49 protein-coding genes and 1 tRNA gene are annotated in these 57,133 nt (G+C 70.9%); 32 read left to right on the forward strand and 18 right to left on the reverse strand.

From position 1 onward, the window contains the following. Positions 1-2 precede the first annotated feature (2 nt). Both QLQ12_RS38545 and priA read left to right on the forward strand, forming a co-directional pair. Complete coding sequence (locus tag QLQ12_RS38545; protein ID WP_282765895.1) at positions 3-278, forward strand: hypothetical protein; 276 nt, start codon at positions 3-5, stop codon at positions 276-278. Between the two features lie 26 nt (positions 279-304). Then, positions 305-1,024 carry a bifunctional 1-(5-phosphoribosyl)-5-((5-phosphoribosylamino)methylideneamino)imidazole-4-carboxamide isomerase/phosphoribosylanthranilate isomerase PriA gene (gene priA / locus QLQ12_RS38550; RefSeq protein WP_282765896.1) on the forward strand — a complete coding sequence of 240 codons (720 nt, stop codon included), beginning with the start codon at positions 305-307 and terminating at the stop codon, positions 1,022-1,024. Here priA and QLQ12_RS38555 read toward each other — a convergent pair. Then, the gene (locus QLQ12_RS38555; RefSeq protein ID WP_282765897.1) at positions 990-1,898 is read right to left on the reverse strand and encodes a LysR family transcriptional regulator; all 909 of its coding nucleotides are present in this window, start codon (positions 1,896-1,898) and stop codon (positions 990-992) included. The two genes, priA and QLQ12_RS38555, sit on opposite strands and share 35 nt — an antisense overlap. Before the next feature lie 72 nt (positions 1,899-1,970). On the opposite strand from QLQ12_RS38555, the gene QLQ12_RS38560 reads away from it, so the two are divergent. Then, entirely contained in the window at positions 1,971-2,855 is an 885-nt protein-coding gene (locus QLQ12_RS38560; RefSeq protein WP_282765898.1) for an EamA family transporter, read from the forward strand. Continuing rightward, positions 2,852-3,652, forward strand: a complete 801-nt coding sequence (gene hisF, locus QLQ12_RS38565; protein WP_282765899.1) for an imidazole glycerol phosphate synthase subunit HisF — start codon at positions 2,852-2,854, stop codon at positions 3,650-3,652. Before QLQ12_RS38560 ends, hisF begins: the two co-directional genes overlap by 4 nt. 61 nt (positions 3,653-3,713) lie before the next feature. On the opposite strand, the gene QLQ12_RS38570 is transcribed toward hisF, so the two are convergent. Further along, on the reverse strand, positions 3,714-4,142 hold the full coding sequence (locus tag QLQ12_RS38570) for a hypothetical protein (protein WP_282765900.1): 429 nt from the start codon (positions 4,140-4,142) through the stop codon (positions 3,714-3,716). Between the two features lie 54 nt (positions 4,143-4,196). Further along, entirely contained in the window at positions 4,197-4,811 is a 615-nt protein-coding gene (gene yczE / locus QLQ12_RS38575) for a membrane protein YczE (protein ID WP_456049094.1), read from the reverse strand. Between the two features lie 59 nt (positions 4,812-4,870). On the opposite strand from yczE, the gene yczR reads away from it, so the two are divergent. Continuing rightward, positions 4,871-6,325 (forward strand): MocR-like transcription factor YczR, encoded by a 1,455-nt coding sequence (gene yczR, locus QLQ12_RS38580; RefSeq protein ID WP_282765901.1) that lies wholly within the window; start codon positions 4,871-4,873, stop codon positions 6,323-6,325. Between the two features lie 582 nt (positions 6,326-6,907). Here yczR and QLQ12_RS38585 read toward each other — a convergent pair. Beyond that, positions 6,908-7,249 (reverse strand): VOC family protein, encoded by a 342-nt coding sequence (locus tag QLQ12_RS38585; protein ID WP_282765902.1) that lies wholly within the window; start codon positions 7,247-7,249, stop codon positions 6,908-6,910. Positions 7,250-7,565: 316 nt separating this feature from the next. Further along, positions 7,566-9,389 (reverse strand): AMP-dependent synthetase/ligase, encoded by a 1,824-nt coding sequence (locus tag QLQ12_RS38590; RefSeq protein ID WP_282765903.1) that lies wholly within the window; start codon positions 9,387-9,389, stop codon positions 7,566-7,568. Positions 9,390-9,562: 173 nt separating this feature from the next. Here QLQ12_RS38590 and QLQ12_RS38595 point away from each other — a divergent pair, with 173 nt between their 5' ends. Genes QLQ12_RS38595 through QLQ12_RS38605 form a run of 3 tightly spaced genes read left to right on the forward strand, consistent with a single transcriptional unit; the run spans position 9,563 to position 11,848 of the window. Further along, complete coding sequence (locus QLQ12_RS38595) at positions 9,563-10,438, forward strand: carbohydrate kinase family protein (protein WP_282765904.1); 876 nt, start codon at positions 9,563-9,565, stop codon at positions 10,436-10,438. Then, a complete protein-coding gene (locus QLQ12_RS38600) occupies positions 10,429-11,043 on the forward strand; it encodes a GntR family transcriptional regulator (RefSeq protein ID WP_282765906.1) in 615 nt (204 codons plus the stop codon). The genes QLQ12_RS38595 and QLQ12_RS38600 overlap by 10 nt, the downstream gene beginning before the upstream one ends. After that, positions 11,024-11,848, forward strand: coding sequence for an aminotransferase-like domain-containing protein (locus QLQ12_RS38605; protein ID WP_282765907.1), 825 nt, complete (start codon positions 11,024-11,026; stop codon positions 11,846-11,848). Before QLQ12_RS38600 ends, QLQ12_RS38605 begins: the two co-directional genes overlap by 20 nt. Here the strand turns inward: QLQ12_RS38605 and QLQ12_RS38610 are convergent. The 4 genes from QLQ12_RS38610 to QLQ12_RS38625 form a co-directional block, all read right to left on the reverse strand. Beyond that, positions 11,737-13,035: an APC family permease gene (locus tag QLQ12_RS38610; RefSeq protein ID WP_282765908.1), complete on the reverse strand. Its 1,299-nt coding sequence runs from the start codon at positions 13,033-13,035 to the stop codon at positions 11,737-11,739. The two genes, QLQ12_RS38605 and QLQ12_RS38610, sit on opposite strands and share 112 nt — an antisense overlap. Before the next feature lie 78 nt (positions 13,036-13,113). After that, positions 13,114-13,740, reverse strand: a complete 627-nt coding sequence (locus tag QLQ12_RS38615; protein WP_282765909.1) for a TIGR03085 family metal-binding protein — start codon at positions 13,738-13,740, stop codon at positions 13,114-13,116. Continuing rightward, positions 13,740-14,210 (reverse strand): protein-disulfide reductase DsbD domain-containing protein, encoded by a 471-nt coding sequence (locus QLQ12_RS38620; protein WP_282765910.1) that lies wholly within the window; start codon positions 14,208-14,210, stop codon positions 13,740-13,742. The genes QLQ12_RS38615 and QLQ12_RS38620 overlap by 1 nt, the downstream gene beginning before the upstream one ends. Next, on the reverse strand, positions 14,207-14,773 hold the full coding sequence (locus tag QLQ12_RS38625; protein ID WP_282765911.1) for a thioredoxin family protein: 567 nt from the start codon (positions 14,771-14,773) through the stop codon (positions 14,207-14,209). The genes QLQ12_RS38620 and QLQ12_RS38625 overlap by 4 nt, the downstream gene beginning before the upstream one ends. Before the next feature lie 189 nt (positions 14,774-14,962). Between QLQ12_RS38625 and QLQ12_RS38630 the strand changes: the two genes are divergently transcribed. Beyond that, positions 14,963-16,732: an ABC transporter ATP-binding protein gene (locus QLQ12_RS38630; protein WP_282765912.1), complete on the forward strand. Its 1,770-nt coding sequence runs from the start codon at positions 14,963-14,965 to the stop codon at positions 16,730-16,732. A gap of 53 nt (positions 16,733-16,785) precedes the next feature. Beyond that, positions 16,786-18,528 carry an ABC transporter ATP-binding protein gene (locus tag QLQ12_RS38635; RefSeq protein ID WP_282765962.1) on the forward strand — a complete coding sequence of 581 codons (1,743 nt, stop codon included), beginning with the start codon at positions 16,786-16,788 and terminating at the stop codon, positions 18,526-18,528. A 112-nt stretch (positions 18,529-18,640) separates the two neighbouring features. On the opposite strand, the gene rpsD is transcribed toward QLQ12_RS38635, so the two are convergent. Next, positions 18,641-19,249, reverse strand: a complete 609-nt coding sequence (gene rpsD / locus QLQ12_RS38640; protein ID WP_282765913.1) for a 30S ribosomal protein S4 — start codon at positions 19,247-19,249, stop codon at positions 18,641-18,643. Between the two features lie 70 nt (positions 19,250-19,319). Between rpsD and QLQ12_RS38645 the strand changes: the two genes are divergently transcribed. Continuing rightward, entirely contained in the window at positions 19,320-20,054 is a 735-nt protein-coding gene (locus QLQ12_RS38645; protein ID WP_282765914.1) for a DUF2470 domain-containing protein, read from the forward strand. A gap of 147 nt (positions 20,055-20,201) precedes the next feature. On the opposite strand, the gene QLQ12_RS38650 is transcribed toward QLQ12_RS38645, so the two are convergent. Beyond that, positions 20,202-21,977, reverse strand: coding sequence for a hypothetical protein (locus QLQ12_RS38650; RefSeq protein WP_282765915.1), 1,776 nt, complete (start codon positions 21,975-21,977; stop codon positions 20,202-20,204). A gap of 226 nt (positions 21,978-22,203) precedes the next feature. On the opposite strand from QLQ12_RS38650, the gene hisI reads away from it, so the two are divergent. Genes hisI through QLQ12_RS38665 form a run of 3 tightly spaced genes read left to right on the forward strand, consistent with a single transcriptional unit; the run spans position 22,204 to position 24,628 of the window. After that, positions 22,204-22,569, forward strand: a complete 366-nt coding sequence (gene hisI, locus QLQ12_RS38655; RefSeq protein WP_282765916.1) for a phosphoribosyl-AMP cyclohydrolase — start codon at positions 22,204-22,206, stop codon at positions 22,567-22,569. Next, positions 22,566-24,068, forward strand: a complete 1,503-nt coding sequence (locus QLQ12_RS38660) for an anthranilate synthase component I (RefSeq protein WP_282765917.1) — start codon at positions 22,566-22,568, stop codon at positions 24,066-24,068. The genes hisI and QLQ12_RS38660 overlap by 4 nt, the downstream gene beginning before the upstream one ends. A 26-nt stretch (positions 24,069-24,094) precedes the next feature. Then, positions 24,095-24,628 (forward strand): Trp biosynthesis-associated membrane protein, encoded by a 534-nt coding sequence (locus QLQ12_RS38665; protein ID WP_282765918.1) that lies wholly within the window; start codon positions 24,095-24,097, stop codon positions 24,626-24,628. Between the two features lie 5 nt (positions 24,629-24,633). Here the strand turns inward: QLQ12_RS38665 and QLQ12_RS38670 are convergent, their stop codons facing one another. Further along, entirely contained in the window at positions 24,634-24,915 is a 282-nt protein-coding gene (locus tag QLQ12_RS38670) for a hypothetical protein (RefSeq protein WP_282765919.1), read from the reverse strand. 400 nt (positions 24,916-25,315) lie between these two features. Between QLQ12_RS38670 and trpC the strand changes: the two genes are divergently transcribed. The 5 genes from trpC to QLQ12_RS38695 all read left to right on the forward strand — a co-directional run bounded on the left by trpC (position 25,316) and on the right by QLQ12_RS38695 (position 30,522). Further along, positions 25,316-26,107, forward strand: coding sequence for an indole-3-glycerol phosphate synthase TrpC (gene trpC, locus QLQ12_RS38675; protein ID WP_282765963.1), 792 nt, complete (start codon positions 25,316-25,318; stop codon positions 26,105-26,107). Next, complete coding sequence (gene trpB, locus QLQ12_RS38680; protein WP_282765920.1) at positions 26,104-27,345, forward strand: tryptophan synthase subunit beta; 1,242 nt, start codon at positions 26,104-26,106, stop codon at positions 27,343-27,345. The genes trpC and trpB overlap by 4 nt, the downstream gene beginning before the upstream one ends. Next, positions 27,342-28,142: a tryptophan synthase subunit alpha gene (trpA, locus tag QLQ12_RS38685; RefSeq protein ID WP_282765921.1), complete on the forward strand. Its 801-nt coding sequence runs from the start codon at positions 27,342-27,344 to the stop codon at positions 28,140-28,142. Before trpB ends, trpA begins: the two co-directional genes overlap by 4 nt. An 89-nt stretch (positions 28,143-28,231) precedes the next feature. Then, positions 28,232-29,320, forward strand: a complete 1,089-nt coding sequence (gene lgt / locus QLQ12_RS38690) for a prolipoprotein diacylglyceryl transferase (protein WP_282765923.1) — start codon at positions 28,232-28,234, stop codon at positions 29,318-29,320. Positions 29,321-29,334: 14 nt separating this feature from the next. Next, a complete protein-coding gene (locus QLQ12_RS38695; protein WP_282765924.1) occupies positions 29,335-30,522 on the forward strand; it encodes an FAD-dependent oxidoreductase in 1,188 nt (395 codons plus the stop codon). A gap of 419 nt (positions 30,523-30,941) precedes the next feature. On the opposite strand, the gene QLQ12_RS38700 is transcribed toward QLQ12_RS38695, so the two are convergent. Further along, positions 30,942-31,814 carry a GNAT family N-acetyltransferase gene (locus QLQ12_RS38700; protein ID WP_282765925.1) on the reverse strand — a complete coding sequence of 291 codons (873 nt, stop codon included), beginning with the start codon at positions 31,812-31,814 and terminating at the stop codon, positions 30,942-30,944. A 173-nt stretch (positions 31,815-31,987) separates the two neighbouring features. Between QLQ12_RS38700 and gltB the strand changes: the two genes are divergently transcribed. The 4 genes from gltB (at position 31,988) to QLQ12_RS38720 (ending at position 40,844) form a co-directional block, all read left to right on the forward strand. Then, entirely contained in the window at positions 31,988-36,559 is a 4,572-nt protein-coding gene (gltB, locus tag QLQ12_RS38705; RefSeq protein WP_282765926.1) for a glutamate synthase large subunit, read from the forward strand. Next, complete coding sequence (locus QLQ12_RS38710; RefSeq protein ID WP_282765927.1) at positions 36,552-38,024, forward strand: glutamate synthase subunit beta; 1,473 nt, start codon at positions 36,552-36,554, stop codon at positions 38,022-38,024. The genes gltB and QLQ12_RS38710 overlap by 8 nt, the downstream gene beginning before the upstream one ends. A 511-nt stretch (positions 38,025-38,535) precedes the next feature. Next, on the forward strand, positions 38,536-39,972 hold the full coding sequence (gene pyk, locus QLQ12_RS38715) for a pyruvate kinase (protein ID WP_282765928.1): 1,437 nt from the start codon (positions 38,536-38,538) through the stop codon (positions 39,970-39,972). Positions 39,973-39,974: 2 nt separating this feature from the next. After that, a complete protein-coding gene (locus QLQ12_RS38720; RefSeq protein WP_282765929.1) occupies positions 39,975-40,844 on the forward strand; it encodes an acyl-CoA thioesterase in 870 nt (289 codons plus the stop codon). 77 nt (positions 40,845-40,921) lie between these two features. Here QLQ12_RS38720 and QLQ12_RS38725 read toward each other — a convergent pair whose 3' ends face one another. Beyond that, on the reverse strand, positions 40,922-41,815 hold the full coding sequence (locus QLQ12_RS38725; RefSeq protein WP_282765930.1) for an HdeD family acid-resistance protein: 894 nt from the start codon (positions 41,813-41,815) through the stop codon (positions 40,922-40,924). 316 nt (positions 41,816-42,131) lie between these two features. Beyond that, a tRNA-Leu gene (locus QLQ12_RS38730) sits at positions 42,132-42,205 on the reverse strand. A gap of 167 nt (positions 42,206-42,372) precedes the next feature. Here QLQ12_RS38730 and QLQ12_RS38735 point away from each other — a divergent pair. The 5 genes from QLQ12_RS38735 (at position 42,373) to QLQ12_RS38755 (ending at position 47,187) form a co-directional block, all read left to right on the forward strand. Next, positions 42,373-43,008: an ANTAR domain-containing response regulator gene (locus QLQ12_RS38735; protein WP_282765931.1), complete on the forward strand. Its 636-nt coding sequence runs from the start codon at positions 42,373-42,375 to the stop codon at positions 43,006-43,008. 198 nt (positions 43,009-43,206) lie between these two features. After that, the gene (locus tag QLQ12_RS38740) at positions 43,207-44,487 is read left to right on the forward strand and encodes a branched-chain amino acid ABC transporter permease (protein WP_282765932.1); all 1,281 of its coding nucleotides are present in this window, start codon (positions 43,207-43,209) and stop codon (positions 44,485-44,487) included. A 10-nt stretch (positions 44,488-44,497) separates the two neighbouring features. Next, positions 44,498-45,490, forward strand: a complete 993-nt coding sequence (locus QLQ12_RS38745; protein ID WP_282765933.1) for a branched-chain amino acid ABC transporter permease — start codon at positions 44,498-44,500, stop codon at positions 45,488-45,490. After that, the gene (locus tag QLQ12_RS38750; protein WP_282765934.1) at positions 45,480-46,415 is read left to right on the forward strand and encodes an ABC transporter ATP-binding protein; all 936 of its coding nucleotides are present in this window, start codon (positions 45,480-45,482) and stop codon (positions 46,413-46,415) included. Before QLQ12_RS38745 ends, QLQ12_RS38750 begins: the two co-directional genes overlap by 11 nt. Further along, on the forward strand, positions 46,408-47,187 hold the full coding sequence (locus QLQ12_RS38755) for an ABC transporter ATP-binding protein (RefSeq protein ID WP_282765935.1): 780 nt from the start codon (positions 46,408-46,410) through the stop codon (positions 47,185-47,187). Before QLQ12_RS38750 ends, QLQ12_RS38755 begins: the two co-directional genes overlap by 8 nt. A gap of 373 nt (positions 47,188-47,560) precedes the next feature. On the opposite strand, the gene QLQ12_RS38760 is transcribed toward QLQ12_RS38755, so the two are convergent. Beyond that, positions 47,561-48,820 carry an ABC transporter substrate-binding protein gene (locus QLQ12_RS38760; RefSeq protein WP_282765936.1) on the reverse strand — a complete coding sequence of 420 codons (1,260 nt, stop codon included), beginning with the start codon at positions 48,818-48,820 and terminating at the stop codon, positions 47,561-47,563. Positions 48,821-49,048: 228 nt separating this feature from the next. On the opposite strand from QLQ12_RS38760, the gene polA reads away from it, so the two are divergent. Together polA and QLQ12_RS38770 are read left to right on the forward strand one after the other, a co-directional pair. Then, a complete protein-coding gene (gene polA / locus QLQ12_RS38765) occupies positions 49,049-51,751 on the forward strand; it encodes a DNA polymerase I (protein WP_282765937.1) in 2,703 nt (900 codons plus the stop codon). Between the two features lie 383 nt (positions 51,752-52,134). Continuing rightward, positions 52,135-52,545: an ArsR/SmtB family transcription factor gene (locus tag QLQ12_RS38770; RefSeq protein ID WP_282765938.1), complete on the forward strand. Its 411-nt coding sequence runs from the start codon at positions 52,135-52,137 to the stop codon at positions 52,543-52,545. A gap of 179 nt (positions 52,546-52,724) precedes the next feature. Here QLQ12_RS38770 and QLQ12_RS38775 read toward each other — a convergent pair whose 3' ends face one another. Further along, positions 52,725-52,943, reverse strand: coding sequence for a hypervirulence associated TUDOR domain-containing protein (locus tag QLQ12_RS38775; RefSeq protein WP_282765939.1), 219 nt, complete (start codon positions 52,941-52,943; stop codon positions 52,725-52,727). A gap of 41 nt (positions 52,944-52,984) precedes the next feature. Next, positions 52,985-53,800: a class I SAM-dependent methyltransferase gene (locus QLQ12_RS38780; protein ID WP_282765940.1), complete on the reverse strand. Its 816-nt coding sequence runs from the start codon at positions 53,798-53,800 to the stop codon at positions 52,985-52,987. A 196-nt stretch (positions 53,801-53,996) separates the two neighbouring features. On the opposite strand from QLQ12_RS38780, the gene rpsA reads away from it, so the two are divergent. Together rpsA and coaE are read left to right on the forward strand one after the other, a co-directional pair. Then, positions 53,997-55,637 carry a 30S ribosomal protein S1 gene (gene rpsA, locus QLQ12_RS38785; RefSeq protein ID WP_407651683.1) on the forward strand — a complete coding sequence of 547 codons (1,641 nt, stop codon included), beginning with the start codon at positions 53,997-53,999 and terminating at the stop codon, positions 55,635-55,637. Between the two features lie 135 nt (positions 55,638-55,772). After that, the gene (gene coaE, locus QLQ12_RS38790; protein WP_282765942.1) at positions 55,773-56,960 is read left to right on the forward strand and encodes a dephospho-CoA kinase; all 1,188 of its coding nucleotides are present in this window, start codon (positions 55,773-55,775) and stop codon (positions 56,958-56,960) included. The last annotated feature ends 173 nt before the right edge of the window (positions 56,961-57,133 follow it).

Below are 57,133 nucleotides of genomic sequence, written 5' to 3' on the forward strand. Positions count from 1 at the left end.
CCGTGCTGCACCGCGCGACCGCGGGGCGGGCCCGCCGGGCGGCGCGCCGCGCCCGGCGCCGGTCGCTCGTCCGCGGTCTGCGGCCACGGTTCGGCCGGGACGGCCGTATCTACCATCGCAGCCTGCGGGAGCGGATCGGCATCGTCGTCGTCACGGTGCTGGCCGTCGCCGCGGTCTGGACGCTCATCCCGGACCTGGCTCTCCGCATCATCCTCACCGCCATCCTCGTTCTCGCCGTGCCGGCCCTCGTCGTCGTGGTGCTCGGCCGCCGCTCATAGCGCACACCGCATTCATCAGGAGAAACATGACCCTGCAACTGCTGCCCGCCGTCGACGTCGCCGACGGCCAGGCCGTCCGACTGGTCCAGGGCGCCGCCGGCTCGGAAACCGCCTACGGCGACCCGATCGAGGCCGCCCTCGCCTGGCAGAACGACGGCGCCGAGTGGATTCACCTGGTCGACCTGGACGCCGCGTTCGGCCGTGGCTCGAACGCCGAACTGCTCGCCGACGTGGTCCGCCGCCTCGACGTCAAGGTGGAGATCTCCGGCGGGATCCGCGACGACGAGTCGCTGGCCCGGGCGCTGGCCACCGGCGCCCAGCGGGTCAACATCGGCACCGCCGCGCTGGAGGACCCGCAGTGGTGTGACCGGATCTGCGGCGAGTACGGCGACCGGGTCGCGATCGGCCTGGACGTGCGCGGCCGCACCCTGGCGGCCCGGGGCTGGACGCGTGACGGCGGCGACCTTTACGAGGTGCTGGCCCGGCTCGACAAGGCGGGCGCCACCCGTTACGTCGTCACCGACATCACCAAGGACGGCACCATGCGCGGCCCGAACCTGGACCTGCTGCGCGAGGTCTGCGCCGCCACCGACAAGCCGATCATCGCGAGCGGCGGTGTCTCGACGCTGGACGACCTGAGGGCCCTGGCGACGCTGGAGCCGATCGGGGTGGAGGGCGTGATCGCCGGCAAGGCGCTGTACGCGGGCGCCTTCACCGTACGAGAAGCGCTTGCCGTTCTTGGTTGAGTCTCCACGCCTCACGTAATGCCTGTTCGGCGGCTCGGATCGCGGGCCGGGCCGCCGAGGAGTCACGCCAGGCGATCACCACCCGGCGGGTGGGCGTGGGGTTGATCCGCACGATCCGGACGTTTTCCGGGAGCGCCGCGCGGGCCAACCGGGGAATGAGCCCGACGCCCAGGCCGGCCGCGATCAGGGTGAGCTGAGTCTCGAACTCGCCCACCTGGAAGTCCGGAACCACGCCGGGCAGGCTGCGGATCAGGTACTCGTAGCAGACGTCCCCGGCGCGGACACCGATCCAGCGTTCGTCGCGGGCGTCCTCGAGCGTCGCCTCGCCTACGAGTCGATGATCATGCGGCACGATCAGATCGGCGTGGTCCTCGCCGAGCCGTGTCTTGGTGACGCCGTCCGGGTATCGCAGCGCCACCTCCGGCCAGTCGTCGAGCACCGCGAGGTCGACGTGGCCGCGGCGGAGCAGCTCCAGGCCCTCGTGCGGGTTGACCTCGATCAGCCCGGTGGTCAGATCCGGATGATCTTGCAAGAGGCGCCGCAGGGCGTGCGGGAGCAGGGCGCGGCAGGCGGTGGCGAAAGCGGCCACGGTGAGCCGGCCGGTGACCGTGTCGCGGTGCGCGGCGAGCGCCGCCTCCGCCTCGGAGACGCTGGTCAGGACGCGTTCGGCGTGGCCGGCGAGGACCCGCCCGGCCTCGGTGAGCCGCAGCCGGCGGCCGTCTTTCTCGACCAGGACGGCGCCGGTCTCGCGCTCCAGTTTGGCGAGCTGCTGAGAGATGGCGGACGGCGTGCAGTGCAGCGCGTCACCGGCTGCCAGCACCGTCCCGTAACTGGCCACGGCGTGCAGGGCGCGGAGCCGTCCCAGGTCGATCATGTAGCAATGCTACATCCTCGATGTAGGTTATTTTGCTGGTGCTTAACTATCGGCCGGGCGAGGCTGATCGGCATGAGACCGCGTCACCTCCTCCTCGCCGTCGCCGTGGCGGCCATCTGGGGCTTCAACTTCGTCGCCATCGACGCCGGGCTGGACCACTTCCCGCCGCTGCTCTTCTCGGCCCTGCGATTCGGGCTGGCCGCCTTCCCCGCGCTGCTGTTCGTCGGCCGTCCCCAGGTGCCGTGGCGGTGGATCGTGACGGTCGCCCTGGTCCTCGGCGTGATCAAGTTCAGCCTGCTCTTCATCGGGATGGAGGCGGGCATGCCGGCCGGCCTCAGCTCGCTCGTGCTGCAGAGCCAAGCGGTCTTCACGATGCTCTTCGCGGTGCTGTTCCTGCGGGAGCGGCCCCGCCCGGTGCAACTGGCCGGGCTGGCCGTGGCGGTCGCCGGCGTCGTCGTGGTGGCCACCCGGATGGCCGCCGCCCTGCCGGCGTTCCTGCTGGTCATCGGCGCGGCCGCGGCGTGGGGAGTGTCCAACGTCGCCACTCGCAAGGCGTCCCCGCCGGACACGCTGCGCTTCATGGTCTGGGTCAGCGCCTTCGCCACCGGACCGCTGATCGTCCTCACCCTGCTGGTCGACGGCCCGGCCGCCGACCTCGCCGCGCTGCGCGCGATCGACACCGAGGCGGTGCTGGCCCTGCTCTACATCGCGCTCGTCTCGACACTCGCCGGCTTCGGCGCCTGGGGTTTCCTCATGCAGCGGTACGGAGCGGCGACCGTCGCCCCGTTCTCCATGCTCGTCCCGTTCTTCGGCATCGCCTCGGCCTCCGTGGTGCTGGACGAGCCGGTGCATCGAGTCGACGTCATCGGTGGCATCCTGGTGATCGGCGGAGTGCTTTTGGGACTGGTCCGGTCCCGCCCGGCCGTCACACCCGCACTGGTTAGGGTTGAGGCATGACGGTCGCGGTGCGTGTTATCCCCTGCCTTGACGTGGACGCCGGTCGGGTGGTGAAGGGTGTCAACTTCGTCGACCTGCGCGACGCGGGCGACCCGGTGGAACTGGCCGCCGCCTACGACGCGGCCGGCGCCGACGAGCTCACCTTCCTCGACGTGACCGCCTCCTCCGACGACCGCGGCACCATGCTCGACGTGGTGCGCCGCACGGCCGAGACGGTGTTCATCCCGCTGACCGTCGGCGGTGGCGTCCGTTCGCCGGAGAATGTGGACGTGTTGCTGCGTGCCGGCGCCGACAAGGTCGGCGTCAACACGGCGGCGATCGCCCGCCCCGCGCTGATCAGCGAGATCGCTGAGCGGTTCGGCAACCAGGTTCTGGTGCTGTCCCTCGATGTCCGGCGCTGTTCTTCTCCCGGCGGGCCGGGGCGGTCTTCGCTCAGCGGGCCGGGACAGCCGAGCGGCTGGGAGGTCACCACGCACGGCGGGCGGCGCAGCGCCGGACTCGACGCGATCGAGTGGGCTGCCCGGGTGGCCGAGCTCGGCGCCGGTGAGATCCTGCTGAACTCGATGGACGCCGACGGTACCAAGGCCGGGTTCGACCTGGACCTGATCCGGGCGGTGCGGGCCGTGGTGGACATTCCGGTGATCGCCAGCGGCGGCGCCGGAGCCGTCGAGCACTTCGCGCCGGCGGTCGAGGCCGGCGCCGACGCGGTGCTGGCGGCCAGCGTCTTCCACTTCGGCGACCTCACCATCGGCGAGGTCAAGGACAGCCTGCGCGCGGCCGGGAGCCCGGTCCGCTGATCAGCCGGCAGTCGCCGGTTCAGCTAGCGGCCGTGGGCTCGGTTGGCGGCCGTGGGCTCGGCTAGCGGCCGTCGGCGAGACGGTGGATGTACTCCCGGAGGGCGGACGAGTAGGCCTGCTCGCTGAGGTCCCACTCGGCCCAGCCCGGCTCGGCGACACGGTTGAGCTGCGTTTGCAGGGTCATCACCGCGGACGACAGGCCGCTGAACGGGCGGGTCCGCCAGAGCTGCTCGCCGGCCGGGGCGACCTCGACCATGTCATCCTCCACGGTGATCAGCCCGGCGCCGGCCAGCCGCCGCACCGACTCCTCGAGATCCTCACGGCTCGGCACACTCTGGTGCAGGAAATCGGCCGCGGCCAGCAGGTCGGCCAGGGTCGCGCCGGTCACCGGCAGCGCCGCGTGGAGAGCCCGGTCGCGCTCCAGGCGCTCGGCGATGACCGCGGAGACGAAGATCCATGCATCGTTCCAGTTCCAGCCACCGGCCCCCATGCCGCAATGATGCCGTGCGTTCGGCGTACCCGGAAGCGAATGTGTCGCAGAAGATCACACGGCGGGAGCGGGCGCCGGGCGGGGATCCTCCTCGACGGTCAGGGCGGGCAGGAAGAGCTGCACCAGCGGGCCGATGGCCACGGCGTAGGCGACGGTGCCGACGCCCACCGTGCCGCCGAGCAGGACACCCGCGCCCAGCACGGTGAGCTCGAGGCCGGTCCGGACCACCCGGATCGGCACCTTGGGGAACCGGCCGGCCAGACCGGTCATCAGCCCGTCGCGCGGGCCCGGCCCCATCCGGCTGCCTATGTAGAGGCCGGTCGCGAAACCGTTCAGCAGGATCCCGGCGGCCAGATATCCGACCCGGGCTGGCATCGCCTCACCGGCCGGCAGGACGCTGAGCGCCGCGTCCGCGGCGAAACCCACCACGACCAGATTGGCCACCGTCCCGGCTCCGGGCCGCTGCCGCAACGGGATCCAGAGCAGCAGCACCGGTACGCCCACCAGCAGCACGATCCAGCCGAAGCTGATCCCTGTCACTTCGGAGAGCCCCTGGTGGAAGACGTCCCACGGGTTGAGACCGAGACCCGATTCGACCATGAGCGCCATGCTGACGCCATAGAGGACAAGACCGACGATGAGCTGGGGTACGCGACGGAACAGGTTCACAACAGCCACTCTTAATGCCAATCGGCCTCTGTTAAAGTGCCAATTCACAGGAGGTGGCTATGACTACATCGGTTCGTGGAGACCAATTGGCGCGACTGCTCGGCCAGTGGCATTCGCTGCCTGGGCGACGGCGCAGCCCTGACTACGCCGCGCTGGCCGGGGCGGTCCGCGGCCTGCTCGCCGACGGCCGGCTGGCTCTCGGAGTGCGGCTGCCCGCCGAACGGGAACTCGCCGAAGCGCTCGTGGTCAGCCGCACCACCGTGTCCGCCGCCTACCGCGCCCTCCGCGAGACCGGTCACCTGACCAGCCGACGCGGCGCCGGAAGCTGGACGGCGCTGCCGCACGGGCATCGGGTCGCCTCCTCCGGCCTGTGGACCCCCGACGACGACCTCGACATGATCGACCTGGGGTGCGCCGCCTCCGCCGCGCCCGTCGAGCTGGTGCCCGCGGCCCGCGCCGCCGCCGACGACCTGCCCCGATACCTGGGTGGCGCCGGCTACCACCCGACCGGCCTGCCGGAGCTGCGGGCCGCCGTCGCCGACGGATACACGGCCCGTGGAGTGCCCACCTCGGCCGAGCAGATCCTCATCACCAGCGGCACTCAGCAGGCTCTCGACCTGGTGCTGCGCCTGTCCGTTCCGGTCGGCGCGCCGGTGCTGGTGGAGACACCCACCTATCCCAACGCGCTCGCCGCGCTCGCCGCGCGCCGCGCCCGGATCAGCACCCAGGGTCTCGACATCGAGGCCGGCTGGGACGGCGAGATGCTCCTCGGCGCGCTACGGCAGACCAGACCCCGCATCGCGTACGTCATTCCCGAATTCCACAACCCCACCGGTCATCTCATGCCCGCCGACCTGCGGGAACGCCTCGTGGCCACGACACACTCCATCGGCACCGAACTGATCGTCGACGAATCCTTCGTCGATCTTCCCCTCGACGACCCGGCCATGCCGCCACCGGTCGCCGTCTTCGACCGGCACTCCCGGGTCACCTCGATCGGCGGGATGAGCAAGGCCTACTGGGGTGGACTGCGGATCGGTTGGGTCCGCGCGTCCGCGCCGCTCGTGCAGCGGCTGGCCGCCATCCGGGTCGGGGTCGACATGGCCAGCCCGGTGCTGGAGCAGCTGGTGGCCGTACATCTGCTGAGGTTGTCCTCGGAGATCGTCGCGGCCCGCCGGGCGCAACTGCGGTTCCGCCGCGACACCCTGGTCACCGCTCTGCACGAACAACTGCCGGAGTGGCGGTTCATCGTGCCCGGCGGCGGGGTGACGCTCTGGGCCGAGCTGGACGGGCCGATCTCCAGCGCCCTGTCCCGCGCCGCCGAAGACGTCGGGGTCCGGCTCGCGCCCGGCCCCAGGTTCGGCCTGGACGGCACCCTCGAACGGTTCCTGCGGCTGCCGTTCACGCTGCCGGCGGACGACCTCACCGAGGCCGTCCGGCGCATCGCCTCGGTCCGCCACGACCTCGACCACGCGCCCCGTCCGACCTGGCGCACCCCGGCCGTCATCACCTAATGGCCCCCGCCCGATCGATGGCCGCCCGTGACCAGCCTTCGCAACCACACCACAGCGACCCTGCCCAACGGCCGGCCTCGCCACCCGCCATCTCCTGCCGCTCGTACCCGGTGTAACTCCTGATCCAGGAGACACTTGACGACCGTGACGATCGATACCCGTTCGCATCGCATCGCGGATGCGGTCATGACGTGTGTGGTCCAGCCGGACCGGTCCGTGCCATTCACGGAGCTCGGGGCACCGGGGCCTCCCCGGAAGCCGCGGGAACATGTGCGGTGAGCGCGTCCTACTGGCGTATCCGTGACACCCGTTGCGGGTGTGCCCAACACCCGCAACGGGTGTCGAGCTTTCACACCGCAGTGCTCCATGGCGCGACCGTTCCGGGGCGGTCGCCGTCCGGACGACAGCAAGATTGCAGGGTTCTGCCTCGCGCGCGTTCCGCCGTGATGTGGCTGGGCGACGGCTGGCCCGGGCGAGCCGTAGTCGGGGCGGGTTTTGGGGGTGCTGTGACGGGGCTGGGCAACGGCTGAGGGCGGGCGGCCCGGCGGTCCGGCGGTCCTGCGGCTCGCGCGGCTCGGGCGGCTAGGGCTGGGTGGCCTGGTAGAGGCCGATCAGATGGCCGTCGGTGTCGCGGACGGTGGCGATCAGGGTGCCGTCGCCGACGTCGTGCGGGGAACGCTCCAAGGTGGCACCCTCGGCGGTCAAGGCGGCCAAGGAGGCCTCCAGGTCGGCGGTGTGCCAGTAGGTGACCGGGCCGGCGGCCACGTCACCGTGCGGGTCCAGCCCCACCTCGGGAGAGCCGTCCGGCCGGAAACCGACGTAGTACGGCTGGTCGACGTAGGGGTCGGCGCCCAGCAGGGTGCGGTACAGGCTCCTCGCGGCGTCCAGGTCCTTGACCGGGATCGTGATGGTGCGGATGGTCACGGCTGTCTCCCGCCTCGCCATGTGGTCGCCCGCCAACGGTATGACGGACCACGCCGCCGGGTGCCGTGGTTGCCGGAACAGGGCGATCGGGCTGCCGCCGGTGAGCGGCGGATCCGCGCGGTGGTCGCGGGCGGCCTGGGACCGGGCGGGCATCGAGGCGTAGCCGACGGGAGACGTAGTTCGGCGGGGCGGTGTCGTCCGTACCGGAAAGTTGTTTGTACCGGAAGGTTGTTCTAACCGGGGAAGGGTGGGACCGGGAGACGGCGAGGCCGGCGGACCGTGAGGGTCCGCCGGCCTCGTGAAAGCCCGAAGGGCGTCAGATCTGGGCGAGCGAGCCTGCGTACATCTCGTCGATCTGCGCGCTGAAGTTCGCCTCGACGCTGCGGCGCTTGATCTTCATCGACGGGGTGACCTCGCCGGCCTCGATGCTGAGGTCGCGGGGGAGGATCGCGAACTTCTTGACCGTCTCCCACCGGTTCAGCTTGGCGTTGAGCTCCTTGATGTAGCCCTCGACCAGCGCGTGCGTCTCGGGCGCTGCGGCGATCTCCTCGTAGCTCTTGCCGGCCAGCGGGCCGGAGGCGGCCCACGTCTTGATGGCCTCCTCGTCGAGGGCGATCAGCATGGTGACGAAGTTGCGGTTCTGGCCGACGACGACCGCCTGCGAGGTGTACGGGCAGACCGCCTTGAACGAGCCCTCGATCGCCGACGGGGCGATGAACTTGCCGCCGGAGGTCTTGACCAGGTCCTTCTTGCGGTCGGTGATCTTCAGGTAGCCCTCGGCGTCGAGTTCGCCGATGTCGCCGGTGCGGAGGAAGCCGTCCTCGGTGAACGCCTCGGCGGTGGCGTCCGGCAGGTTGTGGTAACCGCGCATGATCGGGGCGCCGCGCAGCAGCACCTCGCCGTCGCTGTCGATGCGGACCTCGAGGTCGCCGACCGGCTGGCCGACCGAGCCGATCTTGAGCTTGCCGCGGCGGTTGACGAAGTTGGCCGCGGACGCCTCGGTCATGCCGTAGCCCTCGAGGATCGGCAGGTTCGCGGCGGCGAAGAACTCGGAGATGTCGCGGCTGAGCGCGGCCGAGCCGCTGACCAGCACCTTGATGTTGCCGCCGAGCTTCTGCTGGAGCTTGGAGAAGACCAGCTTCTCGGCGATCGCGTACTGGAGCGCCAAGCCCGCCGGGACCGGCTTGCCGGCCTGCAGGAACGCGACTCGCTTCTTGCCGGTCGCGACCGCCCAGGTGAAGATCTTCGGCTTGAGGCCGGTGCCGGAGAGGCCGCTGGTGACGGTCTTGTTGTAGACCTTCTCGTAGATGCGGGGCGGGGCGCACATCAGCGTCGGCCTGATCACCGCGAGCAGGTCGATCAGCTTGTCGACCCGGCCGTCGACGTAGGTCGGCACGCCCACGTGGAGGATGCCGCAGAGCAGCGTCTTGCCGAACGCGTGCGACATCGGCAGCCACAGGTAGTGCAGGTCGTCGGGGGAGAACAGGCCGAGGTTCTCCTGCGCCACACCCTCCCAGGTCCAGCCCTTGTGCAGCAGCACGACACCCTTGGGGCGGCCGGTGGTGCCGGAGGTGTAGATCAGGGTGGCGACGTTGTCCGGGCCGAGCTGGGCCATCACGTCGTCGATGAGGCCGGGGTCGCGGCTCAGCGCCTCGGCGCCGAGCCGCTCCAGGTCGGCGAGGGTGATCTGCGGCGGGGTGGCGGAGGCGTCGGCGGGGCCGTCGATCAGCACCACCTTCGTCACGGAGGTCTCCACGCCGGAGATCTTGAGAGCCTGCTTCGCGTTCTCCGCGATCAGGACCTTGGAGCCGGAGTCGGTCACGATGAACGCCGTGTCCTCGGGCTCGGTGGTCGGGTAGACCGTGGTGGCGGCCGCGCCGGCCACATTGATGCCGAGGTCGACGAGGATCCACTCGAGCCGGGTGTTGGACAGGATCGCGACCCGGTCCTCCAGGCCGATGCCCAGCTCGCGCAGGCCGGCGCCGATCGCCTTGGTGCGGTCGCCCACCTGACGCCAGGTGAGCCACTCGGGCCCGGTGTCGGACGAGTTCGGCCCGGCGAGCGCACGGGCGTCCGGCGTCTTCGCGACGCGCTGGAAGAGCATGTCCGGGATCGACCGGTAGGGAACCTGGAGAGCCATCGGGCGCCGCCTTCAACCATGAACGGGGGGTACGTTACGTGAGTGTTACCGCAGAGTAATGCGCGGGCGGCACCACGGCTAGAGTCGAGATCAACCCGCACGGATTGTTTCCATCTTAGTTCGCGCCGAGACCGGGTCGAGCCCGGTGCCGTACTCGCACTACCTTGTCCGGCATGACATTGCTGGTGATCGGCGGCACCGGGATCGACACCGTGGTGCCGGTGGCGGACCTCCCGGTGCTCGGCGCGGACTCGGCGCGGCCGCTCGGGCCGATCCAGGATCACGTCTCGCACACCGGGACGTGCGTGGCCCTCGCGCTGCGTGCGCTCGGTGAGCGGGTCTCCGTGATCGACACGCTGGGTGACGACGACGAGGGGCGGCGGATCGTCGCGGCCTTCGCGTCGTGGGGCATCGGGCTGCGGGCCGCGCCGGCGCCGGCCGGCACCCGGCGGGCGGTCAACCTGATGAGCCCGGACGGGCGGCGCCTCTCGCTGTACGACGGGCGCGACGTCGAGGGATACCGGCTCCCCGAGGAGTACTACCGGCCGTTGCCCGCGGACGTCCGGCACGTCCACGTGACGATCATGGACTGGGCCCGGCACCTGCTGCCCTCGCTGCGGGAGTCCGGCGTGACCGTCTCCACCGACCTGCATGACTGGGACGGGGAGAACCCGTACCACCTCGACTTCGCCCGGGGCGCCGACGTCGTCTTCGTCAGCGCCGTGCAACTGGCCTCGGGCGCCGCCGGCCGGATCCTGGCCGAGGGCGTGGCCGCCAAGGTCGTCGTGACCGACGGGGCGAAGGGCGCCGACCTGCACACCGCGAGCGGCGTGGCACACCGGGACGCGGCCGACCCGGGCGCCCCGATCGTCGACACCAACGGGGCCGGGGACGCGTTCGCGGCGGCGTTCCTCAGCGCCTGGCTGGCCGGCGAGAGCGACGAGGCCTGCCTCGGCCAGGCGGTGATCGCCGGGGCGTACGCGTGCACCGCACCGGTCGGCGCGGACGCCTTCATCGACCGGGCGACGCTGACCGCCCGTTGGAACTGATCCTCGACCTGGAGCCGGGGACCGCGGGCCGGACCGCCGCGGTCTACCGGGCGCTGCGCTCGGCCGTCCTGGACGGGCGCATCCCGGCCGGGCACCGGCTGCCCTCCACCCGGGTGCTCGCCGCCGACCTGGGTGTCTCCCGTGGCACGGTGGCCGGCGCGTACGAGCGTCTGGTCGCCGAGGGTTTCCTGACCGCACGGGTGGGCGCTGGGACGTTCGTGACCGCCGGCGCCCCACGGCCGTCGGCGGTGGCCCGGCGCACGCCCGCGGGCCCGTTGCGGCCGCACGCCGGGTGGACGCTCACCCCGGAGCCGGCCAGCGGCGCGGTGCCGGCGCCCCGGTACGACTTCCGGACCGGGATCCCGGACGCCCGCCTCTTCCCGTTCGACACGTGGCGGCGGCTGGTGAGCGCGGAGCTGCGGCTGGGCGCGAACGGGCCGGGCACCTACGCCGAGCCCTCCGGCCACCCGGCGTTGCGGGCCGCCCTCGCCCGCTACCTGGGATACGCCCCGTCCGGAAGCGCCACACCCCCCCACGTCGTGGTCACCAACGGCACCCCAGCACGCCCTCGACCTGATCGCCCGCGTGCTGCTGCGCCCCGGTGACGTGGTGGCCGTGGAGGAACCCGGATATCCGCCGGCCCGTCGCCTGTTCACGTCGCTGGGCGTCCGCGTGACCGGCGTGCCGGTCGACGCCGAGGGCCTGGTCGTGCCGGAGCTGCCGGACCGGGCCAAGCTGGTCTACGTGACCCCGTCACACCAGTTCCCGCTCGGCCGGGTGATGAGCCTGGCCCGCCGCCAGGAGCTGCTGGAATGGGCCGGATCCCGGCCGGTGGCGATCGTCGAGGACGACTACGACAGCGAGTTCCGGTTCTCGGCGCGGCCGCTGGAGCCGCTGTGCACGCTGGACCGCGGGGGCCGGGTGCTCTATGTGGGCACCTTCTCGAAGAGCATGGTGCCGGCCATGCGGACCGGGTTCGTGCTGGCCCCGCCCGGTCTGCGGCCGGCGTTGGTGGCGGCCCGGCAGCTCAGTGACGCCCACGGGCAGACCGCCGTGCAGGCCGCGCTGGCCCGGTTCATCGAGGAGGGGCTCTTCGCCCGGCACGTGCGGCGGGCCGGACGCGAATATCAGGACCGGCACGCCCGGGTGACCGCCGCCCTCGGCCGCATCCCCGCCCTCGACGTCATCCCGACCGCGGCCGGCCTGCACGTCACCGCCATGCTGCGGCCCGGTCTCGACAGCTCACGGATCGCCGCCGCGGCACGCCGGGACGGGGTGGCCGTGGAGGAGCTGGCCGCCTATGCCGAGCAGCCGTCGCGTACCGCCTCCGGGCTGGTCGTCGGGTTCGGCGCGGTCGATCCGGAACTGATCGAGGAGGGCTTGGCCCTGCTGGGCCGCACGATCGCCTGATAGGCCAGGGCGCTGGCGGCGATCACCAGGCTGAGGAGGGCGGGCGGCCCGCTGAGCCAGAGCAGCGTCACCACGGCGGCGAACGCGATCCCGGCGACCACCCGGGACCAGCCGGCCGGCAGCAGGCGCAGCGCGGCCGCCGTGCCGATCACGTAGACCAGGGTGAAGCAGCCGGTCACCAGCAGGGTGGCGGTGTGCAGGTCCAACGACAGCAGGGCGCAGGCGATGCTGGCCAGGAAGATGAAGGTCAGCGAACGGCGTTGCCCGCCGAACACCCGGGCCGGCAGCGCGCCCTCGTTCGCCAGCGCCACCCCGAGCCGGCTCGACCCGGCGAAATAGGCGTTGACCGCGCCGAGGGTGAGGACCACCGCCACGACCGCGGTGAGGACGCGGACCGGCCCGCCGAGACCGATGGCGAGCAGATCGGCCAGCGGGGCCCGGCTGCCGGCCAGATCCGGGCCGAGCGCGAGCACGCTGACCGTGGCCACGGCGAGGTAGAGGACACCGACGACGGCGACCGCGATCAGGGTGGCCCGGGGGACGTCGCGGCGCGGGTTCCGGTACTCGCCGGAGAGCGAGGACAGAGCCTCCCAGCCGGCGAAGCCCCAGACCAGCAGGGCGGCGGCGGCGCCGATCCCGGTCCAGCCGTGCGGGGCGAACGGGGTCAGGTTCTCCCAGCGGGCGTGCGGCAGCGCGGCGATCACGGTGACCACCAGCAGGAGGGCCAGGGAGACGGAGAGGACGAGCTGGACGCGACCGGAGACGCGCAGACCGAACAGATTCATGACGTACGCCGTACCGACGATCACCAGGAATGTGGCCAGCTCGGTGACCCGCCCGCCGCCGAGCACGTCGGAGACGTACCCACCGGTGAACGCGACCGCGACCGGCGCGCCGAGCGGGACCGCGAAGTAGAAGCACCAGCCGACCGCCGCCGCGATCCGCGGCCCGAAGGCCATCCGCGCGTAGGTGGAGACGCCGCCGCCGTCCGGATAACGGGCACCGAGGGCGGCGAAGGTCCAGGCCAGCGGCGCGGAGAGGACGATCAGAGCGAGCCAGGCCACCAGGGACGCCGGGCCGGCCGCGTCGGCGGCGAGCGCGGGCAGGGAGATCAGCCCGGTGCCCAGGACGGCGCCGACGGAGAGCGCGGCGCCCTGGGACACGGACAGGTCGGTACGAGCGTTCATGACTGAGAACCTAGGGGCGGAACGGGCCGGTGATCGAGCCAATTCCGGCCTGATCGGTTGGGCCGTTTCCGCCCCGGCTCAGAGGCCCAGGCGGGCGTTGCGGAGTCGTTCGGCGATCTCGGCGGGGCCCTCGACGGTGACGCGGGCGGCGCGCTGCCGGCCGAAGAAGAAGACCGCGAGCTCGCCCGCGTCGCCGGTGACCCGGAGTTGCGGGTCGGCGCTGGTGCGGACCGGCGGGAACCCGGTCGCCTCGATCTCCGCGGTGATGCCGAGACGGCGCAGCGCGGCCCGCGACAGCAGCTTGACGTTGCCCCAGAGCTTCGCTTCGAGCTCCTTGTCCAGCCGCCGCGGCTCCCACGTGTCACCGCCCCGGCGGACGTCCTCCAGGTGGATGAACATCTCCATGGTGTTCGCCAGCGGGTCGACGAGCGGGTTGCTCACCGGGCTCCAGGCGGGCGGCGTGCGCAGCTGGGCGACCAACTCGTCCCACGGCAGGGCGGCGCGGGCCAGCCGGACCTTCTCCCCGAACCCGGCGAGCGGCTTGAGCAGAAGGCCGAGCGCGGAGTCCGGCCGCCGCTCGCGGACCACGATGTGGGCGGCCAGGTCCCGGGTGGTCCAACCGGCGCAGAGGGTCGGCGCGTCCGGGCCCTCCCGCAGGAGCAGATCGGCGAGCAGTTCCCGCTCGGCGCGGGCGTAGTTGGTCATCAGTCGATGTTATGCAGTACGACGGACTCGTCGGTAACCGGTGCGAGACACGCATTCGCGCTGCACGCGGCATATCCGACGGTCACCTCGTGCCGATCGCCGTCCCCGGCCCGCACCGGGACGGTCAGGGTCACCGGCCCGTCGGGATAGACCGGCACCACCAGATCGAGGCCGGCCGGGCGCAGCTCGGTCACCGCGCGGTCGGCGGTGGCCGGGCCGTCGGCGACCAGCGCGCCACCCGGCCGCGCCACGGTGGGGAAGCCGATGCCGTCCACGCCGCCGGCCGGCAGATCCATGCTGTAGAGGTGGAAGCCCTCGGGCGGGGTGAAGGTCACGGTGAGCAGCCCGGCACGGACGGCGAGAACGACGGTGACACCCCCGGCCTCGTGCCGTGCGGTCATGTCCGGCGCCGGCGCGCCGGCACACCCGCCCAATGCCAGGATCGCGGTGAACGCGGCGAGTCGCTTCACGGCGCGGCCGGCGCCCACCGGGTGAGGAAGGCGCTGACGTCGGCCGGCGCCATCGAACTGGCGCCGGCGAAGGAGCCGTCGTTGGTTGCCACCTTCACCTTGCCCGCCGGGGACAGCACGACGAGCGCCGGGATGCCGCTGCTGCGCAGGTTCACGCCCCAGTCGGCGGCGACGTCAAGGTTGCGGTCGAACTCGCCGACGTCGACGCTGACCACTTCGTAGCCCTTGGTGAGCTGAGCGGCCACCGACGGATCGGTGGAGAGCTCGGTGAGCACCCGGCAGTCCAGGCACCAGTCGGCTCCGAAGTCGATGAGCACGTTGCGCCCGGACTTCTTGGCCGCGGCGAGCGCCTTGCCGATGTCGGCGGCGGAGTCACGCGCGGCGTCGTAGTCGCCGAGCGCGATGGCCGTGCCGGCCGACGGCGCCGGGACGGCCGGTGACGAGCCCGCGACGGCGGTGGGCCGGGGGGAGCTCGCCGGGCCGGCGGCGGACGGGGATGAGCCCGTGGCGCAACCGGACAGGGCCAGAACCGTGATCACGACCGGAAGCAGCGTATGCCGCACGGATTTCCTCTCATTGATGATCATGCGGCGCGGAGCCTAACCGGCCGGTCGCGTCACCGCTGCCCGGTTTCCCGCGGGCTGAGGCACGATCGATGTAATCGTGGCCACGATGTAAACGACCGTCGGCTGGGGAAGGATGGACCGGTAAGGTCGGGTGTGCCGACGAATGCTTACCAGTCAGGTAGGAATGTGAGCAGCAGTACCGGCAATGATGTGCTGGGACGGGGACTGTGGGTGCTCGGTCAGGCCATCCGGACGGAGCCACGGCTCTTCACGGTCAGCGCCATCGGCAGCAGCTTCTTCGGGTTTCTGATCATTGCGAACTCGTACGTCGTGGGCGCCGTCATCGGCAACGTGGTCGTGCCGGCGTTCGCCGAGCGGCGGGTGAGCGCCGGCGGCCTCGCTCTGGTGGTCGCGGTCCTGCTGGGAATCAGCGTGCTGCGGGTGGCGAGCATCTGGGCTCGCCGGCTGGGCGCCGGGTTCATGCAGTTCCGGCTCCAGGCGCGATACCGGCGGGCGGTGACCCGCCGTTACCTGTCGCTGCCGCCGGAGTGGCACCAGCGGCACGCCACCGGCTCCCTGCTCTCCAACGCCAGCTCCGATGTGGAGGCCACGTTCGCGCCGATCGCCCCGCTGCCGTTCGCGGTCGGCACGATCGTGATGATCGTCGGCGCGCTGGTCGCGCTCTTCCTCACCGACTGGGTGCTCGCGCTGGTCGGTGTCGCGCTCTTCCCGATCCTGTTCGCGCTCAACTTCTTCTACTCGCGGCGGATGGCGCCCCGGCAGATCCAGGCCCAGCGGATGCGCGCCAAGGTCGCCGCGGTCGCGCACGAGAGCTTCGACGGCGCCCTGGTGGTCAAGACCATGGGCCGTGAGGCGGACGAGTCGCGCCGGTTCGGGGTCTTCGTCACCGAGCTGCGGGACGCGCTCGTCGCGGTGGGCCGGTTGCGCGGCGTCTTCGACCCGCTGATGGAGAGCCTGCCCAGCGTCGGCACCCTGGCCGTGCTGCTGCTCGGCACCTGGCGGCTGCAGACCGGCGCCATCGGCGTCACCGAGCTGGTCAGCGTCGCGTTCCTGTTCACCGTGCTGGCGTTCCCGGTGCGCGCGATCGGCTGGGTGATCGGCGAGCTGCCACGCAGCGTCGCCGGCTGGGAACGGGTCCAGGCGGTCCTGTCGGCCGAGGGCGATCTGCGGTACGGCGAGGGCGACCTGCCCGGGTCGGCGCCGGCCGAGCTGCGCTTCGACCGGGTCGACTATCGGTACGCGGACGGCCCGCCCGTGTTGCGGGACGTCACCTTCACCGTCCCCGCCGGGAAGACGGTCGCCCTGGTCGGCGCCACCGGCTCCGGCAAGTCCACGATCGCAGCCCTGGCCGTCCGCCTGGTCGACCCGGACGCCGGTCAGGTCTCCGTGGACGGCGTGAAACTGCCCGACCTGTCGGCGTCCGCGCTGGCCGGAGCGTCCGCGCTGGTCCCGCAGATCCCGTTCGTCTTCGACGACACGGTCCGCGGCAACGTCGCTCTCGACCGTCCCGACGTCGACGACGACGGCGTGTGGGCGGCGCTGCGGCTGGCCCAGGCCGACCGGTTCGCCGGCGGGCTGCCCGACGGCCTCGACACCGCCGTCGGCGAGCGGGGCACCTCGCTCTCCGGTGGGCAGCGGCAGCGTCTCACCCTGGCCCGCGCGCTCGCCGGGCGGCCACGGCTGCTGGTGCTCGACGACGCGACGAGCGCGGTGGACCCACGGGTCGAGGCGGCCATCCTGGGCGCGCTGCGGCGGCGGGACTCGGGCACGTCGATCCTGGTGGTGGCCTATCGGCGGGCCACCATCGCGCTCGCCGACCAGGTCGTCTACCTGCATCAGGGACGGGTGGTGGCGACCGGGACGCACGTCGAGCTGATGGAGTCCCAACCCGGCTACCGGGATCTGGTGACGGCGTACGAGAAGGCGGACAAGTGAGCGACCTGGGAACTCTGCCCGCCCCGGCGGGAGAGCCGGCGCGGCCCCGCGCCATGGCCACGATCCGCCGGGGGCTGTCCCTGTCGCCCGAGTTGCGTACCGGGCTGGCCGGGACGATCGGCCTCGCGATCCTGCAGATGGCCGGGCGGGTGGCGGTGCCGGTCGCCGTGCAGCAGGGCATCGACCACGGCATCAACGGTCCCGGCGGTCCCGACCCGCGCGCCGTGCTCACCATCGTGGCGCTCACCCTGGTCGCGCTGGTGATCTCGACGATGTGCGGGTACCTGATGACCCGGCGGCTCTTCACGGTCAGCGAGACCGCGCTGGGCGGCCTGCGCTCGCGGACGTTCCGGCACATCCACGATCTCTCGATGCTGCACCAGCAGTCGGAGCGGCGCGGCTCGATGGTGTCCCGGGTGACCGGCGACGTGGACCAGATCTCCCAGTTCCTGCAGACCGGCGGCGTGCAGCTGATGCTCGCCAGCGGCCAGCTGGTCGTCTCCACCGTGGTGATGTTCGCCTATTCGTGGCAGCTCACCGTCGTCGTGCTGCTCGCCTTCGGCCCGTCGGTGGCGGTGATCCGGCTCTTCCAGAAGCGGCTCGCGGCCGCTTACCGGGCGGTCCGTGAGCGCAGCGGGGTGATGCTGGGCGCCATCGCGGAAAGTGTGGTGGGAGCCACAGTGATCCGTTCCTTCGGGGTGGCGGGTCGCACCGAGCGGCGGCTCGACACGGCGGTCGAGGACCTGCGGCTGGCCCAGCAGAAGGCCATGCGGACCAGCGTGGCCAGCTTCTCCAGCGGGGAGCTCGGCGGTGGCCTGGCCCTGTCCGGGGTGGTCGTGGCGGGTGTCCTGCTCGGGGTGGACGGTGACCTGACGGTGGGCCGACTCACCGCGTTCCTGTTCCTGGTGACGCTCTTCATCCAGCCGGTGCAGATCGCCACCGAGCAGCTCAACGAGGCGCAGAACGCGGTCGCCGGCTGGCGGCGCATCCTCGACGTGCTCGATGTGGACCCGGATGTGGCCGACCCCGACGACCGGGGTGTCGCGCTGCCGGAGGGCCCGCTCTCGGTGCGGTTCGACCACGTGTCGTTCCGCTATCCGGGCGGACCGGTCGTGCTCGCCGACGTGGATCTGACGCTCGACGCCCGGCGGAAGTACGCGGTGGTCGGCGAGACCGGCAGCGGCAAGACCACGTTCGCGAAACTGCTGACCCGCCTGATGGACCCGGCGGAGGGTGTGGTCCTGCTGTCCGGGGTGGCGCTGACCGACGTGCGGTTCTCGTCGCTGCGGTCGCGGGTGGTGATGGTGCCGCAGGACGGCTTCCTGTTCGACGCGACGATCGCCGAGAACATCCGCTTCGCGGAGCCGTCGCTCACCGACGGCCAGCTGCGGGAGGCCTTCACCGAGTTGGGGCTGGAAGACTGGCTCGCCGGTCTGCCGGCCGGGCTGGAGACGCCGGTGGGGGAGCGCGGGGAGTCGCTCAGTGTGGGTGAGCGGCAGCTCGTAGCGCTGGTCCGGGCGTATGTCGCCGACCCCGACCTGCTCGTGCTGGACGAGGCGACCAGCGCCGTCGACCCGGCCACCGAGGTGCGCCTGCAGTTCGCTCTCGACCTGGTGACCAGGGGCCGGACCACGGTCGCGATCGCGCACCGCCTCTCCACGGCCCAGGCCGCGGACGAGGTGATCGTGGTCGACGCGGGCCGCGTCGTCCAACGCGGCCCGCACGCCCGTCTCGTCGCCGAGGAGGGTTCGATCTACGCCAAGCTCTACGCCAGCTGGTTGGAACAGACACGCTGACCGGCATTCATCAACTACCGCCGGTGAGATAAGCGCGTCGCTCGCAGCGGCTGCGGATCACGCAACCGCTGCGAGAGGCCCGCCATTTCAGCGATTCAAGAGCTGGATCTACTTATCGGGCGTAGTACTCGACGACCAGCTGCTCGTCGCAGAGCACCGGAACCTCGGTGCGCTGCGGCGCCCGGATCACCGTGGTCCGCAGCTCCTCCAGAACGGTGGAGAGGTACGGCGCGGTCGGTCCGTCGATGTGCGTGCCGGTCGCCGCGATCTGGAACGGCGGCTTCTGGCGGCTGGTCTCCTTGACCTCGATGACCTGACCCGGCTTGAGCTTGTAGCCGGGGCGGTCGACCTTCTTGCCGTCCACGGTGAAGTGACCGTGCACGACGAGCTGGCGGGCCTGGTAGATGGTCCGGGTGAAACCGGCGCGGAACACCGTCGCGTCGAGGCGGCGCTCGAGCAGCGTGACCATGGTTTCGCCGGTCTTGCCCTCCGCCTTGTGCGCGGCGTCGTACGCGGCCCGCATCTGGACCTCGCTGATGTTGTACTGGTGGCGCAGCCGCTGCTTCTCCAGCAGCCGAACCTGGTAGTCCGAGCTCTTGCGCCGGCCACGGCCGTGCACGCCCGGCGGGAACGGGCGACGCTCGAAGTACTTGACGCACTTACGCGTCAGCGGGATGCCGAGAGCTCGGGAGAGCTTCGCCTTAGGCCGAGAGTTGTTCAACTGGGATCTCCTGTTACGGTTAGCCTTGCCTAACTTAGGTAAGCCTAACCGGTGCCCGGAGGTGCTCGACATGCAACCCAGTCCCGCCGAGATCGCGCGTACTCTCGCCGCCGGTCACCTGCCCGCCGTCGCCCACATCGCCTGCCGTCCGGGACCGATTCCGGTCCGCCACGTGACCGACGGACAGGGGCGTGTACTGCTTCTCGTGCCCGCCGAGGGTACCCTCGCCGTCGCGCTCCGCCCACAGGACGGCAACGACGACACCGCGCTCGTCCTCGATATCCGCGACGTGCCCCCGATGGCCACCTCGCCGTCGCTGGGCCGGGTCTGGGTCTCCGGCTGGGCCGCGAAACTCTCCGGTGACGAGGCTCGGGCCGCCGCGCTCGACTACGCCGACACCGACGCCTGCGGTGACCTGCTCGACATCGGCGAGAGCCAGGAGCTGTACCGGATGGAGGTCGCCGAGGTCCGTTACGAGCGCAACGAGAAGCTCGTCGAGGTCGACCCGGACGACTACGCCGAGGCCGCCCCGGACCCGCTGCGGACCGTCGAGTTCGACCTGATCGCCGACCTGGCCGACCACCACGTGGCCGAGATGAGCGACTACGTGCGCCGTCAGCTCGGCAAGAACGCGAAGCCCGGCGACGAGCCCAAGGTGGTCCGGATGGACCGGTACGGCTTCATGGTGCGCATGGGCGCCCGCAGCGCCCGGCTCGCCTTCCCCCGCCCGGTCACCGACCGGCACGATCTGGCGCACCTGCTGCACCCGATCCTCTGCCGCCGCTGCTGCGACCCGGCGACCTGATCCAGGCGGGCTCCCGCGGCAGACTTTCTGCCGCCGTCACGCCGCGGGAGCCCGTCTTCGTGCCCTGCCGTCCGGTGCCGCGGAGGGCAGGGCACACACATGACCGCGGCCGGCGCCCTTTCGGGTGCCGGCCGCGGTCATGTCTCGTCACAGCGACAGGATGCGTTCCAGGTACTCCCGGTAACCGCGCATCGCCATCCGCATGCTCTCGGTGTCCGGCGTGCCGGAGCCGCGCAGCGGGTCCAACTCGTCGCGCTCGGCCAGCAGCACCTCGGTCAGTTCGTTGACCGCGTCGGTGAGCAGGTCGTGCGCCCGGGTCAACGCGGTGACCGGGTCGTCGACGAACTCCGCCTTCACCTCGTGCCAGGCCGCCCGGAAGTGCCGGGCCGCGTCCTCGTCCCACACGGTACGGCCGATCAGCGGCTCGTCACCAGGCCGGTCGGCGGGCGCCGGAGCGGACTCGCCGGCCTGTGCCGCACGGCGGCCAGCGCGCCGCACCGGCTCGACGTCCTCCAGGCTGGCCGAGCGCCGGACCGACGGCGCGGACTCCTCGGTGGACTCCTCCCGGGCGCGCCGATTCGGGGCGGCCGGCGGGAACGTCAGGAAGTCGAGCGGCGGCGGCGGGGCGACCGACCCGGCCGGCGGGGCCGCCGGAGTGACTGACGCCACACCGAAGGCCTCGGCCGGGCGGCCCAGGCTGTAGCCGGTGGGGGCGAACCCGTAGCCGCTCTCGGCGGCCGGCGGCAGGCTCGGGTAACCGTTGCCGTCCGGAGTCTCGCCACCCAGATCGATGGTGAGATCCGGCGGCGTCCGGCTGGCCGGGATCTGCACGGACGCCGACGCCGATGCGGGCGGGGCCGTCGGGGCGTGCGCCGGAGAGACCGGCGCGGTCGCCGCCGGGTCGGCCGGTTCCGGCTCCGGGCCGGGTGGCCCGGACACCGGGCCGGGCAGGCCGGAGACCGGCCGTATGTTGCCCGCCGGGTGATCCGGGGTGAAGTCCGCGACCGAGTACGGGTTCGGCGCGTACGCCGGCGACACCGGAGCACCGGACACCGGCCCGTCCGAGACCGGCTGGGTGCCGGGCACCGTGGCCCAGCCGGCGGCCGGCCGCGGCATGTCGGCCGGACCCTGCCCCGGCGACTCGTCGACCGGCTCGCCCGTCCCGTCCGGGACGGCCTCGCCGGTCTGCGCGTAACCGGGCGCGCCTGCCCGTCCGTTCATGTCCTCACGTCCGTTCTCGTCGCTGGGTCCCGCCACCTCGGCGGCCTCCTGGCCGGCGTCCGGCGGAGTCTGCTCCGCCGGCTCGTCCGCCGCTGTGGCGCCGGCCGACTCCCCGTCGGTCGGCGCGTCGCCGACCTGAGGGTCGCCGGACCGGGGGCCGGCGGCCTGAGGGCCGTCGTCCACGATTCCCTCCTCGGAGGGCCCGGAATCCTCGGCGGCGGGCTCGGGATCGTCACCGTCCCGGCCACCGAAGAGGAACCTCCCGGCACGGCCTCCGAGGCCGAAGCCACCGAAGCCGCCACCCTCCGGTTCCCCGGACTTTACGTCCTGCACGGGTTCCCGCTGGTCGTCCGGGGGTACGGAGTGATCAGTATCGCCGTGTCGATCCCGGCCCCCCTGCCCGGACGCCGGGCGGTTCGCGGCGGGATTGCGCGGGCCGCCGGACCCGCCGCGGGCGGCCGCCCGGTTCAGGCCGAACGGGTCGGCGGCGCCGCCCGGATGGCGGGCCACCGAGGCGATCGGCGCCAGAGGTGGGATGGGCCGGCTGCGAAAGGTGCCGAGCGGTGAGCCGGCCAGCAGATCGGCGGGACTCTCCAGAGGCTCGTCACCGCCGCTCGGGCTCTCCGGCTCCGGGCGCACCTGCCAGAACCGGGCGAGGCCGGGCGAGGGCCGGGTGTTGTCGGGGCTGGACGTCGGCTCCATTTCGGTTCACCACTCCCGTCGCGAGGCCCGCGCCCGCCGGGAATGGCTGGAAGCCGCTGTCTGGGCTGCGCAGACACACCGGGCGGCGCGAGCCGGACAGTCAGACACGTACCGCGCTCCCGGCGACGGTACCGCTGAAGGATCGCGAGCACACCCCCGGTTAACCGGATCGTGGGCGCTGCGCGGGCCGTTACGGCCGCGAGAGCCGATAGGGGAGAATCCAGTCGTGGCCGTACCCGATGTTGAGACTTCCCTGGACCCGGCGATCGCCAGCCGCCTCAAGCGCACGCCCGACGGCCTCGTCGCGGCGATCGTGCAGGAGCACGGCACCGGCGACGTCCTGATGCTCGCCTGGATGGACGACGAGGCGCTGCGGCGCACGCTGGCCAGCGGCCGGGCCACGTACTGGTCGCGCAGCCGCGGGGAGTACTGGGTGAAGGGCGCGACCTCCGGCCATCACCAGCACGTCCGGAAGGTCTCCCTGGACTGCGACGGTGACGCCCTGCTCGTCACCGTGGACCAGACCGGCGCGGCCTGCCACAACGGCACCCACACCTGCTTCACCGACGATCTCCTGAAGGAGGGCCAGTGACCAGCGGAGCCACCTTCCCGGACGAGGCGGGCTTCCTCGCGGCGGACAAGCGGGTCGTGCCGGTCACGCGCAAGCTGCTGGCCGACGGGGAGACCCCGGTCGGCGTCTACACCAAACTGGCCGGTGGGCCGGGCACGTTCCTGCTCGAGTCCGCGGAACAGGGCCTGGCCTGGTCGCGCTACTCGTTCATCGGGGTGCGCAGCGTGGCGACGCTGGTCGAGCGGGACGGCGAGGCGGAGTGGCTCGGCGCGCCCCCGACCGGCGTGCCGGTCGGCGGCGACCCGGTGGCGGCGCTGCGGGAGACGGTGGCGGCCCTGACCGGAGCGCTGGACGAGACGCTGCCCCCGCTGACCGGTGGCATGGTCGGCTACCTCGGCTACGACCTGGTGCGCCGGTTCGAGAAACTGCCGTCCACCGCCGCCGACGACCTGCGCCTGCCCGAACTGGGCATGATGCTCGCCACCGACCTGGTGGTGCTCGACCACCACGAGGGCTCGGCCCTGCTGGTCGCCAACGCGATCATGGATGAGGGCGCCGGCGACGCGGCCCGGCTCGCCGCGTACCACCAGGCGGTCGGCCGGCTCGACGCGATGACCACCGCGCTGTCGCGGCCCACCCCGCCGATGGTGTCCACCGTGGACCGGCGCCCGGTCGGCGACCCGGTCAGCCGCACTCTCGCGGGGGAGTACCAGAAGGCGGTCGAGGAGGCCAAGGAGGCGATCCGGGCCGGCGAGTGCTTCCAGATCGTGGTGGCGCAGCGGTTCGAGCGTCCCACCGACGCCGCCCCGCTGGACGTCTACCGGGTGCTGCGGGCCACCAACCCGAGTCCGTACATGTATCTGCTCCGCTTCGACGACTTCGACATCGTCGGCTCGTCGCCGGAGGCGCACCTCAAGGTCAGCGCCAACCGGACCGCCCTGCTGCACCCGATCGCCGGGACCCGCTGGCGTGGCGCCACGCCGGAGCAGGACGCCGCGCTAGCCGCCGAGCTGCTCGCCGACCCGAAGGAGCGCTCCGAGCACGTCATGCTCGTCGACCTGGGCCGCAACGATCTGGGCCGGGTCTGCGAGCCCGGGTCGGTCGAGGTGCCGGAATTCGCCCGGATCGAGCGGTACAGCCACGTCATGCACATCGTGTCGACAGTGGTCGGCAGGCTGCGCGAGGACCGCACCGCGTTCGACGCGCTCGCCGCGACGTTCCCGGCCGGCACGCTCTCCGGCGCGCCCAAGGTCCGCGCCATGGAGATCATCGAGGAACTCGAACCGACCCGCCGCGGACTGTACGGCGGAACGGTCGGATACTTCGGCTTCGCCGGCGACATGGACATGGCGATCGCCATCCGGACCGCGCTGCTCAAGGACGGTGTCGCCTACGTGGGCGCGGGCGCGGGCATCGTCGCCGACTCCGACCCGGCCGCCGAGGAGCAGGAGACCCGTAACAAGGCCGCCGCCGTCCTCGCCGCGATCGCCTCCGCGGAGACCCTCCGCGCGGCCCGATGAGTCGCGGCCCGATGAGTCGCGGCCCGATGAGTCGCGGCCGGCTGATCGCGGTCGCCTCCTGCCTGGCCGGGGCGGGGCTGACGGCTTACGCGGTGACCCGTGTCTGGGCCGTCCGGGTCGAGCAGCGACCCGGACTGCCCGATCTGCGGACCGAGCAGACCGGCGCCGACGCGCAGCCGTGGCTGATCGGCCTGGCGGTGATGGCGCTGGCCGGGACGGGCGCGCTGCTGGCCACCCGCGGCTTGGCGCGGCGCCTGCTGGGCGTGCTGCTGGTCCTGGCCGGGGTGGGCGTCGTCGTGGGCGCGATCCTGGCCCGCGCCGCCCTCGACCCCGGCGCGGCCGGCCTCGCGGGCTCGGCCTGGCCGGTGGCCTGCGTCGTCGGGGGCGCGGCGGTGGCGGCGGGTGGGGCGCTCGCCGCGCGTCACGGCCACCTGTGGGCGGCGATGTCCTCCCGGTACGAACGGCGCCCGGCCGTTCCCGTCGAGAGGACCACCACGTCCGCCGAGACCAGGGAGTTCTGGGACGCCCTGGACCGTGGAGACGACCCGACGGCCCGCTGAGCCGCTTAGCGCCGGCTGCCGGTCAGTGGCTTGACGCCGACGGCGTGGCGGGGCCGGGCGGCGGCGTTGCCGGCGATCATCGCGGCGACCGCGCGTGCGGTCTCGGCCCGGGCGAGGGCGCGGGCCCGGTCGGCCTGGATGGCGTCCCACGCGTTCTCCCGCGCGGTGCGCACGTTGGCCGGGCCGACGACGGCGCGTTGGACGCCGGTGGCGACCTCGGCCGCCACGGAGACGAGGGCTCGTGAGACGGCGAAGAAGTTCATCTGCTGGGTCACATCAGTGGCCATGGGGTCGACTCCGCATCATCGTCCGGCTGGCTGACGGCGTACTCCGACGCCGGGACAAGTCTGCCCGAGTCACATGATGGTGGAGTCGTATTTCCGCACGGTGACGTGCGTGTCAATGTGGGGCGGCATCATCCGTTCGGGGGAAGGGCCCCAGTTCAACGGCTTGCCGGGCATGGCTCGATGTGAGCGAGCAGACATCGGCGCCGGGCAGCCTGGCATTATGCCCCAGTCCATTCCGTGAGGCGCGCCATACCCCCAGGAGGCCGTCACCCCCCGTGACCTCCTAGCATCAGGCCGAAGACACCCGGAGAGGGGAGTCATTACGGTGACATCCGATCAGGCGGAAGCGGGCAGTGGCGGACCCGCGCGCTCAGCGGCTTCGCAGAACGTTCTCGAGGAGATCCTCGCCGGCGTCCGTGAGGACGTGGCGGCGCGGCAGGCAGCGTTGCCTCTGGAGAAGGTGCGGGAGCTCGCGGCAGCGGCCCCGCCCGCGATCGACGCGTACGCGGCGTTGCGCAAGCCCGGGGTGGCGGTGATCGCCGAGGTGAAGCGGTCGTCGCCGTCGAAGGGCGCGATCGCCGACATCCCCGACCCGGCCGAGCTGGCCATCGAGTACGCGGCGGGCGGCGCCCGCTGCATCAGTGTGCTCACCGAGGGCCGGTGGTTCGGCGGCTCACTGGACGATCTCGCCGCGGTCCGTGCCGCCGTGAAGATCCCGGTGCTGCGTAAGGACTTCGTGGTCTCCAGCTATCAGGTGCACGAGGCCCGCGCCCACGGCGCCGACCTGGTGCTGCTGATCGTGGCGGCCCTCGAGCAGAACGTTCTGGTCGGCCTTCTGGAGCGCATCGAGTCGCTGGGCATGACGGCCCTCGTCGAGGTGCACAACGAGGAGGAGGCCGACCGGGCCCTCGAGGCGAACGCGAAGGTCATCGGCGTGAACGCCCGTGACCTCCGCACGCTGGAGGTAGACCGGTCGGTGTTCGAGCGGATCGCGCCGGGCCTGCCGAACAACGTCGTGAAGATCGCCGAGTCCGGCGTGCGCGGCCCGCACGACCTGATCCGGTACGCCTCGGCCGGTGCCGACGCGGTGCTGGTCGGCGAGGGCCTGGTGACCCAGAAGTCGCCGCGTGACGCGGTGGCCGAGCTGGTCAACGCCGGGAACCACCCGGCGACGCCGAGGCCGGTTCGATGAGCGCGCCGGCTCTGCCGGACCTGGCCGGGCACTTCGGCAGGTACGGCGGCCGGTTCGTCCCCGAGGCGCTGATCAAGGCCCTGGACGAGCTGGACGCCGCCTACCGGTCGGCGAAGCGGGATCCGGAGTTCCAGGCCCGCTTCCAGGACCTGCTGCTGAACTACGCGGGCGTGCCGTCGCTGCTCTACCGGGCGACCCGGCTGTCCGAGAAGCTCGGCGCGGAGATCCTGCTGAAGCGGGAGGACCTGAACCACACCGGCGCCCACAAGGTGCGCAACGTGCTGGGCCAGGCGCTGCTCGCCAAGCGGATGGGCAAGCCGCGGGTGATCGCCGAGACCGGCGCCGGCCAGCACGGTGTCGCCAGCGCCACGGCTGCGGCGCTGCTCGACCTCGAGTGCGTGGTCTACATGGGCGAGATGGACACCGAGCGGCAGGCGCTGAACGTCGCACGGATGCGGATGCTCGGCGCCACGGTCGTCCCGGTGACGAACGGGTCCCGCACCCTCAAGGACGCCCTCAACGAGGCGCTGCGCGACTGGGTCACCACCGTCGACACCACCCACTACCTGCTGGGCACCGCGGCCGGGCCGCACCCGTTCCCGGAGCTGGTCCGCGACTTCGTCGGCGGCATCGGGGTCGAGGCGCGGGCGCAGTGCCTGGAGCAGATCGGCCGGCTGCCCGACGCGGTGGCCGCGTGTGTGGGCGGCGGGTCCAACGCGATCGGCATCTTCCACGCGTTCGTGCCGGACGAGGGCGTGCGGCTGTACGGCTTCGAGGCCGGCGGCGACGGTGTCGAGACCGGCCGGCACGCGGCGTCGATCACCGGTGGTTCGGTGGGTGTGCTGCACGGCAACCGCACCTATCTCCTTCAGGACGACGACGGGCAGACGATCGAGTCGCACTCGATCTCGGCGGGCCTGGACTACCCGGGCGTCGGCCCGGAGCACGCCTGGCTGCACGACACCGGCCGGGCGGTCTACGAGCCGGTCACCGACGCCGAGGCGATGTCCGCGTTCACGCTGCTCTGCCGTACCGAGGGGATCATCCCGGCGATCGAGAGCGCGCACGCTCTCGCCGGCGCCGCGAAGATCGCGCTCCGGCTGCGCGAGGAACTCGGCCGGACGCCGACGATCGTGGTGAACCTGTCCGGGCGCGGTGACAAGGACGTGCACACCGCCGGCGCCTACTTCGGCATCCTCGACGAGGTCGAGAAGGTCGTCCCGGGGGAGAACACGTGAGTATCGCCGAGACCTTCGCCAAGGCGAAGGCGGAGAACCGGTCGGTGCTGGTCGGCTGCATGCCGGCCGGCTTCCCGACGGTCGACCACAGCATCGAGCAGATGATCGCCATGCACGAGGCGGGCTGCGACGTCATCGAGGTCGAGCTGCCCTACTCGGACCCGGTGATGGACGGCCCGGTGATCCAGAAGGCGAGCGACATCGCGCTGGCCAACGGTGTCCGCACCAAGGACACCCTGAAGATCATCGACGCGGTGTCGTCGGCGGGCGCCACGGTCGTGCTGATGACCTACTGGAACCCGATCGAGAAATACGGCGTCGACGCGTTCGCCCGTGATCTGGCCGCGGCCGGGGCCACCGGGCTGATCACTCCGGACCTGATCCCGGACGAGGCGGCCGAGTGGATCGCCGCGTCCGACGCGCACCGGATCGACCGGACGTTCCTCCTCGCGCCGAGCTCCACCGACGAGCGGATCCGGATGACCCTGGAGAACTGCCGGGGCTTCGTCTACGCCACCGCCCTGATGGGCGTCACCGGCGCGCGCACGAGTGTGTCCTCGCAGGCCCCCGAGCTGGTCGCGCGGATCCGCGCGATCGACCCGGAGCTGCCGGTCGGTGTGGGCCTGGGCGTCGGCAACGGCCGGCAGGCCGCCGAGGTGGCCGCTTTCGCCGACGGTGTGATCGTCGGCAGCGCGCTGATCCGCTGCGTGCTGGAGGCCCCCGACCGGGCCGCCGGCCTGGGCAACCTCCGCGCGCTCAGCGCCGAGCTGGCCGAGGGTGTGCGCACACCGCGCTGAGAGACCGCCGAGGGGTACCGGCCGGTGCGGTCAATTGGCCGGTGCCCTGGGCATCACACACTGGCTTCCCAGCGGTAGCGTGTGCACCCGTGAACATCGCCGCCATCCCCAGCCCCACCGAGTCGGTGTGGCATGTGCTCGGGTTCCCGATCCGCGCCTACGCACTCTGCATCATCGCCGGCATGGTCGTCGCGGTGCTCCTCACGGAGCAGCGGTTGCGCCGCCGCGGGGTGGCGCCGTGGGTCTCACTGGACATGGTGGTCTGGGCCGTGCCGTTCGGCATCGTCGGCGCCCGGATCTATCACCTGATCACCTCGCCGCAGGACTACTTCGGCGCCGGCGGTGAGCCGATCCGGGCCCTCTACATCTGGGAGGGCGGCCTCGGTATCTGGGGCGCCGTCGCGGGTGGCGCGCTCGGCGCCTGGATCGCGTCGCGCCAGATCGGTCTGCCGCTGAGCGTCTTCGCCGACTCGCTCGCCCCGGCGCTCCCGCTGGCGCAGGCGATCGGCCGGTTCGGCAACTGGTTCAACAACGAGCTCTACGGCAGTGTCACCACCCTGCCGTGGGGTCTCGAGGTGCACGAGATGGACTCGTCGAACCCCGGCCACGCGGTGATGATCGACGGCGAGCCGGTGACCCGGCCCGACCTCTACCATCCGGCCTTCGCCTACGAGGCGGTCTGGAACGTCGGCGTGGCCGCCCTGGTCTGGCTGCTGGACCGGAAGTTCAAGTTCGGCCGCGGTCGCGCGTTCGCGCTCTACGTGATGGCCTACACCGCCGGCCGCGTGTGGATCGAGGCGCTGCGGACCGACGAGGCGACCGAGTTCTTCGGCATCCGGATCAACGTCTTCGTCTCGATCGTCGTGTTCCTGGGCGCCGCGATCTACTTCGTCGTGGTGAAGGGCCCGCGGGGTTATCTGGTGCCGATCGACGCGCCGGACACCGCGCCCGAGCCGTCCGAGGAGTCCGGTGCGGCCGCGAGCGACGTCTCGCAGGTCGACGTGGCCGGGGGCGACGACAAGGCGGCCCGCAAGGCGCCGGTGGCCTATCAGATCGTCACCGAGGAGCGGTTCCTCGAATACCAGCGGACCGGCGTCCTGCCGCCCGCCGGTGAGCCCGAGTCCGTTTCCGCGACGGTGAGCGAGGCCGGGAAACCCTCGTCCTCCGACGAGAACTGACACCGGGACCCGCCGTGCGTACGGCCGTGGTGGTGGGCGCGGGCATGGCCGGCCTGGCCGCCGCGGGCGCGTTGTCCCGGTCCGGCTGGCGGGTGACCGTCCTGGAACGGGCCGAACGGATCGTCGCGCCACCGACCGCGGTGGTGCTCTGGCCCAACGGCCTGCGCGCGCTGGAGTCCCTGCACCCGGAGGGCGGCTGGCTGGCGATCGCGTCGCCGCTGCCCGACGGCGGTGTCCGGCGGCCGGACGGGCAATGGCTGGTCGCGCCCCGCACCCGCACCGGCACGGGGCCGTCACCGGCGGCCGCGCACCTGGAGGACGTCTACGACGCCCTGGTCACCGGTCTCGGTGACGCCGAGATCCGCACCGGCTTCGAGGTGACCACGATCCGCACCGGCCCGCGGTTGCGGCCCGCGGTCAGCGACGGCAGCACGACGATCGAGGCGGACCTGCTGGTCGGCGCGGACGGCATCGACAGCCGGGTCCGTGCCGCGGTCGCTCCCGAGTCGGCGCCGGTCAGTTCGGGCTTCGCCGCCTGGCAGGCCGTCATCCCCGGTTTCCGGGTGCCGAGCCTGGATGGCGGCCGCTGCCTCGGCGGCGAGACGCTCGGCGTGGGTTACCGCTTCGTCGCGATGCCGCTGGGCGACCACGCCGCCGGCCGGGGCGGCGTCTATTGGGTGGCGACCGCCGCCGGCGCCGCCCGCCCCGAGGCGGCCGCCACCCAGCTCGCCCTGCTCCGCCGCTGGTTCGCCGGCTGGCACGACCCGGTCGGTGCGCTTCTCGACGCCACCCGCCCCGAGGACCTGGTCCCGCAGGGCGTCCGCGAGCTGCGCCCGCTTCCGCGCTCCTACGCCTTCCCGTCCGGTCCCGGTGGTGTGGTGCTGATCGGCGATGCCGCCCACGCCATGCCGCACCATCTCGGCCAGGGCGCCTGCCTGGCCTTCGAGGACGCCGCCACGCTGCGGTCCGTGGTCGCCGGGACGCCGCCGGGCGCCGCCCTGAACACCGCTGTCGAGTCCTACAACCGCCTGCGCCGCCCGCGCACCACCACCGTGGTCCGCCAGAACCGGCGGATGTCCGCGGTGGTCCAGGCTCGCGGCCGGCTCGCGCTCCGCGCCCGCGACGCGGCTCTCAACCACATGCGCCCGCGCATGCTCGGCCGGAGCCTGGGCCCGGTCCCCGATTGGACCCCGCCGGACTGACGGGGCTGTCCGCTCACTCTCACGACCCTTTTCCGGTACGCCCGGAGACTCGCACCACCGCAGCCACCCGCTGCCGTGGCTCCCGCGCGAGGCGGCGGAGGGGGACGGCCCCGGAGCGACCGCCGGGCTGCTGCCCACTCACCGCTCGGCGCCGTTTTCCGGACCGCTGACACGACGTCGGTCCCTGGCAGAACTTGTTCGGGCCGGCGTCCGACGCTGTTTTCGGCCCGCTGATCGGGCGCTGGAGGCATGGGAATGGAAGATCTCACAATCTGGGTCACCCGTTCGGAAGGGCCGCCGGCCCGCCTCATACGGCTTGGTGGCAAGTGAAGGAGGACCGGCCGGTAAGGGGCGGAAATTGTTCAGCCCCTTACCGTGTACCATCATGTGGGAACTGTGAGGAATCGCTGACGGTGCCGTTACAGCGGCGCGGCGGCGGGTTCGGCGATGCAGGCCGTGCCCACCCGGCGGAAGCCCACCCGGGTGTAGAGCCGGGCCACGTCATCGTCGCCCGCCGACAGGAACACCAGGTGGACGCCGCTCGACAGCAGCCGCCCGGCGAGCGTGGCGGTGAGTTGCGAGGCATATCCGCGGCGGCGTGCCGACGGCAGCGTCGCCACCCCGACGACCTCGGCGACGTCACCGGAACGCTGGCTGGTGGCGGTGGCCAGGATGCCCTCGGACGGCGACTCGGCGACCGCGGTCAGGTAGTCGCCGGAGGCGTTCAGCTCGCGCGCGCGCCGCACCGCATCCGCGCCGAGCGGCTCGGCCGCGTCTCGCTCACCGGGCCCGGCACCGTCCATGACCAGCGCCTTCTCCACGGCTTCCATCGGTTTCTGGTGGGCCGGCGCGCCGAAACCGAGCCGCGACACGGTGCGGGAGTCGCGCAGATCGACCGGGAACGAGGAGTCGGCCGGGTCCAGGAACCGGATGGTCGCGTCGCGCAGCGGAAGGTCCGGCACGAGGGCCGCCGGGTCCAGCACGAGCAGCGGCGCGAGATGCACGTCGAGGCCGGCCGACCTGGCGACCGCCAGCAGGTCGGGCGTCGTCTCGTGAACCCACTCGAAGGTCTCGGGGAGCCCGAGCTCGCGTTGCCGGGCGCGAACCGCGGTGATGTCGGCGGCGGAGGGGGTGTGCGAACCGCGTCTCGGGCGGGCATAGTAAGGCCAGCCCTCTCCCTCGCGGATGAAGAGAACGAGAGACCCGATCTCCTCGATTCGCGCCCAGGGGCGGGGCAAAGCGTCGTAGAACCGCTCTAGTCGGTCGAAGAGGCCGGAATCCGCTGGCGCCATCGCGCGAGACTACCGGTCGGCGCACCTGCTGTGCTATTCAGTTCGTCCGCGTACCAGTGCGTGAACGGTGCGAGGTGTGATCAATCCGCATCTGGCGGAGGTCAGTGGCTCTTAACGTAGACTCAAGAGACTTTGCAGGGCCGACGTCGTCCCGACCTCAGAATGAAACACCAGTGACGACAGGAGGCCCGGTGGCATATCCGCACCCCCAGGGGCTTTACGACCCTCAGTCGGAGCGAGACGCCTGTGGTGTCGCATTCGTTGCCGACATTCACGGCCGTCGCTCCCACGATGTGGTGGCCAAGGGTCTTTCCGCGCTGATCCGGCTCGATCACCGCGGCGCACGTGGCGCCGAGCAGAACACCGGTGACGGCGCCGGCATCATGATTCAGGTTCCGGACGAGTACTACCGCGCTGTGGCCGGCTTCGAGCTGCCGCCCGCCGGTGCGTACGCGACCGGTCTCGTCTTCCTGCCCACGGACCCCGACGATGCGGCCCGTGCGATCAACGTGTTCGAGAAGTACGTGCTCGTCGAGGGCGGCGAGGTGCTCGGCTGGCGCGACGTGCCGGTCGACCCGGCCGACCTGGGCGCCACCGCCGAGGACGCCCGCCCCGCGATCCGCCAGGTCTTCCTGGCCGCGCACCGGCTCGTCGACGCGCCCGCCGGCCCGGCCGGCGAGCAGCTCTCCGGCCTCGAACTGGACCGGGTGGCGTTCTGCATCCGCAAGCAGGCCGAGCGGGAGACCTCGCAGCGCGGCGTCGCGGCGTACTTCCCCTCGCTGTCCTCGCGGACCATCACCTACAAGGGCATGCTCACTCCCGAACAGCTTCCGGCGTTCTTCCCGGACCTGATCGACGAGCGTGTCTCCAGCGCCATCGCCCTGGTGCACTCCCGGTTCTCGACGAACACCTTCCCGTCGTGGCCGCTGGCCCACCCGTACCGGCTGATCGCGCACAACGGTGAGATCAACACGATCCGCGGCAACAAGAACTGGATGGCCGCCCGCGAGGCGCTGCTGGCGTCGCCGAACATCCCCGGCAACATCAAGCGGCTGTTCCCGATCAACTCGCCGGAGGCGTCCGACTCGGCCAGCTTCGACGAGGTGCTGGAACTGCTGCACCTGGCCGGTCGCAGCCTGCCGCACGCCGTGCTGATGATGATTCCCGAGGCGTGGGAGAACGACCCGGGGATGGACCCGGCCCGCCGCGCCTTCTACAAGTTCCACGCCAGCATGATGGAGCCGTGGGACGGCCCGGCCGCTGTCGCGTTCACCGACGGCACGATCATCGGCGCCGTGCTGGACCGTAACGGCCTGCGTCCCGGTCGTTGGTGGCACACCGCCGACGGGCTCGTGGTGCTCGGCTCCGAGGCCGGCATCATCGACTTCGAGCCGTCCCAGGTCGTCGCCAAGGGCCGTCTGCGTCCCGGCAAGATGTTCCTGGTCGACACCGCGGCCGGCCGCATCGTGCACGACGACGAGATCAAGGCCGACCTTGCCGCCGCCGAGCCGTACGCGGACTGGCTGCACGCCGGCCTGATCGAGCTGAACGACCTGCCCGCTCGCGAGCACGTCATCTACACCCACGACTCGGTGCTGCGCCGCCAGCAGGTCTTCGGTTACTCCGAAGAGGAACTGAAGATCCTGGTGGCGCCGATGGCGCGGACCGGCGCGGAGCCGCTCGGCTCGATGGGCACCGACACCCCGATCTCGCCGCTGTCCACCCGGCCGCGGCTGATGTTCGACTACTTCCACCAGCTGTTCGCACAGGTCACCAACCCGCCGCTGGACGCCATCCGGGAAGAGATGGTGACCAGCCTCGGCGCCACCATCGGCCCCGAGGGCAACCTGCTCAAGCCGGGCCCGGCCAGCTGCCGGCAGATCGTCCTGCCGTACCCGGTGATCGACAACGACGAACTCGCCAAGATCCTCTCGATCGACGAGGACGGCGACCTGCCCGGCTTCAAGGCGGTCCGGGTCTCCGGGCTCTACCCGCTGCGGGACGGCGCGGCCGGCATCAAGGCCCGGCTCACCCAGATCTGCCGGCACGTGTCCGAGGCTATCGAGGACGGCGTGCGCATCCTCGTGCTGTCCGATCGCGACTCCAACGCCGACCTGGCGCCGATCCCGTCGCTGCTGCTCACCGCCGCGGTGCACCAGCACCTGGTCCGCGAGCAGACCCGGACCCAGGTGGCGCTGGTCGTCGAGTCCGGTGACTGCCGCGAGGTGCACCACGCGGCGGTGCTGATCGGCTACGGCGCGGCGGCGGTCAACCCGTACCTCGCGTTCGAGAGCGTGGACGACCTGATCGCCACCGGCGCGCTGGTCGGCGTCGAGCCGCGCAAGGCGGTCCGCAACTACGTCAAGGCGCTCGGCAAGGGCGTCCTGAAGATCATGTCCAAGATGGGCATCTCGACCGTGTCGTCGTACTGCGGCGCCCAGGTGTTCGAGGCCGTCGGTCTGGACAACAAGCTTCTTCAGCGCTACTTCGCCGGTACCTCCGGCCGGATCGGCGGTGTCGGTCTCGCCGGGATCCACGCCGAGGTCAAGGCGCGGCACGAGAAGGCGTACCCGGCGAACAAGGCCGAGCGGACGCACCGTCGTCTCGAGGTCGGCGGTGAGTACCAGTGGCGCCGCGAGGGTGAGCTGCACCTGTTCAACCCGGAGACGGTCTTCCTGCTCCAGCACGCCACCCGCAGCAAGCAGTACGACGTCTTCCGCCGCTACACCGACAAGGTCAACGAGCTGTCGGCCGAGGCGGGCCACCTGCGCGGCCTGTTCCGCTTCGAGTCCGACCGCCCGGCGATCGACATCAGCGAGGTCGAGCCGGCCTCCGAGATCGTCAAGCGGTTCTCCACCGGCGCGATGAGCTACGGCTCCATCTCCGCCGAGTCGCACGAGACGCTGGCCATCGCCATGAACCGGCTCGGCGCCAAGTCGAACACCGGCGAGGGCGGCGAGGACGTCGAGCGGCTCTACGACCCGGAGCGCCGTTCGGCGATCAAGCAGATTGCCTCCGGCCGGTTCGGCGTGACCAGCGAGTACCTGGTGAACGCCGACGACCTGCAGATCAAGATGGCGCAGGGCGCGAAGCCCGGCGAGGGCGGCCAGCTGCCCGGCAACAAGGTGTGGCCGTGGATCGCCAAGACCCGGCACGCCACCCCGGGCGTCGGCCTCATCTCGCCGCCGCCGCACCACGACATCTACTCCATCGAGGACCTGGCCCAGCTGGTCCACGACCTCAAGATGGTCAACCCGCGGTCCCGGGTGCACGTCAAGCTGGTCAGCGAGATCGGCGTCGGCACCGTGGCGGCCGGCGTGGCCAAGCTCAAGGCCGACGTCATCCTGATCTCCGGTCACGACGGCGGCACCGGCGCCTCGCCGCTGAACTCGCTGAAGCACGCGGGCACCCCGTGGGAGCTGGGTCTGGCCGAGGCGCAGCAGACGCTGCTGCTCAACAAGCTCCGCGACCGGGTCACCGTGCAGGTCGACGGCCAGCTCAAGACCGGCCGCGACGTGGTCATCGCTGCCCTGCTGGGCGCCGAGGAGTTCGGGTTCGCGACGGCTCCGCTGATCGTCTCCGGCTGCATCATGATGCGGGTCTGCCACCTGGACACCTGCCCGGTCGGCATCGCCACGCAGAACCCGGTGCTGCGCGAGCGCTTCACCGGCAAGCCGGAGTTCGTCGAGAACTTCTTCATGTTCCTCGCCGAAGAGGTCCGCGAGATCCTCGCCGAGCTGGGCTTCCGCACCATCGACGAGGCCATCGGTCACGCCGAGGTGCTCAACGTGGTCAAGGCCGTCGACCACTGGAAGGCCAAGGGCCTCGACCTGGCCCCGGTCCTCTACGTGCCCGAGCTGCCCGAGGGCGCGGCCCGCCGGGGCATCGTCGCCCAGGACCACGGCCTCGAACTGGCCCTGGACAACCAGCTGATCGAGCTGGCCCAGCCGGCCCTGACCGACGGCCTGCCGGTCCGCGCCGAGCTGCCCACCCGCAACGACCAGCGCAGCGTCGGCGCGATGCTGGGCGGCGAGGTCAGCCGGCGGTACGGCGGCAACGGCCTGCCCGACGACACCATCTCCTTCACCCTGCGCGGCACCGGCGGCCAGTCCTTCGGCGCCTTCCTGCCGCGCGGCGTCACCCTGCGGCTCATCGGCGACACGAACGACTACGTCGCCAAGGGCCTGTCCGGCGGACGCGTGATCGTGCGCCCCGCCGAGGACGCGGCGTTCACGGCGGAGGAGAACACCATCGCCGGCAACACCATCCTGTACGGCGCCACCGGCGGCGAGGTCTTCCTGCGCGGCCGGGTCGGCGAGCGGTTCGCGGTCCGCAACTCGGGTGCCTCGACCGTCGTCGAGGGCGTCGGTGACCACGGCTGCGAGTACATGACCGGCGGCATCGTGGTGGTGCTCGGCCCCACCGGCCGCAACTTCGCGGCCGGCATGAGCGGCGGCAAGGCGTTCGTGCTCGACCTCGACCAGAACCTGGTCAACGCCGAGCTGGTGGACCTGGCCCCGCTCACCGACGACGAGCGCGACGTGCTGCGCTCGCTGGTCGAGAAGCACCACGCCGAGACCGACTCGGCCGTCGCCGGGCGCCTGCTCAAGGACTGGTCCACCGCGGTCGAGCAGTTCACCGCGGTGGTGCCGCGCGACTACAAGCGCGTCATGGAACTGATCAAGACCGCCGAAGCCGCCGGTCGCAACGTTGACGAGGCGGTCATGGGGGTTACCAGTGCCTGATCCGAACGGTTTCCTCCGCTACGGACGGCAGCTGCCGAAGCGCCGGCCGGTGCCGGTGCGCATCCTGGACTACAAAGAGGTCTACCCGCCCGCGGGTGAGGAGCTCATCCGCGACCAGGCGACCCGCTGCATGGACTGTGGCATCCCGTTCTGTCACGACGGCTGCCCGTTGGGCAACCGCATCCCGGACTGGAACGACCTGGTCCGGACCGGGCAGTGGGAGTCGGCGGCCGATTCGCTGCACGCCACCAACAACTTCCCGGAGTTCACCGGGCGGCTGTGCCCGGCGCCGTGTGAGGCGGCCTGCGTGCTCGGCATCGGCGACGACCCGGTGACGATCAAGCAGGTCGAGGTGGAGATCGCCAACCACGCCTTCGACCTGGGCTTCGTCAAGCCCCAGCCGGCGCCGGTGGCGTCCGGCAAGTCGGTCGCGGTGGTGGGGTCCGGCCCGGCCGGGCTGGCCGCCGCGCAGCAGCTGGCGCGGGCCGGGCACGCGGTCACCGTCTACGAGCGCGATGACCGGATCGGTGGCCTGCTGCGCTACGGCATCCCCGACTTCAAGATCGAGAAGCACGTCATCGACGCCCGTCTGGCCCAGATGTCCGCCGAGGGCGTCGAGTTCCAGACCGGTGTGGACGTCGGCTCCGACATCACCGCCGACGACCTGCGCGACCGTTACGACGCGGTGCTGCTCGCCGCCGGCGCCCTGGCCGGCCGGGACACCCCGGAGACGCCGGGCCGTGACCTCAACGGTGTGCACCTGGCCATGGAGCACCTGGTCCCGGCCAACCGGATCGTCGCGGGCCTGCAGGACACCACCCCGATCGACGCGCACGGCAAGCACGTCATCATCATCGGCGGCGGCGACACCGGCGCCGACTGCCTCGGCGTCGCGCACCGTCAGGGCGCCGCCTCGGTCACCCAGCTCGACCAGTACCCCCTGCCTCCCGACGTGCGTGGCGGCGTCAAGGACCCGTGGCCGACGTGGCCGCTGATCCTGCGCAACTACGCCGCGCACGAGGAGGGCGGCGACCGCGTCTTCGGCGTGGCCGTGCGGGAGTTCGTCGGCGACGGGAACGGCAACCTCGTCGCGGTGCGCATCGCCGACGTCTCGGTGCAGCGCGTCGACGGGGTGCGCACGGTGGTCGTCGCTCCCGGTTCGGAGCGCGATCTGCCCGCCGACCTGGTCCTTCTCGCGATCGGATTCGAGGGTACGGAGGACCAGCCGCTGCTCGCCCAGTTCGGGCTGTCCCGCAACCGGCGCAACGTGCTGGACGCCGACGGGTCCTGGCAGACCTCCGCCGAGGGGGTGTTCGTCGCGGGCGACATGCACAAGGGCGCGTCCCTGATCGTCTGGGCGATCGCCGAGGGCCGGGCCGCCGCGGCCGCCATCCACAACTATCTGGGCGCGGCCGGCGAACTGCCCGCGCCGGTCCGTTCGGACTCGCAGCCGCTGTCGGTCTGATTCGTTCGTTCCCGCGAGGCCCGTCACCTTTCCGGTGGCGGGCCTCGTGCGTTGTCCGGGCCGGGAAACGGGCGCCACAAAAACGGACGTTAAGCCCTTTCGGGGCCGTCGCGGCAATGGCGCTCGTCGATCGGCTGTGCGGCGTCGGCAGCTCCGGTGCGGGCGATAGCGGAATGCGCGGAACCCCGCCTGCGCCCGCGCCGTTCCCGGCCCGTGCCGCGGGCGCCGCCTACGCCGGGGCCGCCGGCGGGTGGACTCATCGAGAGTGATCGTTGTCTGGGATGCCTTTTTCGCTGGTAGGGGCGCACGTGGATCGTACGAGAAGATGGGGTTGGGCATGTGCCGACGACTACCCGCAGCCGACCGATAAGCTGAACCGGCGGTCGCTGAAGCCCGCGGACGACGCAGCGCACCCCGCCTCCGCAGCGGGTTGACCTCGCCGTCGACACCCGCAGTTCATGCCGATGAGCGGGGTCGGCCGCCGGGCCGCCCCAGGAGAAGGACTAGCCTGATGGCCGTGACACGCCGCGTAAAGATCGTCTGCACGATGGGCCCCGCCACCAAGTCACCCGAGCGCATGCTCGGGCTGGTGGAAGCGGGCATGAACGTGGCCCGGATGAACTTCAGCCACGACTCCCGGGAGAGTCACCGGGAGGTGTACGAGCTGGTTCGTGCCGCCGCTGAGCAGGCCGATCGTCCGGTCGCCATCCTGGCCGACCTGCAGGGCCCGAAGATCCGGCTCGGCAAGTTCGCCGACGGCCCGCACCGCTGGGAGACCGGCGACCGTGTCGTCATCACCAGCGAGGAGATCGTCGGCACCAAGGAGCGGGTCTCCTGCACCTACAAGAAGCTGCCGCACGAGGTCAAGGTCGGTGACCGCCTCCTGATCGACGACGGCAAGGTCGCGATCGAGGTCACCGAGGTGGACGGCGAGGACATCCACTGCCTCGTCACCGAGGGTGGGCCGGTCAGCAACAACAAGGGTGTCTCGCTGCCCAACGTCGCGGTCAGCGTCCCGGCGCTCAGCGACAAGGACGAGGAAGACCTGCGTTTCGCGCTGAAACTCGGCGTCGACCTGGTCGCGCTGTCGTTCGTCCGCGCCCCCGAGGACATCAACCTCGTCCACAAGATCATGGACGAGGAGGGCCGCCGGGTCCCGGTCATCGCCAAGGTGGAGAAGCCCGAGGCGGTCGAGCACCTCGAAGCGATCGTGCTGGCCTTCGACGGCGTCATGGTCGCCCGCGGTGACCTCGGCGTCGAGCTGCCGCTCGATCAGGTTCCGCTGGTGCAGAAGCGTGCCGTGCAGCTCTGCCGGGAGAACGCGAAACCGGTCATCGTCGCGACCCAGATGCTCGACTCGATGATCGAGAACTCGCGGCCGACCCGCGCCGAGGCCTCCGACGTGGCGAACGCCGTGCTCGACGGCACCGACGCGGTGATGCTCTCCGGCGAGACCTCCGTCGGTAAGTACCCGGTCCTGACCGTCAGCACCATGGCGAAGATCGTCACCACCACCGAGTCCGGTGGCATGGGCGTCCCGCGGCTGCAGCACGACCCGCGCACCCACGGTGGTGCGCTCACCGTCGCGGCCTCGCAGATCGCGCGCAACATCGGCGCCAAGGCGCTGGTCGCGTTCTCGCAGACCGGCGACACCGTCAAGCGTCTCGCCCGGCTGCACTGCGACCTGCCGCTCTACGCCTTCACCCCGGTCTCCGAGGTGCGCAACACCCTCGCCCTGAGCTGGGGTGTCGAGACCTTCCTGACCGATTTCGTCGAGCACACCGACGACATGTTCCGGCAGGTCGACGCGAAGATGCTGGGTCTCGGCCTGGCCAAGCCCGGCGACTACGTGGTCGTCGTGGCCGGCTCCCCGCCGAACGCCCCCGGCTCGACCAACACCCTGCGGGTGCACCAGCTCGGCTCGCTGGTCGACCCGGCGACGGTGTGACCTTGCTGCACGGACAGGCCGCCGTCGACCAGCTTCTCGATCTCCTCGATCTGGAGCAGGTCGACGCGGCCACCTTCCGGGGCGAGAGCCCGCAGACCGGAGCCCAGCGCGTGTTCGGCGGCCAGGTCGCCGGGCAGGCGCTGGTCGCCGCCGGCCGCACCGTCGACCCGTCCCGGCACGTGCACTCGCTGCACGGCTATTTCGTGCGGCCGGGCGATCCGACGGAGCCGATCACGTTCCATGTCGAGCTGATCCGGGACGGGCGCTCGTTCTCGGTCCGCCGGTCCACGGCCAAGCAGCACGGCAAGACCATCTTCTTCATGTCGGCGTCGTTCCAGGTGCCCGAGGAGGGTCTGGACCACCACACCCCGCCGCCGACCGGCGTTCCCGCCCCGGAGGACGTCCCCACCATGCTGCACTGGGTGGAGAAATATCCCGATCGCGCGGCCATGTTCAAGGCCTCACCGCGATCGGTGGACGTCCGTTACGTGGGTGTGCCCGGCTGGGTTCCACCGGGTGACCGTGGCATCGAGCCCCAGCAGCGGGTGTGGATGCGTCTGGACGGGAAACTGCCCGACGATCCGCTGATCCACGCCTGCGCGCTGACCTACGCCTCCGACATGTCACTGCTCGACGCGGTGCTCTCCACCCACGGCGAGGTGTGGGGTCCCGGCGGTGTCATCGGGGCGAGCCTCGACCACGCTCTCTGGTTCCACCGGCCGTTCCGGGCCGACGAGTGGTTCCTCTACGACAGCACCAGCCCGTCCGCGAGCGGATCCCGCGGGCTCGCCAGCGGGCGCATGTTCACGCGTGACGGCCGCCACATCGCCAGCGCCGTGCAGGAGGGTCTGCTCCGCCGGATCGGTGGCTGAGACCCCGCCGGCGCGGATCCCGGCCTGGCGACCGGCCGGACGACAGATCCACCGCCGGCGGGGCCGGGGACGACGTCTCATCTGATCACGCTTCCGCCGGCGGGCCGTTCCGCCACGGCTTCCACGCCTTCCGGGGTGTCCGGCACGGGCGGCAGGTCCAGGTGGGGTTCGGCGGGGGCGGCGCCGGCTCGCGGACCGGTGATCCCGGCCTGGGCCAGCATCGCGTCGAGGTCCGCGGTGGTGCGCACCACATGGTCGTGGAAGCTCTCCACGACCGCCGGCGAGCCCGGTGCGTCGGCCGAGGCGCCGGGGCGGGCCCGGTGCCGGGCCTTCGACTTCGCCGGGGCGCTCTCGAAATCGGTCATCCCGGCCGTGTAGCCGGCCACCCCGGCGGCCCGCTCGGGCGGTAGTTCCAGCACGTCCTTGCGGGGGCCGGCGACCTCACGCAGCCGCAGCGCGGTGACCAGGTCGGCCACCGCACGCAGCACCCCGAGCGCGCCGAGCACCACCAGCACCAGGTCCGCCGCCCGGGAGAACGGGCTGGCCGAGAAGAATCCGAGCGCGGTCTCCAGCACGCCGACCGTCACCAGCAGGCTCCAGGTGCGGTCCGCTCCCCGGGTCATGATGCCGACCGCGACGTCGACGGCGCCGCGCACCATCAGATACCAGCCGATCAGCGCGGCCGGCGTGGTGAACGACGAGTCCTGGTCGGTCAGCAGCAGGACCCCGGTGGCGGTGAACAGCGCGGCCAGGCCGGCGTTCAGCCACCAGGTCCGGGTTCCGGCGAAGGCGCGCAGCAGTTCGCAGACCGCTCCGAAGAGCACGACCGGCCCCGCCACCGCGGAGACGTCGGCCGGTTCCAGCCGCAGCACCGCCCAGGCGATGGTCAGCCACGCCGCCCCCGAGAACAGCAGGAAGCCCCACATGCCCCCGCGTGCGACGGTCGAGGGCGAAGTACCGGACCACAACATGAGGCCTCCCGCTGATGCTGTCCCTGCCATGACAGCACCCTGGGCTGGCCCGGGCCCGGCGTTCGCTCAGATTGCCGGTGCCGGAGTTCCTTTACCGAAGCCTTTTCACTCGGTAACCCGCCGGTCATCGGCGTGTGTTTGATTGTCCGGTAATGGGAAGCCGGATTCAGAGATCACGACGCCGGGTGAATGATTAGCGGCGACCGCTCGATCAATGGCCCGCTGGTGCCCACATGGGCCGCCACCACGTTACATAGATCGGTGTCAGAGGAGGTCGGCCCTGATCAGGACCGCTGGTCCACTCCTTGGAATTTTGTGCCCCCGGTGGGATTCGAACCCACACTGTATGGTGTTTGAGACCACTTTCTCTGCCGGTTGGAATACAGGGGCTTCACCCTCAGATGGTAACCAGAACCATCAGATGGTGGCACGCCTCAACAGGGCGTGAGTTGGTCACGCCAGGATGAGACTCCGACAGCCTACCTACTAGGCTTAGGGCGGCGGTACCCCACATGCCGGGGTGTCGCGTCATCGACGTTCTGGGGGTAGGGGTTTCCGTGGCCGACACGCAGGGTGGTGTGGAGCGCAAGCGGGTGCTCATCGCCGAGGACGAGGCCCTGATCCGGCTGGACCTGGCCGAGATGCTGGTTGAGGAGGGCTACGACGTCGTCGGCGAGGCCGGTGACGGCGAGACCGCCGTCCGGCTGGCCGAGGACCTCAAGCCTGACCTGGTGATCCTGGACATCAAGATGCCGATCATGGATGGTCTGGCGGCCGCGGAGCGGATCGCCGGCGGCCGGATCGCGCCGGTGGTGATCCTGACCGCTTTCAGTCAGCGCGACCTGGTCGAGCGGGCCCGGGCCGCCGGTGCGATGGCCTACCTGGTCAAACCCTTCCAGAAATCCGATCTGGTGCCGGCGATCGAGATCGCCCTCTCCCGGTACTCGGAGATCGCCGTCCTGGAGTCCGAGGTCGCCGGCCTGACCGAGCGTCTGGAGACGCGTAAGTCGGTGGAGCGCGCCAAGGGCGAGCTGATGACGAAGTATTCGATGACCGAGCCGCAGGCGTTCAAGTGGATCCAGCGCGCGGCGATGGACAACCGGATGACGATGCGTGAGGTGGCGGACCGCATCCTCCAGGAGTCGTCGGGCGGCCCCGCCAGCGGCCCTTCGGCGGCACCTCAAGCCGGTTAGACGGGACCATCCAGGCCGGTGGTACAGCTCACTGCCACCGGTCTTGTATTGGCACTTGACGAAAGGTTGAGGCTCCGTAACGGCTTTGTTACGACCGGCTGCTCCAGTGCTTGGCAAGCTATGATCCGCCAGTCCTTCCGCGATTCATCTGGCGGGGATTTCTGCTGCTAGACACAAGGAGCATCGTTGCGTAGAGCCGTGATTATCTTCACGGCCGTTCTCGGTTTCCTGTTCACTTCCCTGGGTTTCGGCGCCACAAGCGCCTTGGCCGAGGGCGAGGCGTTGCAGGGCACCTTGATCAATGCCAACCAGCCTGTTGCGGGCGTGGCGATCAAGGTGTTCGACCAGGGCGGCACATCGGCCGGGGAGGCGACGTCCGGACCGGACGGCAAGTGGGTGGTACCGCTCAAGGCGGCCGGCACCTACAAGGTCGATCTCGATACCGCGACGCTGCCCCAGGGCGTTACCGTCACCACCGGGCGATCAAGTCTGACGTTGACGGTCTTCGAGGGCGCGGCGCGGAACGTGTTGTTCCCGCTCGGCGGGGCGGCCGCGACGGGCCCGGGCGCGGCGACACCGGAGGACGAGGGGAACTCCCAACTCAGCCGGATCCTCGACCTGATCTATACCGGTATCCATTTCGGCCTGATCATCGCGCTGGCGGCCCTGGGTCTCTCGCTGATCTTCGGCACCATGGGCCTGACCAACTTCGCCCACGGTGAGTTGATCACCTTCGGCGCGGTGGGCTGTTTCTTCCTCAACGTCACCGTCGGCCTTCCGCTGGAACTCGCCGCGGTCGCCGCCGTGGTGCTCGGTGGCGCGTTCGGCTACTTCCAGGACCGGCTGTTCTGGGGCTGGCTGCGTAACCGCCGGACCGGCCTGATCGGCATGATGATCATCTCGATCGGTCTGGCCCTGATCCTGCGCTACCTCTACCTGTTCTTCTTCGCCGGCGACACCAGGCAGTACTCGGCGTACGTCGCCCAGCCCGGCATGGACCTGGGTCTGATCTCGGTGGCCCCGAAGAACCTGATCATGGACGCCGTGGCGATCGTCGTACTGATCGGTGTCTCGCTCGCGCTGGTCATGACCCGGCTCGGCAAGGCGACGCGGGCGGTCTCGACCAACCCGTCCCTCGCCGCGGCCTCCGGCATCAGCGTCGACTCGATCATCCGCCTGGTGTGGACGATCGGTGGCGCGCTGGCCGCGCTGAGCGGTGTCATGCTCGGTGTCTTCCAGGGTGTGAACTACCAGATGGGCTTCCAGATCCTGCTCCTGGTGTTCGCCGCGGTCACGCTCGGCGGTCTCGGCACCGCCTTCGGCGCCCTCCTGGGCAGTCTCGTCGTGGGTCTCGCCACGCAGCTCTCGACGCTGTGGATCCCGACCGAGCTCAAGAACGTCGGCGCCCTGGTGGTGCTGATCGTGATCATCCTGGTCCGGCCACAGGGCATCCTGGGCCGCCGCGAGCGGATCGGCTGAGGGAGGCCTGATGAACTGGGACATCATTCTCGGCGTCTCCCTGGAGTCGCTGATCAACGCAACGATGATCGCGTACGCACTGGCGGCGATCGGCCTGAACGTGCATTTCGGCTACACGGGCCTGCTGAACTTCGGTCAGTCCGCGTTCCTCGGTGTCGCGGCCTACGGCCTGGCGATGATCGTCGCCACGTTCGGCCTGCCGTTCTGGGTCGGCATCCTGGCCGGCCTGGGTGGCGCCGTCATCCTGGCGCTGCTGCTCGGCATTCCGACGCTGCGACTGCGCGCCGACTACCTGGCGATCGTGACGATCGCCGCCGCGGAGATCGTCCGACTGCTCTTCCGGTCGGTCTCGCTCAGCGAGTGGACCGGTGGCTCCGACGGCCTCCAGGCCTTCTCGGACGACTTCTACGCCATGAACCCGTACAGCGGGGCGGTCGAGATCAGCACGCTGATCAGCTTCGACGAGCGCGAGCTGTGGATCATGACGGTCGGCTGGGTGCTCGTCGCCATCGCTCTGCTCATCGTGTTCCTGGCGATGCGCAGCCCGTGGGGCCGGGTCATCAAGGCGATCCGGGAGGACGAGGACGCGGTCCGCAGCCTCGGGAAGAACGTCGTCTCCTACAAGATGCAGTCGCTGATCCTCGGTGGCGTCCTCGGATCGCTGGGCGGTTTCGTCATCGCGCTCCGCAACGCCGCCGTGCAGCCGGACACCTACGGCACCGAGTTCACGTTCTACATGTACACGATCGTGATCCTCGGCGGCGCGGCCCGTGTCTTCGGCCCGGTCGTCGGCTCGATGATCTTCTGGTTCCTGCTCACGTTCATCAACGCCTTCCTGCCGTCGGCGATCGACGCGGGCCTCATCCCGAGTTGGCTGATGAACAAGAACCAGGCGGGTGCGGTCGGGTACATCTTCGTGGGTCTCGGCCTCGTCCTCTTGCTGATCTTCCGTCCGCAGGGCATCTTCGGCGACAAGAAGGAGGTCATGCTCGATGGCCGATGACGCTAGCGTCCTTCCCGGCGTGGCCCGGGCGCGTGAGGCGCTCAAGGACGTCCCGCACGAGCCCGGCGCCAAGAAGCCGGACCCGATCCTGGTCGCCGACAAGGTCATCCGCCGCTTCGGTGGCCTCACCGCGGTGCAGGTCGACCACATCGAGATCCAGCGTGGCGCGATCACCGCGCTGATCGGGCCCAACGGCGCCGGCAAGACGACGTTCTTCAACCTGCTGACCGGCTTCGACAAGCCGAACGAGGGCAACTGGAACTTCAACGGCAAGCCGCTCGCCGGTGTGCCGCCGCACAAGGTCGCCCGGCAGGGCATGGTGCGCACCTTCCAGCTCACCAAGGCGCTGTCCCGGCTGTCGGTCATCGACAACATGCGGCTCGGCGGCACCGGCCAGAAGGGCGAGTCCTTCTGGACCTCGCTGATCCCGGCCCTGTGGAAGCAGCAGGAACAGGAGATCACCGAGCGCGCCGACGAGCTCCTGGCCCGGTTCAAGCTCGACGCCAAGCGCGAGGACTTCGCCGGCAGCCTCTCCGGCGGTCAGCGCAAGCTCCTGGAGATGGCGCGGGCCCTGATGGTGCAGCCCGACATGGTCATGCTCGACGAGCCGATGGCCGGTGTGAACCCGGCCCTCACCCAGTCGCTGCTGGGCCACGTCAAGAGCCTGCGTGAGGACGGCATGACCGTTCTCTTCGTCGAGCACGACATGGACATGGTCCGTGACATCAGCGACTGGGTGATCGTCATGGGCCAGGGTGAGGTGATCGCCGAGGGCACGCCGGACACGGTCATGGCGGACCCGCGCGTCATCGACGCCTACCTGGGCGCGCACCACGACGGAACGGCGCACGACCCTGCCGAGGTGGCCGCCGAGACAGGCGTCCCGGCAACCCCACCCGCCGAGGGAGGCAAGACCGATGAGTAGTGGCTCCAGCAACGAGGTCCAGGACCGCTCCGAGCACCTGAGCGCGGCCGAGGGCGCCCTGGTCCGTGCCGACGACCTGATCGCCGGCTACCTCCCGGGCGTCAACATCCTCAACAACTGTGACCTGTACGCCCGTGAGGGCGAACTGGTCGGCATCATCGGCCCGAACGGCGCCGGCAAGTCGACCCTGCTCAAGGCCCTCTTCGGTCTGGTGAACATCCGCTCCGGCGAGGTCACGCTCCGGGGCGAGGCCATCACCAACCTGAAGGCCAACAAGCTCGTCGCCAAGGGGATCGGGTTCGTCCCGCAGACCAACAACGTCTTCGGCACCCTGACCATCGAAGAGAACCTCGAGATGGGCGTGTTCCTGCGGCCGAAGAAGTTCAAGGAGCGCTTCGACTTCGTGGCGAGTCTGTTCCCCGCTCTCGGCACGCGGCGCAAGCAGCGGGCCGGATCGCTCTCCGGCGGTGAGCGGCAGATGGTCGCGATGGGCCGGGCCCTCATGATGGAGCCCAGCGTCCTGCTGCTCGACGAGCCGTCGGCGGGTCTGTCTCCGGCCATGCAGGACGAGGTCTTCTTCCGGACCAAGCAGATCAACGACACCGGCGTCACCGTCATCATGGTGGAGCAGAACGCCCGCCGGTGCCTTCAGATCTGCGACCGGGGGTACGTGCTGGACCAGGGCCGCAACGCCTACACCGCGTCCGGCCGTGACCTGATGCACGACCCGAAGGTCATCGAGCTCTACCTCGGGACGCTCGCGCGCGCCTGAGCCCCGTACGAGAAAGGCCCCGGAACCGAACCTGGTTCCGGGGCCTTTCTCGTGTGCCTGTCGTCATCTCCGCGGGTCTGTCGCCGCCGCCCCGCTGCCTCGCCGCTCCGCCTCACGGTGGCGCCGTGGGGGATCGGGCTGTCGCCCCCGCCGCCCCGCCCGCCGTGTCGCCGTGGGGACCGGGCTGTTGCCGTTCCTGCCGCCGTTCCCGTCGGCGGGAGCGTCCTCGCGGCGGTGCTCCGTGCGAGCTCTCAGCGGGGCTCTGCCGGGCTTGCGGTCCGGCCGGGTGGGAGGGTGCGGGGCCGGAGGATCTCTACCGGGAAAAGGGCGAGGGCCCGGCCAGTCGGCCGAGCCCTCGCGGTGACGCTCTCGATCAGATCTTGCCGGTCGAGTAGGTCAGGTTCTTGTAGGTGTTGTCGGGGCCGTACTGGTAGATACCGATGGTGGCCTCGGCCGGGTCGCCGGCCTCGTTCCACTCGATCGGGCCGCTCATGCCGTCGTAGTCGATGTCCTTACCAGCCGTGAGGGCGTCCTTGCAGGCCTGGTAGGTGGTGCACTTCTCGCCACCCTTGCTCACCGCGGCGAGCTGCTTGGAGTAGCTGGCCGGAGAGTCGCTCTTGGCGGCCTCGGCGGCCAGGGCCGTCAGGATGGTCGCGTCGTACGACTCGGCGGAGTAGGAGAAGTCCTTCAGGGCCGGGTCGACCTCGAGCAGCTTCTTCTGGAACGCCTCGCTCGCCTTGGCGCCCGGCAGGGTGCCCTTCGAGCCCTCGAAGGTCCCGTTCGGGAACTCCTTGCCGTAGTTCGACAGGTTGCCGTCGACGAAGTACCACTTCTTGGTCTTGGCGGTGAGGCCCACCTCGACCAGCTTGGGGACGATCTTCTTGGTCTCGTCGAAGCCGATCAGGACGATCGCCGCCGGGTTCGCCTGCTTGAGCTTGCCGATCTCGGCCGAGAAGTCGGCGGCCTTGGGGTCGTAGACCTCCTCGGCGACGATCTGGCCGCCACCGCTCTCGACCGCGCTGCGGACGCTCTTGGCGAGACCGGTGCCGTACGCGTCCTGGAGGACCAGGAGGCCGACCGTCGCGTTGCCGTCGGCGACCACCAGGTCACCGAGGACGCGGCCCTGGAGGGTGTCCGGCGGCGCGGTCCGGAAGTAGAGGCCCTTGTCGTTGTAGGTGGTGAACTTGTCCGACGTGTTCGCCGGCGAGATCTGCACCACGCCCGCGCCGGTGATCTTGTCGATCACGGAGAGGGACACCGACGAGGAGGCGGCGCCGATGATGACGTCGACCTTCTCGGCGAGCAGCTTGTTCACCGACTGGCTGGCGATGTCGGTGGAGGTGTCACCGGAGTCGGTGTCACTGACCACGACGTCCTTGCCAAGGACGCCGCCGGCCGCGTTGATCTCCTTGACGGCCAGGTCGACGCCGGCGAACTCGGGCGGGCCGAGGAACGCGAGCGAACCGGTCTGCGGCAGCAGGGTGCCCACCTTGAGCACACCGTCGCCCGCGGCCGCGGGGGCCGAGGTGGAGCCGGTGGCCGGGGTGTCACCATTGTTAGAGCACGCGCCCAGGGCAAGGCAAGCGGCACCCAGCACGGCGGCACTGCGCCATGCGAAGTTGCGGCGGATCATCGAATCTCCTTTGTCCAGCGCGGTGGGTGCATGGGTGGCCCCCACTGCCATGACGCTGATGGTGGCAACCTAATGAGCCTGGGTCCCTGAGGCTAGGTGATAGGGCCGGTTGCAACAGGACAGTTGCCTATCCGTAACTTTCCGCAAGCCTCGGACGCCTCGCCGGCGGGCCTCGCACCCGGGCGGCGCGGTCGGGAATGTCAGACCCGGCGACTAGAGTCCTGGGACGTGAGCGACGACGCCGAGACCCCCCGCCTGCTGCTGCTCGACGGCCATTCGCTGGCCTACCGGGCCTTCTTCGCGCTGCCGGTGGAAAACTTCAGCACCCACACCGGGCAGCCCACCAACGCCGTGTTCGGCTTCACGTCCATGCTCATCAACATGCTGCGCGACGAGAAGCCGACCCACATCGCGGTCGCCTTCGACGTCTCCCGGGTCTCCTTCCGCACCGAGAAATACGCGGACTACAAGGCCGGCCGAGCCGAGACCCCGCAGCCGTTCCAGGGTCAGGTCAGCCTGATCAAGGAGGTGCTGGAGGCGTTGCGCATCCCGGTGCTGGAGAAACCCGGCTACGAGGCGGACGACGTCATCGGCACGCTGGCCACCCAGGGCCGCGCGGCCGGCATGGAGGTGCTGATCTCCACCGGCGACCGCGACGCGTTCCAGCTCGCCGGCGAGCACACCACGATCATCTACCCGGTGCGCGGCGTCTCGGACGTCTGGCGGATGACCCCTGACGCGATCGAGGCGAAATATTTCGTCCGCCCGGAGCTGTACCGCGCGAAGGCCGCCCTGGTCGGTGAGTCCAGCGACAACCTGACCGGTGTGCCCGGCGTCGGCGACAAGACCGCCGCCAAGTGGATCAAGGAGTACGGCGACCTCGACGGCATCATCGCCAACGTCGACAAGATCAAGGGCAAGGTCGGTGACAGCCTGCGTGCCCACCTGGCCGAGGTGATGCGCAACTACGAGCTCAACGCGCTGGTCTGCGACCTGGAGCTGCCGCTGCGTCCCGAGGACGTGCGCTGGCAGGGGTGGGACCGGGAAGCCGTGCACCGGGTCTTCGACGCGCTGGAGTTCCGGATCCTCCGGGAGCGTCTCTACTCCTACCTCGAGGCCGTCGAGCCCGAGGCCGAGGCGGGTTTCGACCTCGACGGGCAGGTCCTGCGCACCGGCGGCGTCGCCGCCTGGCTGCGCGAGCACGCCGGCACCGACCCGGTCGGCGTCGCCGTCACCGGCACCTTCGGCCGCGGCACCGGTGGGCTCACCGGCGTCGCCGTCGCGACCGCCGGCGGCCCCGCCGCCTGGTTCGACCCCACCACCCTCGACGAGGACGACGAGCGCGCCGTCGCGGCCTGGCTCGCCGAGCCGTCCCGGCCCAAGGTGCTCCACGACGCGAAACCCGCCCTGCTCGCCTTCCACGCGCACGGCTGGCAGCTCGCCGGCGTCACCACCGACACCGCCCTCGCCGCCTACCTCGCCAAGCCCGACCAGCGGGCCTACGACCTCACCGACCTCGCGCTGCGCTACCTCAAGCGTGAGCTGCGGGTGGAGGAGTCCGAGGGCGACGGCCAGCTCGCCCTCGCCTTCGACGGCGTCGACGGCCCCGACAACGCCGTCGAGCAGGGCGTGATGCTGCGCGCCCGGGCGACCCTCGACTTGGCCGAGGTCCTCACCGCCGAGCTGTCGCGGGACGGCGGCGAGTCGGTGCGCCTGCTCGCCGACGTGGAGCAGCCGCTGTCCGTGGTGCTCGCCGAGATGGAGCAGCGGGGCATCGCCGCCGACACCGACTACCTGTCCGAGCTGGAGTCGCACTTCGCCGCCGAGGTGAAGGCCGCCCAGCAGGCCGCCCACGAGGTCGTCGGCCGCGAGTTCAACCTCGGCTCGCCCAAGCAGCTCCAGGAGGTCCTCTTCGTCGAGCGCAACCTGCCCAAGACCAAGAAGATCAAATCGGGTTACACCACCGACGCCGACGCCCTGACGAACCTGTTCGCTCAGACCGGCGACCCGCTCCTGGCCCACCTGCTGCGCCACCGTGACGTGGCCAAGCTGAAATCGACCGTCGACGGGCTGCTCAAGTCGGTCTCCGACGACGGGCGCATCCACACCACCTTCAACCAGACCGTCGCGGCCACCGGCCGGCTCTCCTCGACCGACCCCAACCTGCAGAACATCCCGATCCGCACCGAGGAGGGGCGCCGCATCCGCCGTGCCTTCGTCGTCGGCCCCGGCTTCGACCAGCTGATGACGGCCGACTACAGCCAGATCGAGATGCGGATCATGGCGCACCTCTCCGGTGACGACGCCCTGATCGCCGCCTTCAACTCCGGCGCCGACTTCCACGCCGCCACCGCCTCGTCGGTCTTCCACGTCGGTCTCGACGAGGTCAGCCTCGACCAGCGGCGCAAGATCAAGGCGATGAACTACGGCTTGGCGTACGGGTTGAGCGCCTTCGGCCTCTCCAATCAGCTGAGCATCTCCACCGAGGAGGCGCGCACCCTGATGACGGAGTACTTCGAACGCTTCGGTGGCGTGCGCGACTACCTGCAGGCCGTGGTGCAGCGGGCCGGCAAGGACGGCTACACCGCCACCATCCTCGGTCGCCGCCGCTACCTGCCCGACCTGAGCAGTGACAACCGTCAGCGCCGCGAGATGGCCGAGCGGATGGCACTGAACGCCCCCATCCAGGGCTCCGCCGCCGACATCATCAAGATCGCGATGCTGCGGGTCGACGAGGCGCTGAAAGACACCGGCCTGACCTCCCGCGCGCTCCTGCAGGTTCACGACGAGCTGGTCTTCGAGGTGGCCCCCGGCGAGCGCGATTCCCTGGAGGAACTGGTCCGCCGCGAGATGGGCGGCGCCTATCCGCTCTCGGTCCCCTTGGAGGTCTCGATCGGCGCCGGCCGCGACTGGAACGGCGCCGACCACTGACCCCACCGAGCCCGGGCCGGATGTGACGTCCGCCCCGATCGCGGCACGCCGCGGTCGGGTGGCGTTGGGGCCTGTTCGGCTGGGTCGTGTGACGTGGTCCCGGCCGTGGCCCGCTGTGGTCGGGCGACGTTGGGCCTGTTCGGCAGGGTCTATGGCCCAGCGTCGGTTGTGCCGTGCGCGGTTGTGCCGTGCTGGGCTCCACCTCGGCGGGCTCCATCTCGGCGGGCTCGGCCTCGGCTGGGCTCGGCTGGGTCGTTTCCGCATCGGTCCGGGCGGATCCCGCCTGACCCGTTTCCGCTCGGTCGGGTGACGGCGCGGGTACCCGTGCACCCGTGCGGGTGGCATCGTCACCATTGGTTGCGCCGGTCTGGCACCCTGGGCCGATGCCGAGCCGATCGATCTCGATTGAGGTTCGTCCCAGCGCCACGGACGACGCGTCTGCGGCGGCAGCGGCCGGGCCGGCCGCCATTGCGGCGCTCACGCACGGCCCGCTCGACTCCGATCGGGCGAGCGATCTCGCCGGCGCCTTCAAGGCCCTGGGTGATCCGGTGCGGCTGCGCCTGCTCTCGATGATCGCCTCGGCGCCGGAGGGCGAGATCTGCGTCTGCGAGCTGGGCGAGGCATTCCCCCTGACCGGCCCCACCATCTCGCACCACCTGCGCATCCTGCGGGAGGCCGGCCTGGTGCGCGGCGCCCGCCGCGGCACCTGGGTCTACTACCGGGCTCTGCCTGGCGAGCTCACCCGCCTGGCGGAGGTTCTCGACGCCGGCCCGCGAGGTCCCGCGGCCCGGTGAGTTCCCGCCGCCCGGGAAGTTCTATCGCCGGTGAGTCCCTGCCGCCTGGTGAGGTCGCTACTGCCCGGTGAAGCCCTCCGCTCGATGAACGCCGTCAGGCCGTGAATCTCGCCGTCCGGGGGAGGCGCCGTGGGTAACCGGGTCGACATCCGTCGCGGAACTCGGAGTGGCCACCGGTGTCAGTCCTGGCGCAGCGCCTCCGGCTTGTGCACCGCCTGACGCCCGGTCCGGTCGCTCTCGACCCTGTACTGCGGTTCGTCCGGCGATGCGGCCACGGTTCGCCCGGCGGCCTCGGTCCTCTCGGTGATCTTCTGCTGGACGGTGCCGTGAACGGTCTCCCCGTGACTGCGCCAGCTGACCTTGTCACCCTTTTTCAGGCTTTCATCGGTATCGGCCATGCCTGTCGCATACCCGGTGTTCCCGCAGGAAAACGGTCGGTTCAGAGCTTCGGGAGATCGCAGACGAAGATCGCGGTCCCCGGGAAGAGCCGGCCCCGCAACGGGCTCCACTGACCCCACACCTGCTCATGGCCGTCCGGCCACTCCGGCTCGACCAGGTCCCGCAGCACGAACCCGGCCGCCACCAGCTCGCGCACCCGGTCGCCGAGGGTCCGGTGCTGTTCCAGGTAGCTGACGGCGCCGTCGTCGTCCCGTTCGACGTAGGGGGAGCGGTCGAAGTACGAGTTCCGGGCCAGGAGGCCGTGCTCGTCCGGCTCGTCCAGGAAGACCCAGCGCATCGGGTGAGTGACCGAGAACACCCAGCTTCCGCCGGGCCGCAGCACCCGGGCCACCTCGCGCATCGCGGCCGCCGAGTCCGCCACGAACGGAATGGCGCCGAACGCCGTGCAGACGATGTCGAACGTGTCCGCCGGGAACGGGAGGGCCAGCGCGTCGGCCTGGACGAGCGGAACGCGTACCCCGCTGCGGTCCTCGGCCTCCCGGGCGTGCCGCAACATGCCCGCGGAGAGGTCGAGGGCGACCGGCAGGGCGCCTTCGCGGCGCAACCACCGGCTCGCTGCCGCGGCGCCCGCTCCCAGCTCCAGGATCTTCTTCCCCTGTACGGGCCCGAGCAGGCGCGCGTCGGCCTCCCGCAGCCGCTCGGGGCACCAGACGAAGTCGGTGTCACCCAGGAAGGCGCCGTGTTCGTCCTGGTAGTCGTCGGCGTCGAGATCCCACCAGGAGCGGTTGGCGTGGCGCGCCTCGGCTTCGGTGACGTGGGGGTCCGGGAGGGGCTCGGACGAGTGGGACGTAGTCACGCGGCAACGGTACGGCAGGCGTGTCCACCGTCCCGATTCGGCTCATAAGGGGCATGCTGACGGGTTCCCGACCAACAATGTGCCGCGGTACTGAGGAGGGCTTGCAACCTGTGGTAATGCGCACGGTAAGCTAGTCGATGCGCTCGCGGATCGTGTGCCTCGGCAGGGAGCAGGTTCCGTGGTCGTCGGTCTCGGCATGATCGGCTGCATTGATCAGACTGCCCATTCGGGTGGTCGTCTCGCTCGCTCGTGTCGTTCCCGACGGCAGTTCCGTGGAGCGCGAGAGACACCACGAATCCATCCGTTCGGAGCAACTGTCCACATGACGAGCAGCATCGAGGCCACCTCGAGCGCCAACAAGGTCACCGTCGACGATCTCGGATCCGAGGAAGCATTCCTCGCGGCCATCGACGAGACCATCAAGTACTTCAACGACGGCGACATTGTCGAAGGCACCGTCGTCAAGGTCGATCGGGACGAGGTCCTGCTCGACATCGGCTACAAGACCGAGGGCGTCATCCCCTCGCGCGAGTTGTCGATCAAGCATGACGTGGACCCCGCGGAAGTGGTGTCGGTCGGAGACCACATCGAAGCCCTCGTCCTCACCAAGGAGGACAAGGAAGGTCGTCTGATCCTCTCGAAGAAGCGTGCGCAGTACGAGCGCGCGTGGGGCACCATCGAGAAGATCAAGGAGGACGACGGCGTCGTTCGCGGCTCCGTCATCGAGGTTGTCAAGGGTGGCCTCATCCTCGACATCGGCCTCCGTGGCTTCCTGCCTGCTTCGCTGGTCGAGATGCGTCGTGTCCGCGACCTGCAGCCGTACGTCGGCCGCGAGCTCGAGGCGAAGATCATCGAGCTGGACAAGAACCGCAACAACGTGGTTCTGTCCCGCCGCGCCTGGCTCGAGCAGACGCAGTCCGAGGTTCGCACCGAGTTCCTCAACAAGCTGCAGAAGGGCCAGGTCCGCAAGGGCGTCGTGTCCTCCATCGTCAACTTCGGTGCCTTCGTTGACCTGGGTGGCGTTGACGGCCTGGTGCACGTCTCCGAGCTCTCCTGGAAGCACATCGACCACCCCTCCGAGGTCGTCGAGGTCGGCCAGGAGGTCGAGGTCGAGGTGCTCGACGTCGACCTGGACCGCGAGCGCGTCTCGCTGTCGCTGAAGGCGACCCAGGAAGACCCGTGGCGTCAGTTCGCCCGGACCCACGCGATCAACCAGATCGTGCCGGGCAAGGTCACCAAGCTCGTTCCGTTCGGCGCGTTCGTCCGCGTCGACGACGGCATCGAGGGCCTGGTGCACATCTCCGAGCTGGCCGAGCGTCACGTCGAGCTGCCCGAGCAGGTCGTCCAGGTCGGTTCGGACGTCCTCGTCAAGGTCATCGACATCGACCTCGAGCGTCGCCGGATCTCGCTGTCGCTCAAGCAGGCCAACGAGAACTTCGTCGAGGGCGAGGAGCACTTCGACCCGACGCTGTACGGCATGGCCGCCACGTACGACAACGAGGGCAACTACATCTACCCGGAGGGCTTCGACCCCGAGACGGGCGAGTGGCTCGAGGGCTTCGACAAGCAGCGCGAGACGTGGGAGAAGCAGTACGCCGACGCCCGCGAGCGCTGGGAGGCCCACACCAAGCAGGTTCACGCGTCCCGCGAGGCCGACGCCGAGGCCGCGCTCAACCCGGTTCCGGCCGGTGGCGTGACCAGCTCGTCGTCGACCTCCACCTCCTCCTCTTCGAGCTCGTCCGCCCCGGCGCGCTCGTCCGAGGAGCCGGCGGGCACCCTGGCCACCGACGAGGCTCTCGCCGCTCTGCGCGAGAAGCTGGCCGGCGGCAAGGGCTGAGCCTGACGTCAGTCAGCCGGTAGGTACTACCCAGAAAGGCCGTCCCGACTCAGGTCGGGGCGGCCTTTCGCCCTTTTCCGCAGTTGCCCGACTCCCCGGCGCGATGGATCAAGACCATCTCCGATACTTGACCCCATGCTGAGAGTCGGTCTCACGGGTGGAATCGGTGCCGGTAAGAGTGCGGTCGCCCGCCGCCTCGCTGAGCGCGGGGCGGTGATCATCGATGCCGATGTGCTCTCCCGGGAGGTGGTCGAGCCCGGGACGGCCGGCCTGGCCGAGATCGTCGAGGCCTTCGGGACCGGCGTGCTCACCCCTGACGGCGAGCTCGACCGCCCGGCGCTGGGCGCGAAGGTCTTCGGCGACGAGGTGGCGCGCCGCCGCCTGGAGAAGATCATTCACCCTCGGGTGCGAGCGCGGACCGTCGAACTGACGCACTCGGCGGCGCCGGACGCGATCGTGGTCAACGACGTGCCGCTCCTGGTCGAGGCGGGGCTCGCGGCGTCGTACCACCTGGTGATCGTGGTGATGGCGGACCGCGAGGTGCGTCTCGAACGCCTCACCCGGCTGCGTGGCATGTCGGCGGCGGAGGCCGTCGCGCGGATCGACGCGCAGACCGATGACGAGCGTCGCCGGGCCGCCGCGGACGTGGTCCTGGAGAACGGGGACGACCTGGAGCGCCTGCACGCCCGGGTGGACGAGCTGTGGCGGGACCGGCTGACCGTGTTCGAGCGCAATCTCCGGTCCGGGTGTTCCGTGGCGAAGGGCCCGGCCTTGCGGATCGTGCCGTTCGATCCGGAGTGGCCGCGGGCGGCGGCCCGGCTCATCGCCCGGATCCGGCACGGGCTCGGCGATCGCGTCCACGTGCACCACATCGGATCGACCGCGGTGCCCGGCCTGCCGTCCAAGGACATCATCGACCTGATGCTCGGCGTGCGGACCCTCGCCGAGGCGGACGCCCTCGCCGGACGGCTCGGTGAGCTGGGCTTCCCGTCGCGGCCGGGGGAGTGGGCGGACAACGCGCACGGCACGCCCGGCCGCACCTGGCCGAAGCGGCTGCACGGCTGCGCCGACCCCGGGTACCGGGTCAACCTGCACGTCCGCGTGGCCGGCTCGCCCGGCTGGCGGTTCGCCCTGCTGATGCGCGACCACCTGTGCGCCGTGCCGGAGGCGCGGGATGCCTACGCGGCGGCGAAGACGCGGCTCGCGCTGAGCCACGAGGACCGGGCGGGTTACGCGGAAGCGAAGGAGCCGTGGTTCGAGGCGGAGGCGCGGGCCGCGGACGACTGGGCCGTGTCGACGGGCTGGCAGCCGCCGGCGCTGTAGCCGCCCGCAGCGTCCTCATCGGGGCTGGTGTGGGCGTCCTCATCGGGCCGGTGTGGGGTGGGAGAGCCCTCGCGGCGGCCGGGTCGCGAAGTGCGACCCACCGCGGGTGCGCGCGCCGGGGCGTCCGGGGCGCATCGACCACAGCGCGGCGCGGACCGTGCGGGCCCGGCGCC

The sequence above is a fragment of the Actinoplanes sandaracinus genome (assembly GCF_030009775.1).
GTDB classification, from domain to species: Bacteria; Actinomycetota; Actinomycetes; order Mycobacteriales; family Micromonosporaceae; genus Actinoplanes; species Actinoplanes sandaracinus.

Excerpts from the sequence above, each read along its gene's own strand:
- priA (WP_282765896.1), top strand. The coding sequence starts at position 305 with ATGACCCTGCAACTGCTGCCCGCCGTCGACGTCGCCGACGGCCAGGCC.
- QLQ12_RS38555 (WP_282765897.1), bottom strand. The coding sequence starts at position 1,898 with ATGATCGACCTGGGACGGCTCCGCGCCCTGCACGCCGTGGCCAGTTAC.
- QLQ12_RS38560 (WP_282765898.1), top strand. The coding sequence starts at position 1,971 with ATGAGACCGCGTCACCTCCTCCTCGCCGTCGCCGTGGCGGCCATCTGG.
- hisF (WP_282765899.1), top strand. The coding sequence starts at position 2,852 with ATGACGGTCGCGGTGCGTGTTATCCCCTGCCTTGACGTGGACGCCGGT.
- QLQ12_RS38570 (WP_282765900.1), bottom strand. The coding sequence starts at position 4,142 with ATGGGGGCCGGTGGCTGGAACTGGAACGATGCATGGATCTTCGTCTCC.
- yczR (WP_282765901.1), top strand. The coding sequence starts at position 4,871 with ATGACTACATCGGTTCGTGGAGACCAATTGGCGCGACTGCTCGGCCAG.
- QLQ12_RS38590 (WP_282765903.1), bottom strand. The coding sequence starts at position 9,389 with ATGGCTCTCCAGGTTCCCTACCGGTCGATCCCGGACATGCTCTTCCAG.
- QLQ12_RS38595 (WP_282765904.1), top strand. The coding sequence starts at position 9,563 with ATGACATTGCTGGTGATCGGCGGCACCGGGATCGACACCGTGGTGCCG.
- QLQ12_RS38610 (WP_282765908.1), bottom strand. The coding sequence starts at position 13,035 with ATGAACGCTCGTACCGACCTGTCCGTGTCCCAGGGCGCCGCGCTCTCC.
- QLQ12_RS38615 (WP_282765909.1), bottom strand. The coding sequence starts at position 13,740 with ATGACCAACTACGCCCGCGCCGAGCGGGAACTGCTCGCCGATCTGCTC.
- QLQ12_RS38635 (WP_282765962.1), top strand. The coding sequence starts at position 16,786 with ATGGCCACGATCCGCCGGGGGCTGTCCCTGTCGCCCGAGTTGCGTACC.
- QLQ12_RS38645 (WP_282765914.1), top strand. The coding sequence starts at position 19,320 with ATGCAACCCAGTCCCGCCGAGATCGCGCGTACTCTCGCCGCCGGTCAC.
- QLQ12_RS38650 (WP_282765915.1), bottom strand. The coding sequence starts at position 21,977 with ATGGAGCCGACGTCCAGCCCCGACAACACCCGGCCCTCGCCCGGCCTC.
- QLQ12_RS38665 (WP_282765918.1), top strand. The coding sequence starts at position 24,095 with ATGAGTCGCGGCCGGCTGATCGCGGTCGCCTCCTGCCTGGCCGGGGCG.
- QLQ12_RS38670 (WP_282765919.1), bottom strand. The coding sequence starts at position 24,915 with ATGGCCACTGATGTGACCCAGCAGATGAACTTCTTCGCCGTCTCACGA.
- trpB (WP_282765920.1), top strand. The coding sequence starts at position 26,104 with ATGAGCGCGCCGGCTCTGCCGGACCTGGCCGGGCACTTCGGCAGGTAC.
- QLQ12_RS38700 (WP_282765925.1), bottom strand. The coding sequence starts at position 31,814 with ATGGCGCCAGCGGATTCCGGCCTCTTCGACCGACTAGAGCGGTTCTAC.
- pyk (WP_282765928.1), top strand. The coding sequence starts at position 38,536 with ATGGCCGTGACACGCCGCGTAAAGATCGTCTGCACGATGGGCCCCGCC.
- QLQ12_RS38725 (WP_282765930.1), bottom strand. The coding sequence starts at position 41,815 with ATGTTGTGGTCCGGTACTTCGCCCTCGACCGTCGCACGCGGGGGCATG.
- QLQ12_RS38745 (WP_282765933.1), top strand. The coding sequence starts at position 44,498 with ATGAACTGGGACATCATTCTCGGCGTCTCCCTGGAGTCGCTGATCAAC.
- QLQ12_RS38750 (WP_282765934.1), top strand. The coding sequence starts at position 45,480 with ATGGCCGATGACGCTAGCGTCCTTCCCGGCGTGGCCCGGGCGCGTGAG.
- QLQ12_RS38755 (WP_282765935.1), top strand. The coding sequence starts at position 46,408 with ATGAGTAGTGGCTCCAGCAACGAGGTCCAGGACCGCTCCGAGCACCTG.
- QLQ12_RS38760 (WP_282765936.1), bottom strand. The coding sequence starts at position 48,820 with ATGATCCGCCGCAACTTCGCATGGCGCAGTGCCGCCGTGCTGGGTGCC.
- QLQ12_RS38770 (WP_282765938.1), top strand. The coding sequence starts at position 52,135 with ATGCCGAGCCGATCGATCTCGATTGAGGTTCGTCCCAGCGCCACGGAC.
- QLQ12_RS38775 (WP_282765939.1), bottom strand. The coding sequence starts at position 52,943 with ATGGCCGATACCGATGAAAGCCTGAAAAAGGGTGACAAGGTCAGCTGG.
- rpsA (WP_407651683.1), top strand. The coding sequence starts at position 53,997 with ATGATCGGCTGCATTGATCAGACTGCCCATTCGGGTGGTCGTCTCGCT.
- coaE (WP_282765942.1), top strand. The coding sequence starts at position 55,773 with ATGCTGAGAGTCGGTCTCACGGGTGGAATCGGTGCCGGTAAGAGTGCG.